Consider the following 57,671-nt stretch of genomic DNA (forward strand, 5'->3'; position numbering starts at 1 on the left):
TGACCCCGTAACTTCGGGAGAAGGGGTGCCTCTGTAACAGGAGGCCGCAGAGAATTGGCCCAAGCAACTGTTTAGCAAAAACACAGGTCTATGCAAAACCGCAAGGTGAAGTATATGGGCTGACGCCTGCCCGGTGCTGGAAGGTTAAGGGGAGGGCTTAGCGTAAGCGAAGGTCCGAACTTAAGCCCCAGTAAACGGCGGCCGTAACTATAACGGTCCTAAGGTAGCGAAATTCCTTGTCGGGTAAGTTCCGACCCGCACGAAAGGCGTAATGATTTGGGCACTGTCTCAACAATGGACCCGGTGAAATTGAAGTACCAGTGAAGATGCTGGTTACCCGCGCCAGGACGGAAAGACCCCATGGAGCTTTACTCTAGCTTGATACTGGGATTCGGTATTGCATGTACAGGATAGGTGGGAGGCTATGAAAGAAGGACGCCAGTCTTTCTGGAGCCGCTGTTGGGATACCACCCTTGTGGTACTGGGTTTCTAACCTGCCGCCATGAACTGGCGGAGGGACAATGTCAGGTGGGGAGTTTGACTGGGGCGGTCGCCTCCGAAAGGGTATCGGAGGCGCTCAAAGGTTCCCTCAGAATGGTTGGAAACCATTCGTAGAGTGCAAAGGCAGAAGGGAGCTTGACTGTGACACCGACGGGTGGAGCAGGTACGAAAGTAGGACTTAGTGATCCGGTGGTATAAAGTGGGATTGCCATCGCTCAACGGATAAAAGCTACCCTGGGGATAACAGGCTTATCACTCCCAAGAGTTCACATCGACGGAGTGGTTTGGCACCTCGATGTCGGCTCATCGCATCCTGGGGCTGTAGTAGGTCCCAAGGGTTGGGCTGTTCGCCCATTAAAGCGGTACGCGAGCTGGGTTCAGAACGTCGTGAGACAGTTCGGTCCCTATCCGGCGTGGGCGTAGGATATTTGAGAGGAGCTGTCCTTAGTACGAGAGGACCGGGATGGACTGACCTCTGGTGCATCGGTTGTTCACCAAGAGCATGGCCGAGTAGCCAAGTCGGGACGGGATAAACGCTGAAGGCATCTAAGCGTGAAGCCCCCCTCAAGATGAGATATCCCAGCGAAAGCTGTAAGACCCCTTGAAGACGACAAGGTAGATAGGGCAGAGGTGGAAGTGCGGTAACGCATGCAGCTGACTGTCACTAATAGGTCGAGGGCTTGACCAAAAGCACTTAGTGATTGGCGAGCGCGAAGCGCGAAGACAGAACTTAGTGCGTTGGTCGTTCGAGTGAATGAACATGAACTCGAACTTCCGACAGTGGTTCAGGTAATAAACAATAATTCGGATGTAATACAATATGTGGTTTTGAAGGTACATGTATTTTTATTTATATAGGGGATTAGTTCAATGGCAGAGCAACGGTCTCCAAAACCGTCAATGGGGGTTCGAATCCCTCATCCCCTGTACATAAAAGTCTTCGATCGATCCGGTCGGAGATTTTTTTTGTATAAATAAGAAATTGCATTTAAAGAAAATATTGCGAGAAGAGACAGGTCAACAGAACAATGGCTTGTCTTTTTTTTTTTGAATAGGCAATATTTTCGATATTATTTGAAAAATCAGAACGAAACAGAAAAATTTCTCGGGGGGGTGACACTGAGGCAAAATTGTATAGTGTAAAAAGAAGGAAATGCTTGTATCTTTGTTTGGATTAGTTTATGATGAAGAAAAGAGAATCAGGGAGAAGGCGAACTTACAGAGATGTCAGGCAAGAAGAAAAAATTTCACGAAAAAGAAGCAGAAGAAGAGAAGAAAAGTACTGCACAGGAAGCAGAAGTGGTACATACGGATCCTGTGATACAGGATCAGACAGAGGCATCTCACGTAGAGGAGCAGCCGCAAGCTCAGGTACATATGCAGGACCAGCGGGCATCGCAGATGCACCCACAGGAACAATCGCAGCAATCATCTCAGATACATACACAGGAGCAGCCTGCATCTGCAGAGCTTTATGAACAGCTGGAGGCACAGCTTCGGACATTGCGGGCGGAATCGGCGAAGATGCAGGAGGAACTGCAGAAGATACGGGATCGCAGAGGCAGTCTGGACCGACGGCTTTACCGGGAACTTCTGGATTCGGAAGTGCTGGGACAGATTGCAGCCTGTTATGTAGAAATCCAGGGTAAGAAAGAATTGTACGGAGTTGTCCGGAAATTTCTGGAAGAACATGAGGAGCAGTGCAGCGGGATCCGGGCGGAGCTTCGGGCCATCCGGGAGCGAAGCAGAAGCAGCGGCGTGTCCAGTCTGGCCTGTGCAGCGGGCATTCTGAGTGTGGCAGGTATCGTGTATGCGGCGGCGGGAATGGCGCCGGGCGCAGTGATCGTTCTGTTTCTCGTGCTGATTGCGCTTTCCGGTTACGTGTGGATCAATGCGGAGAAAAACGCAAGGATCAATGGCTGTGCAGAGTATGTTTTGACAGTTATGGAAGATATGGAAGACAGTAAAAAATTGTAAAAAAATCCCAAATTGATATTGAATTTTTAATCGCCATTTAGTATACTATTTTCATTGGGTAGCAATGAAGGGCTTATGTAATATGGTGTTGGAACAGCAGTTTCAGAGAGGGGATTTTAGAAAAGGGGAAGTCACATAATGGATAACGTAGATATCAAGATTCTTAATTACCTGAAAGAAAATTCAAGACAGAAGGCATCCAGTATCAGCGAAGAAATTAATCTGTCGGTATCTGCAGTACTTGAGCGGATTCGTAAGCTGGAGAACAGTGGAATTATCAAGAAATATACGATGGTTCTGGATCGCAAGAAGATCGGATATGACATGCTGGCATATATTGAGGTCGGCCTGGAGCATCCGAAGTATTATGACAATTTCACCGAGGAAGTATTGAAGAATAAGCAGATTTTGTCCTGTCATTATATCACAGGCGATTTCGACTTTATTTTACAGGTAATCACCAACTCTTCCGAAGGACTGGAAGCAGTGCATCGTCAGATCAAGAGCATTCAGGGTGTTTCCACCACCAAGACCCAGTTTGTCCTTTCCACGATCAAGGATGAGTACACGGTGATTCCGGATCTGACTGAAAAATAAGAACAGACCTTTGGAGTGTATACAAGAGTTCGATAATGAGAAAGTACAGGAGGACTTCGACAGTGTTTCGATAATGCTGCGGAGTTCTTTTTTTACTGTTGAGAAACTGACATTCGTTATATCAATCGGAGATTATGCGGACTGCTAGCGGCGGGATAGAATTTTCTTAGAGGGGCTGCCCGGTTGCACAAAATAGCAGAATCGGGTATAATATCACATACGGCCCACCGCAGGGGCCGACAGAAAGTGAGAATTTTATGCAGTTTAATTCCTGGCAGTTTGCCGTTTTTTTACCGGTTGTATTTTTCCTGTATTACGCAGGCAAAGCAAGCTGGCGCTGGGCCATCCTTCTGGCGTCCAGCTATTTCTTCTATATGTACTGGAATCCAAAGATGGTGGTGTGGATCGTGGGAACCACGCTGGTGACCTACGTCTGTGCCATCCGCATGGAGGAGAGTGACGGACAGAGACAAAAGAAACGCTGGCTGCTGCTGGCATTGTTTGTCTGTCTTGCCATCTTGTTTTTCTTTAAATATTTTAATTTCTTTTCCCATTCCATCAGCGGTGCGGCGCGGCTGTTCGGGGCGCCGGTGGGGGATGTGACGCTGCAGCTGGTGATGCCGGTGGGCATTTCCTTCTATACGTTCCAGACGCTGGGCTATCTGATCGATATTTACCGGGGAAAAATACAGGCAGAGCGGCATCTGGGCTATTATGCCCTGTTTGTCACCTTTTTCCCGCAGCTCATTGCCGGGCCGATCTCCCGGGCGGGAAGCCTGATGCCTCAGCTGCATGAAAACGCAGAATTTTCCTATGAGGGCGTGACGAAGGGGCTGAAGCTCATGGCCTGGGGCTATTTCAAGAAGCTGGTCATCGCCTCTTCCCTGGCGGTATATGTGGACAGGATTTATGATGACCTGCAGTCCTACGCGGGCTTTGCCCTGCTGGTGGCGGCAGTGTTCTATTCCATTCAGATCTACTGTGATTTTTCCGGGTATTCGGATATTGCCATCGGCTGTGCCAAGCTGTTTGGCAAAGACCTGATGATCAATTTCAGGAGCCCGTATTTTGCATCCGGCATCAAGGAATTCTGGGGACGGTGGCATATTTCCCTGTCCACCTGGTTCCGGGATTACGTGTACATTCCGCTGGGCGGCAACCGGGTGTCGGCGTTCCGACACCAGCTGAATCTGGTGATCACCTTTCTGGTCAGCGGCCTGTGGCACGGCGCGGACTGGACATTCGTGATCTGGGGCGGTCTGCATGGATTGCTGCAGGTGGCGGAGTCGCTGCTGACGAGAGGTTCAACATCAAAGAAGAACAGTAAAACCCAGATCAGTGATCAAAACGAGAAAAAACAGTGGAGCCATATCCTTGGAATCTGCGCCAGAACCGTGCTGACCTTCATCCTGGTGACCGTTGCCTGGATCTTTTTCCGGGCGGACACGCTGTCGGATGCCTGGTATGTGATCTCCCATATGTTCCGCAACTGCCAGTATTTCCTGCCCTACCTGCGGGAAGGGTATGATTTCCTGGGGCTGACGAAGCTGAAGCTGCTGGGACTGCTTCTGCCGGTGGCGCTGCTGGCGGTATTTGATTATTTTTCACTGAAAATGGATGTGATCGACCGGATCGGCCAGTGGAAGACGTGGCAGCGGTGGCTGCTGTATGTGGCCTTTGTCAGCGTTACCATCTGCATGGTGGCGGCGTCCTATGGAAATGTATCCCAGGAATTTATTTATTTCCAGTTTTAGTTTCCGGTTCCGGCCGGTTTGGAAGGAGTATGAATGGCAAAACTGATCAGAAAGCTGTGCCTGCTGGCGCTCTGCGTAGGTGCGGTGTTAAGTGTTTTTGTGGGCATCAATGTGCTGGGCGACCCGTACAATGTGTTTCATGTGGACCATATCCGGGACATGGGCGTGGAGCCCAACAAGAATTTTATCAAAATGAAATATGTGCTGGAAAATAAAGATAAATACGATACGTTTATTTTCGGCTCTTCCCGGGTGGGTTTTCTCTATTTTGACACCTCGCCCTATGAACATTATTATAATATGTCCTACTCGGAGGGACTGCCCAAGGAGCACTTGGACAACTTGAAGGTACTGCTGGCAGCAGGGGTGCAGCCGAAGCACATTTTCCTGGGCGTGGATAACATTTCCTATCTGGTGGATCCGGCGCTCCACGAGGATCTGCTCATCCGGATGCCTTACCCGGCGGACGGCAATCTGCTTCCCTTCTATGCGAAAAATGTGAGCAACTGGGAGGTGACATGCAAGTCCTTCCGGCTGCTGACGGGGCTGGAGAAGGTGGAGGTGGGCAATATGCCGCTGGATCCGGCGCGTTTCTATGAAAACGGGGAATCGGTGTACAACGATGATTACCAGATGCCGTCAAGTGTCTATGAGACGGCCTACTGGGACAGCTATTATGCGGATCGGACGGACGAGGCCATTGAGGAGATCCGCCAGTTCAAGGAGCTGTGCGAGAAAAATGGCATCGAACTGACGGTATTTATCAATCCGCTGCACTACAAGACGTACACGAAATCTGCAAGGCACGGGCTTTTTACTTTTATGGAAAAGCTGGCCCAGGTGACGGACTACTATAATTTTACGGGGTTGAACGAGTACACCTCCCAGGACCAGTATTTTTTTGAAACGTCCCATTATAAACCGGAGGTGGGGTATGCCATGGTGGATGCCATGTGCTACGGAAAAGTGCCGGAGGATCTGGCGACATCCTGGTTCGGCATGCTGGTGACGGCGGACAATGTTTCTGACTTTACCGAGTATTTTCAGGAGCAGATCGATGCGATGAAAAGCGGAAAATAATTGACATACAGGCGGGAGAGACGGTATAATAAAGTCTGTATGCCATACGAAAGGGGTTTTTTTATGAAATATGATGTCATCATTGTGGGAGCTGGCCCGGCAGGTATTTTTACTGCTCTGGAAATGATCAAAAAAGGGATCGAAGAAATCCATTCTCATGATAGATAAAGGTAAAGATGTAAAGAAGCGCAGCTGCCCGAAGGCAAAGACCAATCACTGCGTCAACTGCAAACCGAACTGTGATATTACCACCGGATTTTCCGGCGCAGGTGCATTTTCTGACGGAAAGCTTTCTCTGAGCTACGAGGTGGGCGGCGAGCTGCCCCGTCTCATCGGCGCGGAGAAGACCCAGGAAATGATCCATTACACCGACGGCATTTATCTGGATTTCGGCGCAGACTCCAAGGTAGAGGGCGTGGGACAGGAGGACAAGATCAAGGCGATCCGTAAAAATGCCATCCGTGCGGGCCTGAAGCTGGTGGACTGTCCGATCCGTCATCTGGGAACGGAGAAAGCCCAGGAGATTTATGGAAAGATCCAGGACTATCTGCAGGAGAACGGTGTGGAGATCCTGTTCCAGACGTCCTGTCTGGATCTGCGGATCGAGGATAATGTCTGTGTGGGCGTGGAAGTGGAAAACGAGCGCACCCACGAGAAGAGCTATTATGAAGGCGAGAAGATCGTCGTTGCGGCGGGCCGGGTAGGTGCAGACTGGCTGCAGGCCATCTGTGCACAGCATGACATTGAGCACGTGCCGGGAACCGTTGATGTGGGTGTCCGTGTAGAGGTGCGCAATGAGATCATGGAAGAGGTCAACAGCGTGCTGTACGAGTCCAAGCTTATCGGCTATCCGGAGCCCTGGGGCAACAAGGTGCGTACCTTCTGCCAGAATCCGGGCGGTTTTGTGAGCCAGGAGAATTACAACAATGACCTGGCCCTGGTCAACGGCCATTCCTATAAGGTAAAGAAGTCCAGCAACACCAACCTGGCCATTCTCTGTTCTCATAATTTCCGGATCCCCTTCGATCAGCCCATCGAGTATGCGAAGCGGATCGGAGAGCTGACCAACATGCTGGGCGACGGCCATATCCTCGTACAGCGTTACGGCGACATCAAGGCCGGAAAGAGAACGTGGCAGGAGGAGCTGGATCGAAGCAACGTCCGTCCGACGCTGCCGGATGCGGTGGCAGGCGATATCACCAGCGCCCTGTCCTACCGGACCATGATGAACATCATCGGTTTTATCGAGATGGTAGATCAGGTCGTACCGGGCTTTGCCAGCTATGAGACGCTGCTGTATGCGCCGGAGATCAAGTTCTACAGCAACCGGGTAAAAATGGATGAAAAGTTCAATACCAACGTGAAGAACCTGCACTGTCTGGGCGATTCCAGCGGATGGACCAGAGGCCTGATGATGGCATCTGTCATGGGTGTCCTCATGGGAAGAGAACTGGTATAATAGTAAAAGCCGGGAGCGGCGGAGTCAGTATAGATTCCGTTGCCCCGGCTTTTTTGGCGGTGTACCGGTTTATTTCACCAGCGCGGAGATTTTCTTGAATCTCTCATTTCCCGCGATCTGCGTCAGCTCAAACAGCAGCGCCTCGTAGGAGGTGAGGATGGCACCTTCCTTCTCTGCCCGCCTGAGAGCGGTGGCCTTGTCGGAATCCTTGCGGGAATCCACGCAGTCCTCCACAAAGAGTACCTGATAGCCGTCAGCGCACAGGTCGATGACGGTCTGCAGGGCGCACACGTGGGATTCGATGCCGCAGATGATGACGGTTTTCCGGCCGGAAGCGATCACAGCTTCCCGGATGGCGTCGTTCTGCCAGCAACTGAAAGTGATCTTGTCAAAAACGGGGCAGTCTGCCACCAGCTCCCTGATCTCGGGAACGGTTTCTCCCAGGCCCTTCGTGTATTGCTGGGAGACGAGAACCGGGACGTCCAGCACCCGCAAACCCTGTAAAAGAATGCGGGAATTGTGAATTAATTCACGTTCATGTGCCATGGCCGGAACGAGCCGGGTCTGGTAATCAACAGCGATGGTAATGCAGTTTTCTGGGGTAATACGCATAAAAACCTCCTTCAAATCATGACTATTTTTCATATTAAATACAACTTTTTTTCCGTATTTCCGCGGAAGCTTTTCTCAAGCTTACCATATTTTGGGGATTTCGGCAATCTTTGTAAAAAAAAGGTAAAAAAAGAGGCGGAATACAGGGATTCTTTATCACTTATTTACAGGATTTCAAAAAATGTTTTATTGACATTGCCGGATTGCAAAGGTAAAATGAAGGCAGTGAGTTGAAAAAGGACAGGTTGCATCCAGCAGGGTAGAGCCAGAGTTGTGATTTACTTAACATGGTTACATATCGGAAAAAGCCTGTCACATTTTCAACTAAAATTAATTTCAAAATGGAGGAATTCAAAATGGCAAAGAAAGTAGTTATCGCAGGCGCTTGCCGTACGGCAGTTGGTAAGATGGGAGGCGTATTAAGCACAGTACCGGCAGTAGATCTGGGTGCAATTGTAATCAAAGAGGCTCTGAATCGTGCAGGTGTTCCGGCTGACCAGGTAGATGAGGTTCTTATGGGATGCGTTATCCAGGCAGGCCTTGGACAGAACGTAGCACGTCAGGCTTCTGTGAAGGCCGGTGTTCCGATCGAGGTTCCTGCTGAGACACTGAACAACGTATGCGGATCCGGACTGAAGTGTGTAAACATGGCAGCAGACATGATCATGGCAGGAGATGCGGATGTCGTTGTGGCTGGCGGTATGGAGAACATGTCCATGGCACCGTATGCGCTGATGAAAGCCCGTTTTGGTTACAGAATGAACAATGCAACCATGGTTGATACAATGGTGAATGACGGACTGTGGGATGCATTCAACAATTACCATATGGGAATCACTGCTGAGAATGTGGCAGAGAAATATGGTATCACAAGAGAAGAACAGGATGAGTTCGCTGCATGGTCTCAGAACAAGGCTGTAAAGGCTCAGGAAGAGGGCAGATTTGATGCGGAGATCGTTCCTGTACCGGTGAAGATGAAGAAAGAGACCGTACTGGTTACCAAGGATGAGGGACCGCGTGCTGGTGTTACCAAGGAGAGCATCTCCAAACTGAAACCGGCATTCAAGCCCGATGGAACCGTTACAGCAGCTAACGCATCCGGTATCAATGATGGCGCAGCAGCCGTTGTCCTGATGAGCGAGGAGAAGGCTAAGGAGCTGGGTGTTACCCCTATGGCTACATTTGTAGTAGGAACCTCTGCCGGCGTTGATCCGTCCATCATGGGTGTGGGACCGGTTGCAGCAGTCCGCAAGGCTATGAAGAAGGGCAACTTCACTCTGGATGAGATCGATCTGATCGAGGCTAACGAGGCATTTGCAGCACAGTCTCTCGGCGTTGACAGAGAATTACATTTTGATCGCAGCAAGCTGAACGTAAATGGCGGTGCAATTGCAATCGGACACCCGGTAGGAGCATCCGGATGCCGTATCTTTGTTACACTGCTTCATGAGATGCAGAAGAGACCTGATGCGAAGAAGGGGCTTGCAACTCTGTGCGTAGGCGGCGGTATGGGCGTTTGCACAGTTGTAGAGAAATAATCAATTAAATATTTTTGTGCCGCAGCCGGCTTCGCCGGGTGCGGCATTTGAAAGTTGTAACGGAGAGAATAGTAAGGAGGGTGCTGTACATGGAATTTGTAACATATGAACAGACCGGACACATTGCGGTTATGACGATCAACCGCCCGAAGGCACTGAATGCGCTGAATAAGCAGGTGCTGACAGAGATCAACGAGGTTCTCGACCAGGTAGATGTGAATACCGTCAGATGCATGATCGTTACCGGTGCAGGAGAGAAATCCTTTGTTGCCGGTGCTGATATCGGAGAGATGAGCGTACTGAACCGTGAAGAGGGCGTTGCCTGGGGCAAGTACGGCAATGATATCTTCCGGAAGCTGGAGACTTTGCCGGTTCCCACCATTGCAGCCGTCAATGGCTTTGCACTGGGCGGCGGCTGTGAGATTTCCATGAGCTGTGATATCCGTATCTGTTCCGAGAATGCCGTATTCGGACAGCCGGAGGTTGGCCTGGGCATCACACCGGGATTTGGCGGAACTCAGAGACTGGCCCGTATCGTTGGCATGGGACGCGCAAAGGAGATCATCTACACCGCATCCAACATCAAAGCTGATGAGGCATACCGGATCGGTCTGGTGAACAAGGTCGTACCGCAGGAAGAGCTGATGGCAGCCGCACAGAAGATGGCTTCCAAGATCGCTTCCAACGCACCGGTAGCCGTTCGCCTTTCCAAGAAAGCCATCAATGAGGGCCTGCAGGTGGATATGGACAAGGCTATCGTCATTGAGGAGCATGCTTTTGGTGACTGTTTCGCAACAGAGGACCAGAAGGAAGGCATGAGCGCATTTCTGGAGAAGAGAAAAGAAAAGAACTTCCAGAACAAATAATTTTTTAAATAAATCAAGGAGGAATTACCATGAAGGTAGGCGTTATTGGAGCAGGAACCATGGGTTCCGGAATCGCACAGGCATTTGTACAGTGCGAGGGCTATGAAGTAGCATTATGCGATATCACAGAGGAGTTTGCTGCAGGCGGCAAGAAGAAGATCGAGGCTGCTCTTGGTAAGCTTGTAAAGAAAGGCAAGAAGACCCAGGAAGAGGTTGACGCGATCCTTGCAAAGATCACCACAGGCCTGAAAGAGAACATCGCTGCTGACTGTGATCTCATCATCGAGGCTGCTGTTGAGAACATGGAGATCAAGAAGAAGACCTTCAAAGAGCTGGATGCTATCTGCAAACCGGAAGCCATCTTTGCTACCAACACTTCTTCTCTTTCCATCACAGAGATCGACAAGGGCATCGGCCGTCCGGTTATCGGCATGCACTTCTTCAATCCGGCACCGGTGATGAAGCTCATCGAGGTAATCCCGGGCATCAACACTCCGCAGGAGACCGTTGACAAGGTGATCGCTATCGCAAATGAGATCGGCAAGACCCCTGTTGAGGTAAAAGAGGGTGCTGGCTTCGTTGTAAACCGTATCCTGATCCCTCTGGTAAATGAGGGTGTTGGCATCTACGCTGACGGACTTGCTTCCGCAGAGGGTATTGATACCGCTATGAAGCTTGGCGCTAACCATCCCATGGGACCGCTGGAACTGGGCGATCTGATTGGCCTGGATGTTTGCCTGGCAATCATGGAGGTTCTGTACTCCGAGACAGGCGATCCGAAGTACCGCCCTCATCCGCTGCTGAGAAAGATGGTTCGCGGCGGCCTGCTTGGAAGAAAGACCGGCAAGGGCTTCTACGACTACAGCAAATAAGCAGTCGCTTTAATCGAATAAAACAACATATTTCGGGATCCCGGCATGGTCGGTTTTTGGCTGTGCCGGGAACTTTGGGGTGAAAAAACAAAACATTTTACGACAATTTGCTGCAGGCAGTCTGTGAAAAAAAGAAAAAAGGCGTGTTTTTTAATCACATGGATTGTCAAAAGCTTGACAAAATTTGCAATTTCTACTATCATGGTAATTAATCAGGCGATCAATTCAGATCATCCTGTTTAACATTTTTTAAAATGGAGGAGTAAAAAATGGATTTCGTATTAAGCAAAGAGCACGAAATGGCGAGAACTCTGTTCAGAGATTTCGCACAGGCAGAAGTGAAACCTCTGGCACAGGAGGTTGATGAAACTGAGCATTTCCCTTGGGATACCGTAAGAAAGATGCAGAAGCTTGGCTTCATGGGAATCCCGATGCCGAAGGAGTACGGCGGACAGGGCTGCGACAGCCTGACATACGCAATGTGCGTAGAGGAGCTGTCCAAGGTTTGCGGAACGACAGGCGTAATCGTATCTGCACACACATCCCTCTGCTGCGAGCCTATCCGTAAATGGGGCACACCGGAGCAGAAAGAGAAATACCTGACACCTCTGGCAAGCGGCGAGAAGATCGGTGCATTCGGTCTTACAGAGCCCGGCGCAGGAACAGATGCTTCCGGCCAGCAGACAAAGGCAGTACTTGACGGAGACCACTATGTACTGAACGGCTCCAAGATCTTCATCACCAACGGTGGAGCAGCAGATACATATGTAGTGTTCGCAATGACAGATAAATCTCTGGGCAACCATGGAATCTCTGCATTTATCGTAGAGAAAGATTTCCCGGGCTTCTCCATTGGAACAAAAGAGAAGAAGATGGGTATCCGTGGATCGTCCACAACAGAGCTTATTTTCCAGGATTGTATCGTGCCGAAGGAGAACCTTCTCGGTAAAGAGGGACAGGGCTTCGTAGTAGCAATGACCACACTGGACGGCGGCCGTATCGGAATTGCCAGCCAGGCACTGGGACTTGCACAGGGAGCACTGGACAATACCATCGCATACGTAAAAGAGAGAAAGCAGTTCGGACGTGCACTGGCTAAATTCCAGAACACCCAGTTCCAGCTTGCAGACATGCACACAAAGGTAGAGGCTGCAAGACTGCTGGTTTACAAGGCAGCAAGAGCAAAAGACACCCAGAAGAAATATTCCCTTGAAGCAGCAATGGCTAAACTGTACGCTGCAGAGGTAGCAATGGAAGTAACCACAAAGGCAGTACAGCTGCACGGTGGATATGGCTACACAAGAGAGTACGATGTAGAGAGAATGATGAGAGATGCGAAGATCACCGAGATCTACGAGGGAACATCTGAAGTACAGCGTATGGTAATCAGCGGAAGCATTCTGAAATAATAGGTAAAAGGAGAATAAGTTCAATGAAAGTAGTTGTTTGCATAAAGCAGGTACCCGACACAAAGGGCGGGGTTGAGTTTAATCCCGATGGAACACTTAACAGAGCAGCTATGCTTGCAATCATGAATCCGGATGACAAAGCCGGCCTTGAGGCAGCACTGAGATTAAAAGACCAGTACGGCGCAGAGGTTACCGTAGTAACCATGGGACTTCCGAAGGCAGAGGATGTACTTCGTGAGGCACTGGCAATGGGCGCAGACAATGCGATCCTCGTAACAGACAGAGTACTGGGCGGAGCAGATACATGGGCAACTTCCCAGACACTGGCAGGAGCTATCAGAAACCTGGACTACGATCTGATCATCACAGGCCGTCAGGCAATCGACGGAGATACCGCACAGGTAGGTCCGCAGCTTTCCGAGCACCTTGGAATCCCGGTAATTTCCTATACCCAGGAGCTGAAGGTAGAGGGAGACAGCGTAATCGTAAAGAGACAGTATGATGACAGATATCACATGCTGAAAGCAAAAATGCCGTGCCTGCTGACAGCACTGGCAGAGTTAAACGAGCCTCGTTATATGACACCGGGCGGAATCTTCGAAGCATGCGCAAAGGAGATCACTGTTTGGGGAAGAAAAGACCTGAAGGACGTAGAGGATTCCAACCTTGGACTGAAGGGATCCCCGACCCAGATCGCAAAAGCATCTGACAAAGTCAGAAAGGGCAAAGGCGAGACAGTAAATCTTGATGTAGCAGAGTCTGTAGATTACATCATGAACAAGCTTCAGGAAAAGCATATTATCTAATTTAAAACGAGGTGAGAAATATGAATATCGAAGAATATAAGGGAGTATATGTGTTTGCCCAGCAGGTAGACGGAGTAGTAGGGGGCATCGCATTTGAGCTGGTCGGCGAGGCAAAGAAGCTTGCAAAAGACCTGAATGAGGAAGTAACCGCAATTCTGATCGGTTCCGACATCAAGGGACAGGCAGATGAGCTTGGCGCATACGGCGCAGACAGAGTCATCGTAGTAGATGATCCGGCACTGAAGGATTACCGTACAGAGCCTTATACACATGCAATGGCATCCGTGATCAAGAAATACAAACCTGAGATCGTGCTGATCGGTGCAACCGCAATCGGCCGTGACTTAGGTCCCCGTCTTGCTGCAAGAATCCACACCGGACTGACAGCAGACTGCACAAAGCTTGACATCGGCGATTTCCCGCTGAACCCGGTACCGGGCAAAGAGCAGAAGCACAACCAGCTGCTGATGACCCGTCCTGCATTCGGTGGAAACACCATCGCAACCATCGCTTGCCCGGATTTCCGTCCGCAGATGGCAACGGTTCGTCCTGGCGTTATGCAGAAGCTTCCGAAGGATCCTTCTCATAAGGCAATCGTAGAGGAGGTACAATCCTGGATTCGAGGAGAACTCCAACTACGTAGAGATCCTCGAGATCGTAAAGGCAGTCAGCGATGTAGTAGATATCATGGACGCAAAGATCCTGGTATCCGGCGGCCGTGGCGTAGGAAGCCCGGAGAACTTTGCAATCCTGCAGGATCTGGCAGATGTGATCGGCGGAACCGTAAGCTGCTCCCGTGCAGTCGTAGATGCAGGCTGGAAGCCGAAGGATCTGCAGGTAGGCCAGACAGGTAAGACTGTACGCCCGAACCTGTACTTTGCAATCGGTATTTCCGGAGCAATCCAGCACCTGGCTGGTATGGAAGAGTCTGACGTGATCATCGCGATCAACAAGGACGAGACCGCTCCGATCTTCGACGTAGCTGACTACGGCGTTGTAGGCGACCTGAACAAGATCGTTCCGCTGCTGACAGAGAAGCTGAAAGAGTACATGGCTGCTAAGAACTAATTTGAGAAACACTTAAAAGATGGAGTGGGGCGTTCTTCTTTTAGGACGCCCCATTACTATGCTAGTTGAGAAACGGGAGCATTTTGATGGAAATTGGATATAGTACAGTACAGGAACAGTCGCAGATTATGTCGCAGAATCAGATACAGTCCCTGCAGATCCTGGCGATGGACAATATGGAACTGAACGAATATCTGCAGAATGAATATCTGGAAAATCCTTTGCTGGAGTATGTATCCGCTTCGGAGGCGGGACGTGAGGACAGATCCGGCATGGAGTCTATGAGCGGTACAGGGGCAACCCGGGTATCGGATCATATTACTACAGAATCTTACAAAGCCTGGAATGAAGGTTCCAAGGAAAAAGAATATGATGTTGCTTCTGAAAACCCGTTGGAATTGAAATATTTTTTGCTGGATCAGATCAATCAGCTGAAATATACCGTGGCGGAAAATAAAGTCATGGAATTTCTCATCGATTGCTTGGATCCCAGCGGTTTTTTTACCATGTCAACACAGGATGTCGCCCGGATGACAAAGACATCGGTGGAGACTGTCGAAAAGTGTCTGGATATCATGTCCAATCTGAAACCGGACGGTATCTTTGCACCTGATCTTGCCCATTGTCTCATTCACCAGCTGGAAGTGCTGGGGGAGGATGATGAGTATATTCATGACATTATTCTGAATCACCTGGAAGATGTGGCGAATGGAAAGATCAGTTCTATTTCAAGAAAATTAAACCTGCCGACGACGCAGGTTCGCAAATATATTGCTGCGATCAAGCGGCTGAATCCCCGTCCGCTCATGGGCATTGTCCCGGGCAGAACGGAATATATCACGCCGGATATTGTTTTTTCCTATAAAGATCAGCAGTGGAGCATTGAACTCAATGACAAATGGATGGGCGATTACAAGCTCAGTTCCTATTATATGAATCTGATGCAGACGGCCACGGATAAGGAGCTGCTGGAATATTTCCGCAGGAAGATGGAGAGCACCCGCTTTATTATCCGCAGTGTGGAGCAGCGCCGTATGACGATCCTTCGGATATCCCAGGCGATCCTGGACTGGCAGATGGAATATTTTAACGGTCATGGACCGCTGAAACCGATGACGATGGCGGATATTGCAGAGAAGATTGACATGCATGTGTCTACGGTCAGCCGCGGCATCAAAGGAAAATATGTCCAGTGCCCCAGAGGAACGCTGAAGGTGAAGGATCTGTTCTCCGCCAGTGCCCTGCAGAGTCAGGACGGCGCCGAGACCCCGGATGTGGTCAAGACGAAGATCAAAGAGCTCATCGACAATGAGAATCATGAGAAGCCGTACAGCGATCAGGAGATCGCGGAGATCTTAAGTGCCAGAAATATCTGTATTTCCCGGCGGACAGTTGCCAAGTACCGCAAGGAAATGGGCATCAGTACGACCTATGAGAGAAAATACAGTGAATAATCATTAAAAAAGAACCGACAGAGAATATTGCGTCTCTGTCGGTTCTTTTTTGTTAAGCGCGGGCTCTTCCGATCTCGTCTACTTTATAGATAGCAGCCACTACGTCTTCTTCGGTTACAGGGAACGGAAGGTTCTTGGTGGACTGGGTTCTCACGCAGGCAGCTGCAGCAACAGCCTTGATCTCCTCGTCGATGACATTGGTGATGCCAAGGTCAGCAAGTTTGGTGGGAAGACCAATGGTCTTGCAGAAGTTGAATACCTGGTCGAACTCTTCGGCAGGTGCTTTCTCCAGAACAAGCTGGCAGAGGGTACCATAAGCAACCTTTTCACCATGGAGCATGCCATGTGCCTGGGGAACCTGTGCGAATCCATCGTTGATGGCGTGAGCTGCAGCCAGTCCGCCGCTCTCGAATCCAACACCGCTTAACAGGATGTCTGCCTCTGCGATATCCTCAACAGCTTCGGTAGCTTCTCCCTTCTTTACATCCTCAAATGCCTGTACACCGCTCTTCATCAGCAGATCAAAGCAAAGCTTTGCCATAGCGATGGCTGTGTTCGGGGCGGTGCCGCGGCAGTAGTTGCGGGCACCGGATGCCTTGCAGGCTCTTGCTTCAAAATAAGTAGAAAGAGCATCGCCCATGCCGGATACGAAGAGACGTACCGGGGAGCTTGCGATGATGGCGGTATCTACGATAACCACATCGGGATTTCTCTTTCCATAGATAACTTTGCAGACCACACCCTGATCGTTGTATACAACGGAAAGGCCGCTGCACGGTGCATCGTTGGATGCGATGGTGGGAACAACAATGACGGTCACATCCAGACGGACAGCAACTGCCTTACCGGTATCGATGGCTTTGCCGCCGCCCACAGCGATGACGCTGTTGCATTCTGCCTCTTTGCCGATCTTCATCAGACGGTCGATCTCTTCCAGAGAGCATTCGCCGCCGAAGGTCTCAAATACGCACTCATATCCGGCTTCTTCCAGAGAAGTCTTGATCTCTTCGCCGTGTTCTGCCTGGTTTCTCTTACTGATGATCACAAGGAATTTGGTGCCCATGTTTTTTACATGTGTTCCGATATTTTTCAGTTCTCCCGCAGCCTGGATGTATTTGCCAGGTGCCTTCATTACTTTTGCCATAAAATACTCCGCCTTTCTTTCTCTTGGATCGGATGGGATACCATCCACGGACTGCCTGTAAAAGGCTTTTCCTGTTATGATTAAATAGCAAAACATATGCCAACATAAGAATATACCTGGGAAATAGTGGAAGTAAGGACAAAAATAATAGATGCAAAATTGCAACACAAATCAAAAATGCAACAAATGTGAACACGGGAAAAGAGCTGATAAAATAAAGGAAATCTATTGAAAAAATAAAAAAAGTATAAAAATCATAGAAAAACACGTTGCAGTTATGCAACTGAAATGAAAACAGAAATTTCTGATTATAAACAAAAACTAAAACCCAGTTTATAAAGGCTTAAGAAATGGCGCGTTTGCGCATTTTTTAACAAATCGGAAAATTTTTGCAGAAAGTTGAGAAAATCTTTCGGTTGGCACCACCTTTGCTATATATATAGATAGCAAAGCTCATAAACAATAACTTATAAGGAGGAGAATATTTATGGCTATGAAAAGAGAGTACGGCGCGGAGCAGCCTTATATCCCTGCCGGGATATTTAAGATCCGTATTCCGTTCGTACATTACAGATGGGAGATTTCCGAGTGCTTGCAGGCTATTCTGATGTGTGCAACATGTCTTGGAGCTATCCCTACTCTGCAGGAGGTTATGGGTGTTGACTACAACGTTGCTTGGTCCATGGTTATCATCAACGGTTTCTTCTATTCCATGCACTCCCTGCTGGGTGACCCGGTGGTTCCTGGTTGGATCACACCGTCTATCCCGCTGACAACTGCGTTCCTGACCATGTATGAGATGGGCGTTGAAAGAAATCAGCATCTGATTGCTCTGCAGTTAGAGGTTGGTATTATCTTCCTGGTTATGGGTATCACTGGTCTGGCTGAGAAAGTTATCAACTGGATCCCTGCTTCTCTGAAAGCTGGTATTCTGGTAGGTGCTGGTATCTCCGCTATCGCTGGTGAGTTCAAAGAGGGCGGAAGATTTAACCTGTATCCGATCACTGTTGGTGTTGGTTCACTGGTTGCTTACTTCCTGCTGTTCTCTGCAATGTTCAAGAAATGGATGTTCAAGTATAAATGGGCTAAGATGCTTGGTAACTTCGGAATGCTTCCGGCTATCATCCTTGCCGTTATCATTGGACCTGTGACAGGAGAGCTTCCTGCTCCGAACCTGGTACTTGGTTCTATCATCAAGATTCCGGATTTCGGTGCTATCATCAATGCACTGTCTCCTCTTGGACCGACAGGCTTCCCGGGAGTCAGCGTATTCCTTACCTGTATCCCGACAGCTATCTCCATTTACATTATCGCATTCGGTGACTTCGTATCTTCCAAGGCTCTGATCGATGAGGCACATGAGGTACGTCAGGACGAGTACATTGACTTCAATGCTAACCGTTCCAACCTGATTTGCGCACTGAGAAATATTGTTCAGTCCTTTATCGCTCCTTACGTTGCAATGTGCGGACCTCTGTGGGCAGCAGTTACAGCAGCAGTTGCAGAGCGTTATAAGAAGGGTAGAGAAGAGATGGATTCCATCTTCTCCGGAGTTGGTACTTTCCGTTGGATGACCTTCATCTGTGTAGCATTAGTTCCGGTAGCTTCCTTCGTACAGCCGATCCTTCCGGCAGCCCTTTCCCTTACACTTATCGTTCAGGGTTATGTATGCGGCCGTATCGGTGTAGATGAGATGAAGACACCTGAGGATAAGGCAATCGGTATCGTAGTTGCTTCTATCCTGTACCTGAAGGGTTCTGCTTGGGGCCTTGCAGTAGGTATCATCCTGTACGTTCTGGTTTGCCTTGGTGGCGAAGAGAAATAATTTTCAGGACACAATATTGAAAGTGTTTATGAGCCGTATTTGTATGGATACAGTCCATAAGAAATACATAATTTGTTAGTTAGGTAATCATGCATGTATTATAAATAACTGGCAATGCTGGAAAAAGGGTCGCCCCTGTGTGGGAGCGGCTCTTTTTTTGCACCTTAATCAACCGGAAGAGGGCAGAGCTTTTTATAGGTGAGGCAGAATGGAAAGTGCATGGAAAGCGCAGCAGCGACAGAGAGAACGTTGCTCTGGAGAGCGTGTTGCCCTGAAAAGGGTTGTCCTGGTGGGAAGAATAATGCGGTAGGGAAGGCTGTGTTATGGGGAGTATGCAGCGGAAGCGAGGTTGAAAATATCCTCTGGCTGGGAATGAGGGGGGGTAGGTAAAGGCAGATGGAGGCAGATGGAAGCGGAGAAAATGGATGGTAACTGTAGGCGAAGGGGATAGAAATAGATGAAAAAATGAGGATCGTGTTATATCTGACACGTTGTTGACATGGGAAATTTAAAAATGACACATGCCTGTAACTGCGTATATAAAGAAATCAGAGATAATATGTATCAGACATGGAAGAGTACATGTAGATATATAAAATAGAAATAAAGAGAAATTAGAAGGTGTACAGGTGATATATATAAGACGTACAGGAGGTGTATAAAAGATACACAGAAGATGCATGAAGGGCACAGGAAAGAGAGGATAAAAAAGAATGCCGGGGGATGGCAGAAGACAGAGGATGATCTAAAAGACAATGCAAAAGGGGCAGGATCCTGAAAATCCTGCCCCAATCAAAAATTCTTGAAAGGATGAAAATATTAATATTTCTCAGCGAATCTCTTCTCGAACTCAACTGCAAGGTCATCTCTGAACTGCGGAGCAGCCAGGCCGATGAGCTGACGAGCTCTTTCTCTCAGGGTTCTGCCCTTCATCTTGGCAATACCATACTCGGTTACGATGTAATCAACATCACATCTGGATGTGGTAACCGGGGATCCCTCTGTCAGGAACGGAACGATCTTAGAGATTGTGCCGCCTTTAGCGGTAGCCGGGAATGCAAGGATTGCACGGCCGCCCTTGGAATAAGCAGCGCCACGGATGAAGTCAACCTGTCCGCCGATGCCGGAGAACTGCTTCAGGCCCATAGCCTCTGCGCAAACCTGACCCTGTAAATCAACCTGCAGGGCAGCGTTGATGGATACCATATTGTCGTTCTGGCCGATAACCATCGGGTTATTTACGAAGTCTACAGGCATCATCTCGATAACCGGGTTGTCATCTGCAAACTCATACAGCTTCTGGGTTCCCATCAGGAAGGTGATAACCATCTTGTCTTTGTGGAAGTTCTTTGCCTTACAGGTGATAATGCCTTTCTCGTACAGATCTACCACGCCATCGGATACCATCTCTGAATGGATACCAAGATCTTTCTTGCCGCCAAGGAAGGTAAGAACAGCATCCGGAATAGAGCCGATGCCTAACTGTAAGCAGTCGCCGTCTTTGATCAGGGAAGCAACCTTCTCACCGATGGCTTTCTCGGTGTCACCAATCTTTGCGATCGGGAGTGCCGGGATCGGAGCGTCATCCTCAACGATAACGTCGATGTTGTCTACATGGATAAAGTTGTCGCCCATTGCACGGGGCATATTCGGGTTAACAACAGCGACCACCTTGGTCTTCGGGCACTCTGCAGCCGGCTTTGTATAGTCACAGGAAGTACCGAAGCTGCAGAAACCGTTCTTATCCGGTTTGGATACGGTACAGAACAGAACGTCTGCTGCGTAGTCGGTTGTAAATAACTCGGGTACCTGATAGAAGAAGCAGGGAGTGAAGTTACCGCGTCCGCTGTTTACCACGTCTCTGGTGGATCCGCCAAGAAAGACAGGATTTACATCGAAATGTTTTTCCATGCCGGGCTCGCCATATTTGCCGTGGCCCATAGCTACCATCTGATGGATCTTGATGTCGTGAAGATCAGCAGCTACAGCATAGTCAACCATTTTGTCGATCAGTGCTACCGGCTCACCAACTGCATGTGCGATGATGACCGTATCTCCGGATTTTACAACTTTTGCTGCTTCATCCATAGAAGTAAGTTTAGAAGCGTAAGTTTCTTTCCAACCCATTTTAAATATCCTCCTTAAGAATGTAAAATGATTTATTGAGAAAATTCTCTCTAATTTAAAACTTTGTGGGACAGAAGCCTGCCCCACAAAGCCTAAATTGCCTTAACAGCCAATATATGCTTGTTAATTATTCGCTGATCTTAGCGATTGCTTTAGCAAGCTCTTTCTTCATAGCGATGTTGCCCTGACGGGAGATCATGATTCTCTGTGCCTGCGGGGATCCAGCGCCGTGCATGGACTCTGTTCTGTAACCAACAGCAGCAGTACCAAGAGTTAAGTTCTCAACCAGTCTCAGAGCACGCAGTCTGTTCTCTGTGGAAACAGAAGCAACGCCTCTGAAGTATTTCTCAACCAGCGGTCCAGTTACCTCGCCCTTAAGGTCTTTCTCGGACGGAGCAGTAACCATAAGTCCACCAGCGATATCCTCAGCCAGACGAGCGATCTCGTAAGGGAATCTGGTTACGTTCTGCTTACAAACGTTAGCAAGTAACAGGTCGATCAGGTAGTTACCAGACTCGGTAGGTTTGCCCTCTGCGGAGCAAGCGATACCACAGCAGTACAGGGTCTCATTCAGGTGAGTCATCTCGATGAGCTTATCTTTGATATGAGAAGCCTTCTGAGCGCCGTTGTAGTCTGCGCAAAGAGCAGCAGCACCGATCAGGACATCGCCTACACCAACTTTACATCCGCCATAGGACTGTCTGTGGTAACCAGCGAATCTCTCAACGAGCATACCAGCGAACTCATTCTCACCAGCCATGAAGATTCTGTCGTTCGGAACGAATACGTTATCGAATACAACCAGAGCCTCAACGCCACCGAACTCGGAGTTACCTGTATCCATCGGAGCGCCCTCAAGTTTTCTTGTATCGCAGGACTGACGGCCGATGATCATTGTGATGCCCTCAGCATCTGTCGGTACTGCGAAGGATACTGCGTAATCCTTGTCATCAGGACCCATAGCGATGGTAGGCATTACGATAACTTCCTGAGAGTTGATGATACCGGTCTGGTGAGCCTTAGCACCCTTAACTACGATACCGTCTGCTCTTCTCTCAACGATATGCAGATACAGATCAGGATCAGCCTGAGCGTGCGGAGCAAGTCCTCTGTCACCCTTAGGGTCTGTCATAGCGCCGTCAACGGTTAAGTCAGCGTCCTGAACATATTTAACGAATTTCTTGAAGTTCTCATGATAATGTGTGCCATACTTCTTGTCGATCTCATAAGTTGTGGACCACTCAGCGTTGAAAGCGTCCATACCTACGCATCTCTGGAAACAGGCAGCTGTCTTCTGACCGCAAAGTCTCTGCATTTTAACTTTGTTTACCAGGTCAGTAGCGTTTCTGTGGATGTTTGTGAAACGGTTAACCTTTCTTCCGTCATCAAGAGTAACGGTCATCAGGTCTTCGTACTCGGGCATCTGAGCTAAATCATATGTAGCCTTTACGGAGTTCAAAGAGGGACGTAAAATCGGGTTGTCAACCACGTTCTCAACCTTCTCACCAAACATGTAAACGTTCAGTTTCATTTTACGCATGCTTTCTACATACTGTTCTCCTGTCATTAATGCCATAATTCTCATCCTTCCTTTTCTTTTAGAATTTTTATGGATTGTTTAGTAAAAGTACATATCGTACTCTTTCTAATCTTTTAATACAGCAAATCGCGTGCCAAAGTTGTCTGAATTGTAAAAAGCGTGATATTCAGGGATTTTGTATTTTGTCACATTTGTATAAATGAAACAGATACGGCCATGTTGCAAAAATGCATTGCACATTCGCAACATGGCCGTTCGACATTATTTTTCCAGATCAATCATATATTTCTTTCGTTTCCGCACAAAGGTGGAGGGATCCATTCCCAGGCTTTCCGCGGCATCCCGGACGTTGCCGTACTTCTCATAGGCGAGACTGATGTACTCCAGCTCGATCTGCTCGATCATTTTCTTCAGGTTCGTTGTCTCCGTGGGCAGCTTCGTGTGGATCACCGGTTTTTTCTCCTGCTGGATAAACGGCAGATCCTCGGAGGTGATATGGTCGTCGTTGCTGATGATCATGGCCCGCTCGACGATATTTTTCAGTTCCCGGATATTGCCGGGCCAGTTGTAACTCTGGATGAACTGCAGTGCCAGGGGTGTGAACACTTTCTGGAAGCTGTACTTCTTATTAAATGTAGTCATAAAAAGATCCAGCAGCGGCAGAATATCGTCCGGACGCTCCCGCAGGGGCGGAATCGTGATGGGAAATACCATGAGGCGGTAGTACAGATCCTCTCGGAACGTCTTGTCGGCCACCATCTCTTCCAGATTCCGGTTGGTAGCGGCAATGACCCGGACGTCCACCTTGATGGGGGATGTGCCGCCGATGCGCTCGATTTCCTGCTCCTGGAGGACACGCAGCAGCTTTACCTGCATATCCAGTGGAAGCTCGCCGATCTCGTCCAGGAAGATGGTGCCTTTGTCTGCCACCTCAAACAGACCGATTTTTCCATTGCGGTTTGCACCGGTGAAGGCACCCTTCTCGTAACCGAACAGTTCGCTCTCCACCAGACTGGGGGAAATGGCGCCACAGTTCACTTTGATGAAGGGTTTGTCTTTGCGGGAACTGTTCTGATAAATATATTTGGCGAACATTTCTTTGCCGACGCCGGTTTCTCCGAAGAGGATAACGGTGGTATCCAGTGCGGCTACCTTGTTGGCCAGGTGGAGCACAGCAAGGGAGTTCTCGTCCACACATACCAGATCTTCAGAGGTGTGGCTGAGCTTTTCCCGGATGCTTTCCAGTTCATCCGGGTTGCGGGGAGAGCGCATCTTACTGCGGGCGACCTCTTCCTTCAGATTGTAAATCTCTGTCAGATCCCGGACATTGGTGACAACCATGGTAATATTGTCTTCTTTGTCAAAGACAGGGGAACTGGTGATCAGTGCCTTCTTGCCGGTCTTGAACTGCTGATGCAGGGTAACCGGGTGGCGCTTCTGAATGGCCAAAAGAGAACCGGACACGGAAATAATGTTCTGTTTCATCAGATCCCGCATATTACAGCCTATGACTTCCGAACGCTTCAGCCCGGTGATCAGCTCATAGGCCTTGTTGACCTTGATCGTATTTGCATCACCATCAGTAATATAAATTCCATCAAAAGAGTTCTCGATGACCGCATCCAGCTTGTCATTGGCCTCCTGTAGATTATGAAAAATATTCAGCGTAGTAGGTTTGTTGTTATCTGAAATGGTGGGGGTACTCAAAAGGTGTTTCCTCCTATTATATTTAGATACCGGGACCATACCGGAAACGCGATGCGTTTGCGCAGGAGTAATACACAGGTATCTTTTTTATGGTAAATCATAAAGATTTTATTATATTTATAGTACCATGTTTAAACGCTGAAAACAACGATTGTTTGCAGGTTTGCAACGATTTTTACAGGCATTTTTTGTGAAAAAATTGACGTTTATGGCATGAAATTTGCTCTATATTAGTTACAGTGGAGTATGTGGAGGTGAGAGTAATTATGGAAATGATCGATAAGATTGAAAAATTATTAGATGAGAAGGTTCGCCCTTCCCTGCATGCCCATGGCGGCGATGTGGTCATCAAAAGCTATGAGGACGGCGTACTGAAGGTGAAGATGATCGGAAAATGTTCCGGATGTCCTTCCGCCCATGCAACCAACGAGGAGCTGATTTCCGCAGAGGTAAGAGACGCATTCCCGGAAGTGGAGGATGTCATCCTTGTGGAAGAGGTCAGCCAGGATCTGATCGACATGGCTTACAAAATTTTAAATCACGAGGTATAACACGAATGAAGGTGGGAATCAAGTATTGCGGCGGCTGTAATCCGAGATATGACCGGGTGGCTGCAGTAAACCAGCTGAAAAGGGAGTTCCCGCAGGTGGAATTCGTGTCAGCCTCCGGGAATCCGGACTGTGATATCGTGTTCGTTGTGTGCGGCTGCTTTGCGGCGTGTGCCGATCGGACAGGCCTTCAGGCGAAGGATGAGATGATCACAGTGTGGCAGCTGTCAGATGTGGACAAGGCAAGACAGAAGTTAAGGTCTGTCTGTCCGGACTGGCAGGAGGTGACATTAGAGGATTCTGCACTGTCGGCGGGCATCACCCAGACAGAGGAAGCCAAGGCTGCATGGGAGGTTCAGAAGGAATCCCTGGCCCGGGCGGACAAGGCAGAACAGGAAGAGGCGGCACGCTGGATGCGTATGGTAATGCCGCTGTCCGGCAAATAACGAATCAGGCAAGAGGGCATCCATGCCCTCCTGTTGATGATATTTTTAAGTATGGAGGAGTAAAAAATGGATTTCGTATTAAGCAAAGAGCACGAAATGGCGAGAACTCTGTTCAGAGATTTCGCACAGGCAGAAGTGAAACCTCTGGCACAGGAGGTTGATGAAACTGAGCATTTCCCTTGGGATACCGTAAGAAAGATGCAGAAGCTTGGCTTCATGGGAATCCCGATGCCGAAGGAGTACGGCGGACAGGGCTGCGACAGCCTGACATACGCAATGTGCGTAGAGGAGCTGTCCAAGGTTTGCGGAACGACAGGCGTAATCGTATCTGCACACACATCCCTCTGCTGCGAGCCTATCCGTAAATGGGGCACACCGGAGCAGAAGGCAAAATACCTGACCCCTCTGGCAAGCGGCGAGAAGATCGGTGCATTCGGTCTTACAGAGCCCGGTGCAGGAACAGATGCTTCCGGCCAGCAGACAAAGGCAGTACTTGACGGAGACCACTATGTACTGAACGGCTCCAAGATCTTCATCACCAACGGTGGAGCAGCAGATACATATGTAGTATTCGCAATGACAGATAAATCTCTGGGCAACCATGGAATCTCCGCATTTATCGTAGAGAAAGATTTCCCGGGCTTCTCCATTGGAACAAAAGAGAAGAAGATGGGTATCCGTGGATCGTCCACAACAGAGCTTATTTTCCAGGATTGTATCGTACCGAAGGAGAACCTTCTTGGTAAAGAGGGACAGGGCTTCGTAATCGCAATGACCACACTGGACGGCGGCCGTATCGGAATTGCCAGCCAGGCACTGGGACTTGCACAGGGAGCACTGGACAACACCATCGCATACGTAAAAGAGAGAAAGCAGTTCGGCCGTGCACTGGCTAAATTCCAGAACACCCAATTCCAGCTGGCAGACATGCACACAAAGGTAGAGGCTGCAAGACTTCTGGTATACAAGGCTGCAAGAGCAAAAGACACCCAGAAGAAGTATTCCCTGGAAGCAGCAATGGCTAAACTTTACGCTGCAGAGGTAGCAATGGAAGTAACCACAAAGGCAGTACAGCTGCACGGTGGATACGGCTACACAAGAGAGTACGATGTAGAGAGAATGATGAGAGACGCGAAGATCACCGAGATCTACGAGGGAACATCTGAAGTACAGCGTATGGTAATCAGCGGAAGCATTCTGAAATAATAGGTAAAAGGAGAATAAGTTCAATGAAAGTAGTTGTTTGCATAAAGCAGGTACCCGACACAAAGGGCGGGGTTGAGTTTAATCCCGATGGAACACTTAACAGAGCAGCTATGCTTGCAATCATGAATCCGGATGACAAAGCCGGCCTTGAGGCAGCACTGAGATTAAAAGACCAGTACGGCGCAGAGGTTACCGTAGTAACCATGGGACTTCCGAAGGCAGAGGATGTACTTCGTGAGGCACTGGCAATGGGCGCAGACAATGCGATCCTTGTAACAGACAGAGTACTGGGCGGAGCAGATACATGGGCAACATCCCAGACACTGGCAGGAGCTATCAGAAACCTGGACTACGATCTGATCATCACAGGCCGTCAGGCAATCGACGGAGATACCGCACAGGTAGGCCCGCAGCTTTCCGAGCACCTTGGAATCCCGGTAATTTCCTATACCCAGGAGCTGAAGGTAGAGGGAGACAGCGTAATCGTAAAGAGACAGTATGATGACAGATATCACATGCTGAAAGCAAAAATGCCGTGCCTGCTGACAGCACTGGCAGAGTTAAACGAGCCTCGTTATATGACACCGGGCGGAATCTTCGAAGCATGCGCAAAGGAGATCACTGTTTGGGGAAGAAAAGACCTGAAGGACGTAGAGGATTCCAACCTTGGACTGAAGGGATCCCCGACCCAGATCGCAAAAGCATCTGACAAAGTCAGAAAGGGCAAAGGCGAGACAGTAAATCTTGATGTAGCAGAGTCTGTAGATTACATCATGAACAAGCTTCAGGAAAAGCATATTATCTAATTTAAAACGAGGTGAGAAATATGAATATCGAAGAATATAAGGGAGTATATGTGTTTGCCCAGCAGGTAGACGGAGTAGTAGGGGGCATCGCATTTGAGCTGGTCGGCGAGGCAAAGAAGCTTGCAAAAGACCTGAATGAGGAAGTAACCGCAATTCTGATCGGTTCCGACATCAAGGGACAGGCAGATGAGCTTGGCGCATACGGCGCAGACAGAGTCATCGTAGTAGATGATCCGGCACTGAAGGATTACCGTACAGAGCCTTATACACATGCAATGGCATCCGTGATCAAGAAATACAAACCTGAGATCGTGCTGATCGGTGCAACCGCAATCGGCCGTGACTTAGGTCCCCGTCTTGCTGCAAGAATCCACACCGGACTGACAGCAGACTGCACAAAGCTTGACATCGGCGATTTCCCGCTGAACCCGGTACCGGGCAAAGAGCAGAAGCACAACCAGCTGCTGATGACCCGTCCTGCATTCGGTGGAAACACCATCGCAACCATCGCTTGCCCGGATTTCCGTCCGCAGATGGCAACGGTTCGTCCTGGCGTTATGCAGAAGCTTCCGAAGGATCCTTCTCATAAGGCAATCGTAGAAGAGTACAATCCTGGATTCGAGGAGAACTCCAACTACGTAGAGATCCTTGAGATCGTAAAGGCAGTCAGCGATGTTGTAGATATCATGGACGCAAAGATCCTGGTATCCGGCGGCCGTGGCGTAGGAAGCCCGGAGAACTTTGCAATCCTGCAGGATCTGGCAGATGTGATTGGCGGAACCGTAAGCTGCTCCCGTGCAGTCGTAGATGCAGGCTGGAAGCCGAAGGATCTGCAGGTAGGCCAGACAGGTAAGACTGTACGCCCGAACCTGTACTTTGCAATCGGTATTTCCGGAGCAATCCAGCACCTGGCTGGTATGGAAGAGTCTGACGTGATCATCGCGATCAACAAGGACGAGACCGCTCCGATCTTCGACGTAGCAGACTACGGCGTTGTAGGCGACCTGAACAAGATCGTTCCGCTGCTGACAGAGAAGCTGAAAGAGTACATGGCTGCTAAGAACTAATCAGGAAGAAATAACGATATCGGAAGATATCATGTGTAAGCGCGAGATAGAGAAAGAGGCTTTCGGGAGATCGAAGAGGTTTCCCGGGAGCCTCTTTTGTAAACTATAAAATTTCTCGAAGGTAAATGATATTATTTCTATATACAACGATAAACATAGTAAAAACGACCTAAAAACAGTCAGTGATTGCGAATTAGTAAATAAAATAATTTCTATATACTATCATATTGTGTCTTTACAGAAAAAGGTCGAAAATCCACAGGAAATGTGGTAAAATGGCAGATATACACCATGGATCCGGAGGAAAACAGGGAATGAATAAGAAAACAAAAGGGAAAAGAACAGCGGTTGCAGTGGTAGCTGTCGTTGGTTTACTGTTCGGTATCTGCGGAACGGTACAGTCGTTTCGAACGAGTGCACGACTGGAGGCAGAAGTGGCATTGCTGACAGAACAGCTGCAGGAGAAGGAGACGAAGATCGCAGCGCTGGAAGCGCGGACGGCGGATCATCTGGATGCCTATCTTCCCAGGAGCTTATATGTGGCAGTGGGACGGACCCTGGAGCTGTACAACGATCAGGTAGCTTTTTCCGGTGACCGGCATGACTATTCTTTTAACTGGGTATGTGATATCGGACGGAACCTGGAACGGAAGTTTGCCGTGACCGGGGATGCGGATAGTCTGGGAGAGCATACGCTGACACTTACCATATATAATGACCAGCTGGAGCCGGTGTGGGAGCAGGAGACGGTGCTGGAAGTGGTGGAAGATCGGATCCGGGAGAATGTACATATTTTAAATATCGGAGACAGCCTTTCAGACAGCACACCATGGTATGAAGAGGTGACACGGCTTTCTGATGGAAGGGTAACCTTTGTGGGAACCCGGGGCAGTAAGAATGCCATGCATGAAGGACGCAGTGGTTTTTCTATTTGTGATTATCTGACGGAGACGGATTATCCTTACGCCGGGGAGGGCGTGCACGGTTTTTACAATCCGGCCACAGGTGGATTTGATTTTTCTTATTATAAAGAGACCACCGGCGTGCACCCGGATGTGGTGCAGATTTTTCTGGGCAAGAACGGCATGAGCCTGGACAGCAAGCCGGGCATCGACTGGCTGAAAGAGATGGTGGACAATATCCGTGAGACAGAGCCGGATATACCGATCTATCTCGTACAGACCATTTATATGGGAGATCAGAACGGCATCGGTGGAGAGACAGACGGGAAGGGACGCTCTGCGCTGAACGGTTATTACAAAGCAGAAGAAGATGAGAAGGTGTTCCTCTGGACGAAGGCCATGGACGAAGCGTTCGGGGAGATGGAGCAGGTGTACCTGATTCCGGCAGCGCTGACCTTTGACAGTGCCTATAATTTCCGGGCGGGCATCGAGAAGGTGAATGCCAGAAGCTCCCGGACGGAGGCGGTGCTGGAGGAAGGTATGCATCCCAACAAAGAGGGATATCTGCAGATCGCGGACAGCATTTTTAGTGTATATTGCGGAACGATGCGATAAACCGTATTGAAAAAATGCCAGGGATGGCGTTACGTGTGCAGCAGGACTGTGAAAAAGAAGGAAAGGGGTATGGTTTTATGGCTGGATATATTATGGCGCTGGATGCGGGGACGACCAGCAACCGGTGCATTCTATTTAATGAAAAAGGGGAAATGTGCAGTGTGGCGCAGAAGGAGTTTACCCAGTATTTTCCGAAACCGGGCTGGGTAGAGCATGATGCCGGGGAGATCTGGTCCACCCAGCTGGGCGTGGCCGTGGAGGCCATGTCGAAGATCGGGGCTTCCTCCCGGGACATTGCGGCCATCGGCATCACAAATCAGCGGGAGACGGCCGTCGTGTGGGATAAAAAGACCGGGGAGCCGGTGTACAACGCCATTGTCTGGCAGTGCCGCAGAACGTCGGAATACTGCGATTCCCTGAAAGACCAGGGGCTCACCGAGTGGTTCCGGGAGAAGACAGGGCTGATCATTGACGCTTATTTTTCGGGAACGAAGATCAAATGGATTCTGGATCATGTGGAGGGCGCCAGAGAGCGGGCCGACCGCGGGGAACTGCTGTTTGGAACGGTGGAGACGTGGCTTATCTGGAAGCTGACCAAGGGCCGCGTGCATGTGACGGACTATTCCAATGCATCCCGAACGCTGCTGTTTAATATCAAAACACTGACCTGGGATCAGGAGATTCTGGATCTTCTGGACATTCCGGCCTCCATGCTGCCTACGCCGGTGCCGTCCAGTGAATTGTACGGCATGGCGGATGCAGCTTATTTTGGCGGAGAGATTCCCATCGGTGGTGCGGCCGGGGATCAGCAGGCAGCGCTGTTCGGCCAGACGTGTTTTACCCCGGGAGAAGCGAAAAATACGTATGGAACGGGCTGCTTTCTGCTGATGAACACGGGAGAAAAGCCGGTGTATTCCCATAACGGACTGGTGACCACCATTGCCTGGGGACTGGACGGCAAGGTCAATTATGCCCTGGAGGGCTCGATTTTTGTGGGCGGCGCGGCCATCCAGTGGCTGCGGGATGAGATGCGCCTCATCGATTCGGCGGCGGATTCCGAATACATGGCGGGAAAGGTGCCGGATACCAACGGCTGCTATGTGGTGCCGGCCTTTACCGGGCTGGGAGCGCCTCACTGGGATCAGTATGCCAGAGGCACCATTGTGGGCATCACCCGCGGTGTGAACAAATATCATATCATCCGGGCAACGCTGGAATCCATTGCCTATCAGGTGTGCGACGTCATCCGGGCCATGGAGGCGGATGCGGGGATATCCCTGTCTGCACTGAAGGTAGACGGCGGCGCCAGTGCCAACAATTTCCTTATGCAGACCCAGGCAGATATGATCCAGGCGCCGGTGCTGCGGCCCTGCTGCGTGGAGACGACAGCCATGGGGGCTGCGTATCTGGCGGGCCTTGCTGTGGGATACTGGAAAAACAAAGAGGATGTGCGGACCAACTGGCAGATCGACAGAACCTTTGAACCGCTGGCGGCGCCGGAAGAGGCACAGCGGAAGATGAAAGGCTGGGAACGGGCTGTGCGGCAGGCCTACGGCTGGGCCAAAGAAGAAATATAAAATTCCTGCATCAAATTTTGGGGTGAGAAAAACGGTGTGGGAAAATGATGAAAATGAAAAAGATGGAGAGTTGAAAAATGTTGACAGAGACAAGAGGTTTTGCCAGCGTGGCAGAGCGGAATGCCTTCTATAAAAAGGCGGCGTCGCTCATTTTGCCAATGGCGCTGCAGAACCTGATCAATGTGGGGGTGACGGCCACAGATATTATCCTGCTGGGCAAAGTGGGCGAGACGGTATTGTCCGGCGCGTCCCTGGCCGGGCAGATCCAGTTTATCATGACGCTGATTTTTTTCGGGGTGACCTCCGGGGCCTCGGTGCTGATCGCCCAGTACTGGGGCAAAAAAGATGTGGATGCCATTGAGAAGGTCATGGGCATTGCCCTGAAAATCGCAGTGGTGACGGGAGCCCTGTTTACGGCGGCTGCCCTGTTTTTTTCGGGATATCTCATGCGCATTTATACGGCGGAACCTGCGGTCATTGCGGAAGGGGTCAAATATCTGCGCATTGTGGGGATTTCCTATCTTTTTAATGCGGTCAGCATGGTGTATCTGAACCTGATCCGCAGCGTTGAGCGGGTCATTATTTCCACGGTTGTGTACGCGCTGTCCCTTGCACTGAATTTTATCATTGACGTGATCCTGATTTTCGGCTATCTGGGATTTGCCCCCATGGGCGTAAAGGGGGCCGCCATCGGCACATTGATTGCCCGGATCCTGGAGTTTGTCATCATGGTCATCTATGCCGTGTGGATGAATGACACGGTGAAGATCCGGTTACGCTATTGTCTACACATGGATCCGGTGCTGCTGGGAGATTTTTTCAAATATGCACTGCCGGTCACCTTCAATGAAATGGCGTGGGGTGTTGCGTTTTCCATGAATGCGGCCATCATCGGCCATCTGGGCAGCGCGGCGGTAGCGGCCAATTCAGTGGCCCAGGTGGTGCGGCAGCTGGCCATGGTGATCTCCTTTGGGGTATCCTCGGCGGCGGCCATCATGGTAGGCAAGGCCATCGGCGAGGCGGATTCTGCCAGTGCAGTGCTGTATGCGGAAAAACTGCGGACAGTCAGTGTGGTGTGCGGCGTGGTCGGTGCGGGTCTGGTACTGCTCCTCCGGCCTTTCGTCATCAGTCAGATGACATTATCTGCGCTGGCGGCAGATTATCTGTATCATATGATTGGCGTGATGGCGGTTTATCTCATGCTGCAGTCCCACAATACGCTGGTGATCGTGGGCGTCCTGCGGGGCGGCGGCGATACCCGGTACGGACTGCTGGTGGATGCCCTGAGCATGTGGTGTTATTCCATTCCGCTTGGTTTTATCGGCGCCTTTGTGCTGAAACTGGACACAAAAATCGTCTATATGATGCTGATGAGCGATGAGCTGTTGAAGCTGCCGTTCTGCATTGCCAGGTTCAGAAGCCGGAAATGGGTGAGGGATGTGACCAGGTGATAAATTTATTCGCAGGGGAAAGCATTGGAAAATTCCATAAAGTGTGGTAGAATACGGGTAATGTCCGGTGAAATGCCGGAGAAGGAGGATTTTAGAATGGAGAGAAGCTGCAGTAATACAGAATGTTCCAAAGAAAGCTGTGCAGGATGTCCCAGCAGCCAGCAGGGGCAGCAGGCCACCAGTTTTCTTGTGCCGGGCAATCCGCTGTCTTCTGTGAAGAAGGTCATCGGCGTTGTCAGCGGAAAAGGAGGCGTTGGCAAGTCCCTGGTGACAGCGCTTCTTGCAGATACCATGGCAGAGCAGGGTTTTCAGGTCGGTATCATGGATGCGGACATCACAGGGCCGTCCATGCCGCAGATGTTTGGCATTCATCAGAAGGCGGAAGGAAACCAGGATGGTATTTTCCCGGCAGTGACCAAAAACGGCATCCGTCTGATATCTATCAATCTTCTGATGGAGGATGAGGAGGCCCCTGTTGTCTGGAGAGGCCCGGTCATCGCCAATGTGGTAAAACAGTTCTGGTCCGAGGTGCTCTGGGGCGATCTGGACTACCTGTTCGTGGATATGCCGCCGGGAACCGGCGATGTACCGCTGACGGTGTTCCAGTCCCTGCCGGTAGACGGCATCGTGGTCGTAACTTCGCCGCAGGATCTTGTAAAGATGATCGTAAATAAAGCTCTGAATATGGCGAAAATGATGAATGTTCCGGTGCTTGGCATTTTTGAAAACTATAGCTATGTAAAATGTCCGGATTGCGGAAAGAAAATCGAAATTTTCGGAAAGAGCCAGGTCAAAGAGACTGCTGAAGAAAATGGCATCAAGCTGTTAGGTCAGATCCCCATCGATACGAGCTTTGCAAAGCTGGCGGATGAGGGACGCTTCGAAGACGCTGACACAAGTTACGTGCATGGAGCGGTAGAAGTGCTTGTTTAGTCATGGCTGTCGTGTACCGCATGGGAAGACTTCCCGGAGGCAAATAGAAATTTCAAGAAAAAGCATAGACATTGTCAGAAATGAAATGTTGCAGAGGCTGTGATAGAAATATCCGGCCTCTTTTTTGTGGCGTGTCTGCCGGTTCCTTCCTTCACCGGCGGTATTCGCTGTCGGCTACATACAGGAAGGATTAACCGGTCTGTGCTTCCAGCTTTTCCACACGGGTCTCCAGATTAGATAATTTTTTGATAAAAAGAATCTGGTTGTCGTACTCCAGCTTGGCAGCCTTGAAAAAAGACATCTGCTCCTTGATCTCATCAATATCCTTTTCGCATAGAACAATCTCATCGTACAGTTCGCTCTTCGCATCTTCAATAGCTTCTTTCAAGTCATCCTTTGTGGCAAAGTTCGAAAGCTTGTCATTGAATTCTGCCTTCACTTCATCAATAGATGCTCGGAGGTCATCCTTTGTAGCAAAATTGACAATATCCTCCTTTGTTGCCATATGATCCAGCTTATGTACGATCTGTAACAGTAAATCGTGGTCCGTCATTTTATCACCTCCTCCTCGTGACTGCTTATATTCTATCACCGGACCGGGCGGGTTTCAAGGTACTACCGTTCGACAATATATGACAGCGTTTTGCCGGTTAAGACGGAATTACAGGATATTTTCTTTTATGCGCCTTTTGTAAGCAGATTTCATCTTGCAGTTTTTTATTTTTCATCTTGTCAAAATGGAGGACGTGTGTTATATTATGAAAACAAACATATGTTCGAAAGAAACGAAAAGGAAAGGGAGGTCAGCGGATATGGGAAGTGGATCTTCAACGGGGAAGCGGTATTCTGCCTGCACATCTGTCACAAAAGAACGTTCGCTGTATGAGAAGCTGCACATTCTGGCGGATGCGGCCAAGTATGATGTGGCCTGTACCTCCAGCGGCGTGACCCGGCGCGGGAACGGGCAGGGGATAGGGAACTGTACAGCCGCCGGGATCTGTCACAGCTTCAGTGCGGATGGCAGATGCATTTCCCTTCTGAAGGTACTGTTTACGAATGAATGTATTTATTACTGCCGATATTGTCAGAACCGGGCGGACAATGATATCCCGCGAGCATCCTTTACCCCCGAGGAGCTCTGCCGCCTGACGATGGAGTTTTACCGGAGGAATTATATCGAAGGGCTGTTTTTGAGCTCCGGGATCCTGAAGAACCCCACCTATACGATGGAACTGATTTACGAGGCGATCCGCAGGCTCCGGCAGGAGTATCACTTTCGGGGCTATATCCATGTGAAGGCCATACCGGGGGCGGACGCCGGTCTTGTGGAACGGCTGGGGTATCTGGCAGACAGGATGAGTGTGAATTTGGAACTGCCGACGGCAGGCGGTCTGCGGGCACTGGCGCCCAATAAGACGAGAGACATGATCTTAAAACCCATGCGGCAGATCCAGAACGGTGTGGAGAATAACCGGGAGGAGATCGTATTGTACCGGCATGCGCCGCGGTTCGTGCCGGCAGGCCAGAGTACGCAGATGATCATCGGGGCGACCACGGAGACGGACTATCAGATTGTGAAGGTGGCAGAGGCGCTGTACCGGGGATTTGCATTGAAGCGGGTGTTTTATTCTGCGTATATGCCGGTGTATCAGGAGGAGCAGCTGCCGATGGCACCGGGCGGAGGCTCTCTTCTGCGGGAGCACCGTCTGTACCAGGCAGACTGGCTGATGCGGTTTTACGGCTTTGAAGCCGGAGAACTGCTGACGGAGGACCGGCCCAATCTGGATGTGCGGCTGGATCCCAAGTGCGGGTGGGCCCTGCGGCATCTGGAGCTGTTTCCGCTGGAGGTGAACCGGGCGGCGTATGAGCTTCTTCTGCGGGTGCCGGGCGTGGGTGTGAAGTCTGCGCAGCGGATCGTGCAGGCGAGAAGGCATGGGACGCTGCGTTTTGAGGATCTGAAGAAGATGGGCGTTGTGCTGAAACGTGCGGGGTGGTTTCTGACCTGTCAGGGACGGACACTGCGGCCTCTGCGGCTGGACGAGACGTTTCTGACAGACTGTCTGGCGGAGAAGGGAAGTGCTGGGATGGATGCATCCGGAAATGCGGGCTTTCATCAGATGTCACTGTTTGAATTTCCGGGATTTACCCAGGAGCCAAACTGGAGGAGCGTGGCAGAGTGAGATCTTATATCCTGTGACAAATCGAAAGCAAACAGTATCTGCATGGAAAAGCGCAGGAGGAGAATGCTTTCGCTAGAGTGGAAATACCAGAAGAAAAGGGGCCGTAAGAAGCGGAAATCCGTGTGAAAAGAAAGGGCAGGTTCTGTGAAGATGAGAAGCGACGAGGGGGATGGCGATGAAGACGGTTTTATGCTGCGAGGACAGCCTGGAGGGAATCCTGTGCGGCGTGTATGAGGGATGGGCGGGAAAGTACGGACATGCATCGGTGGCACTTGCGCTGGGGAATCCCGGGCAGCAGGAATTGTTTGTACGCTACGTGCAGGTGCCAACGGAGACGGAACCTGCGCAGAAGGTGTATCGGACAGTTCTTCGGGTGATGGGGGAGGAAGCCTGCGAGCAGATGGAACTGGCGGCGATGTCGCACAGGGAAGATAAAGGGACTGCCATCTATCAGCTGATCGTCAGCGGTTTTCATATGGCACAGCCGGGCCGGGTGATGGAGGCGCTGACGCTGCCGGGGGTGCAGCGGGTGACGGAGCTGGCCGGAAGTGTCTGGAAGGAGGCACATCATCTGATGGGATTTGTGCGGTTTGCGGAGTCGAGGGAGGGAACGCTGGTGGCCTTCATGCAGCCGAAGGCGCAGCTGCTTCCGGTGCTGGCACCGCATTTTGCAGATCGACTGCCCGGGGAGAACTGGGTGATCGTGGATGTGGCTCATGGACAGCTGGCGGTGCATCAGCGGCAGACAAGCTGGGTGCTGCTGCGGGATGCCGCGCTGGCGGAACAGATGAAGGAGGTGTTTGCGGGGGAGGAACGACTGTCAGAGGAGGAGCTGCTGTTCGGGCAGCTATGGAAGGAATTCTGCAGCAGTATTGCCATTGCAGGGCGGAACAACCCGGCATTGCAGAATCAACTTCTTCCTGTGCGTTTTCGACCATTTATGATGGAATTCTGCGAAAAATATTGACAGAGAAGAAATCTGATGGCATAATATGCATCGTTGCGATTATATTGTGGAAAATATAACCGAATACGGAATGTTTTGGGGACTGTGGGGTATGAAAGGAGTTTTTTACATGAACGAACGCAGAATTAAACTTTCCGGGACGAAAGAGGTCAAAGAGTTTGTGAATACCGCAGGACTTTGTGACTTTGATGTGGATGTTTTTTACAATCATTTTGTAATTGATGCCAAATCCATCCTTGGTGTGCTCAGCTTGGATCTGAACCAGGTGCTGACGGTGAAATACCGGGGGAAAAACGCGGAATTTGAGGATTTACTGAATAAATACCAGGCATGCTGATCCGGCAGAGCCTGGAAATGAGTGGCCGACAGGAAGAAGCTGCGCAGAGGAAGCGCTGTTCTTTTTGTCGGCCATTTTTGACGAAAATTTTTCTTCATAGTATAATGGGCAGAGGAAAACGGGAAAGGAAGAACAGGGGTGGAACAGCGGCAGATGCGGGTTTCTGTGAGAAACCTTGTGGAATTTATTTTGCGGGAGGGCGATATTGACAACCGTCATGGCGGCCCAGGGGTGGATCAGGAAGCGATGCTGGCAGGCGGACGGATCCATCGGAAGATACAGGGTGGCAAGGGCAGCAATTATCAGGCAGAGGTTTCTCTGAAAGGGGTATTTCCACGAGAGGGATACGATCTGATCGTGGAAGGCCGGGCAGATGGGATTATGACGGAAGCGGACGGCACGGTGACGGTGGATGAGATCAAAGGGGTATACCGGGACATTCACCAGATGGAAAAGCCGGATAAGCTGCATCTGGCCCAGGCCAAATGCTATGCGTATCTGTACGGGGTACAGGAGAACCGGGAGCAGATGCGGGTGCAGATGACCTATGTGAATCTGGAGACGGAGGAGATCCGCTATTTCCGTGAAGATTTTTCGATGGAAGTGCTGGAACCGTGGATGCAGGCGCTGGCAGAGGCCTATGGGAAATGGACGGATTTCCAGATTGCCTGGGAGGAGACGCGAAATGCTTCTGCCCGGGCGCTGACATTCCCCTTTTCTTACCGCAAGGGCCAGCGGGAGCTGGCAGTATCGGTTTACCGGACCATCAGCCGGCGGAAGCGGTTGTTTATCCAGGCGCCTACGGGGGTGGGGAAGACCATGTCGGTGGTTTTTCCGGCGGTGAAGGCGTTTGGGGAAGGGCTGGGAGAGAAGCTTTTCTACCTGACGGCCCGGACGGTGACGGCCCAGGCGGCCAGAGATGCCTTTGCCATTTTGCAGAAGCAGGGCCTTCGGCTGAAGCGGGTGTTCCTGACGGCGAAGGAGAAGATTTGTCCCCTGGAGGAGCCCCAGTGTGACCCGGAACACTGTCCTTACGCCCGGGGACATTATGACCGGGTAAATGAGGCGGTGTATACATTTTTGCAAAATCAGGACTATGGCGGGCGGGAGGAGCTACTGGACTGGGCGGAGCAGTATCAGGTCTGCCCCTTTGCTTTCAGTCTGGATGTTTCTTCCTTTGCAGACGCGGTGGTGGGAGATTATAATTACGCCTTTTCTCCCACTGCCCGGCTGAAACGGTTTTTCGGCGAAGGGATGAAGGGGGATTACATTTTTTCTCATAGATGAGGCCCACAATCTGGTGGATCGTTCCCGGGAAATGTTCAGTGCGGCCCTTTGCAAGGAAGATTTTCTGGCGATGAAGAAGCTGGCGAAGCCGGTGAGCAGGAAGCTGGAACGGGCGCTGGAGCGGTGCAATCGGTACCTGCTGGAGCGCAAGCGGGAGTGTGAGGACTATGAAGTGCTGCGGGATATCACACCTTTTCTCACGGCGTTGCTTTCTCTGAACGGGATCCTGGAGCAGTTGCTGGAGGAAGAGCGGGCGGCGGATATCGCAGAGCCGCTGCGGGAGTTTTATTTTCAGGTCAACATCTTTTTGCATATGGCGGACCGGCTGGGAAGTGGCTATGTGATCTATACGGAACACGGGCAGGATGGTCGGTTCTGGATCCATGAATTTTGTATTGATCCTTCGGAAAATCTGCGGGAATGTCTGGATAAGGGGTGCGCGGCGGTGTTCTTTTCGGCAACGCTGCTGCCAGTGAATTATTATAAGAAGCTTTTGAGTGGGGAAACGACAGATTACGGGGTGTATATCCCGTCGCCCTTTGATGCCGGGAAGCGGCAGATTGTCATCGGACAGGATGTGAGCAGCCGGTATACAAGAAGGAATGAAATGGAATATCGCAGGATCGCCGACTATATTCAAAGGATCACCAGCCAGAAGAACGGCAATTATCTGGTGTTCTTTCCTTCTTATCAATATATGCAGCAGGTGTATGAATGCTTTCGGGAAGAGATGGGGGATCAGCCGGGGCTGCGCTGCCTGGTGCAGTCCGGACAGATGCGGGAATCTGACCGGGAGGCATTTCTGGAGGCTTTCCGGCAGAACCGGCAGGATCTGCTCCTGGGGTTTTGCGTCATGGGCGGGATTTTCTCGGAGGGAATTGATCTGCGGGAGGACAGCCTGATCGGCGCCATCATTGTGGGAACGGGGCTTCCCATGGTGTGCCGGGAACGGGAAATCTTGAAAAATTATTTTGAGGAGCGTCAGGAGGACGGGTTTGCCTTCGCCTATCTATATCCGGGGATGAACAAGGTGCAGCAGGCAGCCGGAAGAGTCATCCGCACGGAGCAGGATCAGGGGGTCATCGCCCTGTTGGATGACCGGTTCCTACAGCGCGTCTATCAGAGAACCTTCCCGGCAGAATGGCAGGAATATACCGTATGTACCCGGGAGACGGTTGCAGATGCGGTTCGCCGCTTCTGGGACGGAATCAGAAATAACGGATGAATTCCGCGGCGGCCTGGGGCAGGGGAATCTGCTCCTGATAGGCCAGAACGAGCTGCCTGCCGGGCAGTTCTTCCCGGATGTTCAGGCGGAACAGATCCTGGCTTTTGCCGTCCAGGAAGAAGTCCGGGACAAAGGCAATGCCGAGGCCGATGCTGGCCAGATCCAGCAGCAGGTCGTTGCTGCTCAGTTCGATCTCCGGCACCAGATCCAGCTGGTGCTGCTGAAACAGCTGATGCAGATATTCGCTGGTGGTGCTTTTTCGATCCAGCATCAGGATCGGGTAATTCTGCAGGTCTTTCAGTGACAGGGAGACATTCTCCAGATCGAAGAACCGGCGGCTGGCCACAAATACGTCTTGAAAGGTTCGCAGCGGTTTCCGGTGGACAAGATTGGTGAGCCGGGAATTGGGATAGTTGACGACGATGAGGTCGGCCTGCCCGTTTTCCAGCAGATCCACACAGCCGATGGAGGTGGAGTTGGTCACTTTGATATGGATGTTCGGGTGCTCCCGGTGGAAACGGCTCAGATAGGGAATGAGAAAATGCCGGCAGATGGTATCGCTGGCACCGATGCGCAGCTGTCCGCCGCTTAGGGGATTGGCGTCCAGCAGCTGGGATTCTCCGCGCATGATGAGATTCATGGCGGGTTCCACATGGCGCAGCAGGATCTCGCCCTCTGGTGTCAGCTGCACCTTCTTGGTACTGCGCAGGAACAGCTGTTTGCCCAGCTTTTTTTCCAGCACCTTGACGGACTGGCTGACGGCAGACTGGGAGATATACAGCTGCCGGGAGGCTTCGGAGAAGCTTAGGGTGGTTGCTACATAATAAAAGACCTTATATAATTCGTAATTGATATCCATGGGAGCTCCTTTGGGTTTGATGAATAGCCGTTTATGGCTGAACTAGGATAAAGTATACCATAAGTGTTACAGATTATGGTAAAATATATGCGAAAAAACAGACGCATGGCAAAAGCGGAGGAAATAGATTGATGATAGAGACAGTGGTATCCATCGCCCTTCCTGTAGGGGAGCGGCTGACGATCGAGAAGAACCGGCTGCTGCCCCAGGGGGCGGACAGCGAAACGGACAGGAACAAAAACCGGAAACGCCTGGCGATTGTGACCGGCATCCACGGGGACGAGCTGGAGGGACAGAGCGTGTGCTATGAGCTGAACCGGCGGCTGGCTGCACACCCGGAGCATCTGAAGGGCATTGTGGACATTTATCCGGCGGTGAACCCGCTGGGCATTGACTCGGTGACCAGGAGCATTCCCATGTTTGATCTGGACATGAACCGGATTTTCCCGGGCAGCCGGCACGGCTCTATGGCAGAGCAGATTGCGGCTGGTGTTATAGAGGATCTGTCTGGTGCAGACCTGTGCATTGACATTCATGCCAGCGATATTTATCTGCGGGAGGTGGCGCAGGTGCGCATCAGCGAGGACACGGCGCAACAGCTGCTGCCCTGGGCCAGACTGCTGAATGCAGATTTCGTGTGGATCCATGCCTCGGCGACGGTGCTGGAGGCCACGCTGGCCCACAGCCTGAATATGATCGGAACACCGACGCTGGCAGTGGAGATGGGGGTAGGCATGCGGATCACCAGACAATACACGGAACAGCTGGTGACCGGGATTTTCCGGGTCATGCAGGAAATGGGCATCTGGGACGGACCGACAGAACCGGTGCGGACGCCGGTGATCTCCACCGATGGCGAGGTGGAGCTGGTGAATGCCAGCTGCTCCGGCATTTTCATGCCCTGCGCGGCGTTTGGCACTCAGGTGAAGAAGAGCACCCTTCTGGGGGAGATTGTCCGGCCGTTGACCGGACAGGTGCTGGAGCGGGTGCTTTCTCCCATTGACGGCCTGCTTTTTACCCGCAGAGAATACCCGGTGGTGTATGAAGGCGCTCTTCTGGCGAGAGTGCTGGGAGGCGAGAAGAAATGAAGAAGAAACTGATTTATTCCATGAAGTCCCCTTACCGGGAGGAACTGAAAGTATGGGGGTATCATTTCGGAAAAGAGGAACCCTCCGCGTGTATCGTGGGCTCCATGCGGGGCAACGAGATCCAGCAGATGTATGTGTGTTCGCAGCTCATCCGGCGGCTGCATGAGCTGGAGCAAAAAGGCGGGATCGTGTCCGACAATGGCATTCTGGTCATTCCGGCGGTGAATTATTATGCGGAAAATATCGGGAAACGATTCTGGCCTGCGGATAACCGGGATATCAACCGGATGTTCCCGGGAAACCATGCGGGGGAGACGACCGAGCGGATCGCGGCGGGGGTATTCGAGCAGATACGGGGATATAACTATGGCATTCAGCTGGCAAGCTTTTACCGGCCGGGGGATTTTGTACCCCATGTGCGGATGATGGAGACCGGCTACCAGAGCGCCAGTCTGGCAAACCTGTTTGGTCTGCCCTTCGTGGTGGTGCGGAAACCACAGCCCATCGATACGGCGACGCTGAATTATAACTGGCAGATGTGCAAGACCAATGCGTTTTCCGTGTATACAAGGGAAACAGACCGGATCGATGAGGAGAGTGCCGGACAGGCGGTATCGGCCATCCTGCGGTTCCTGACGCGGATGGGGATCGTCCGTTACAACAGCCACAGCGGGTATATTGCCAGCGTGATCAACGAGGGCGATCTGATGGCGGTGTACAGTGGCTGCGGCGGCATTTACCGGCGCTGCAAGGATCCCGGACAGGAGGTGCGCCAGGGTGAGAAGATCGCAGAAGTGCTGCATCCCTACGAGGGAAATGTGATCGAAACAATAGAGGCCCCCCTGTGACGGCATTGTTTTCTTCGCCTACAAGAAGCCTCTTGTCAATGAACATGAGATTGTGTATCAGATCATCAAGCGGATGCACGAATGATCAGGACAGCTCCCGGGCGATGCGCCGGGAAGCACGTCCCATACAGGCAAGGCCGGTGATGTCGGCCAGTGCCCAGCCGATGGGAATGGCCATCCAGATACCGGTGACACCGATGTGCGCGGATAACAGGTAGGCCAGCAGTACTCGGGTACCCAGGGAAATGACGGTGAGAACGACGGACATTTCCGCCTGCCGGATGGCGCGATAATAGCCGTACAGCAGGAAAAGACAGCCGATGCCACAGTAAAAGGCACCCTCAATGTGCAGATAGCGGACGCCGCAGGCAATGACGGCAGTCTCTGCGGCACTGACGAAGATCTGCATCAGCGGTGCGGCAAACAGGCAGACGATGGCAGAGATCACGATGGAGAAGGTGGCGCTTAAGAGGAAGGCCTGACGGGTTCCTTTGCGGATACGTTCCTGATTCCGGGCTCCGTAATTCTGGGCGATAAAGGTGGAGTAGGCGTTTCCGAAATCCTGTACCGGCAGATAGGCGAAGGTGTCGATCTTGACGGCGGCGGCGAAGGCGGCCATAACGGTGGGGCCGAAGCTGTTGACCAGCCCCTGTACCATGAGGATGCCGAAGTTCATGACAGACTGCTGCACGCAGGTCATGGAGGACAGCCGGATGATCTCCTTTAAAATATGCCGGTCAAAGGCAAGTTCGGTGCGGGAAGGCAGCAGTTCCCGGCAGCGAAGCAGGGTGTACAGGAAGATGCCGATGCCGGACACATACTGGGCGATGACGGTGGCCCAGGCCGCGCCTGCGATGCCGAAGGAAAAGACAGCGACAAAGAGCAGATCCAGGCCGATGTTCAGCAGGGCAGATACCGCCAGGAATACCAGTGGCACGGTGGAATTGCCCACGGAGCGCAGCAGGCAGGAGAAGAAGTTATACAGGGATGTGGCGACCAGCCCGGCAAAAATGACGAGCAGATATTCCCGCATACCGCCCATGACTTCTTCCGGCACCCGGAGAAATAACAGGATCGGGTGCAGACCTGCGTAGACGGCGATATTCAGAAGGACTGTGACACTCATGATCAGAAGAAAAGCGTGAAGTACCGCTTTTTTCAGGCCGATGCTGTCTTTTTCTTCCCTGGTAAATGGAAAAAAGAGCGCCGGAGCCCAGACTTAAGCCCAGAAAGATCGAAGTGAGAAAGGTCATCAGCGTGTAAGCGGAGCCTACGGCGGCCAGGGCGTTGCTGCCCAGCACCCGGCCCACGATGAGTGTATCAGCGATATTATAGAACTGCTGCAGCAGATTTCCTGCCATCATAGGCAGGGCAAACAGCAGAAGAGAACGGGAAATATTTCCCCTGGTAAGATCTATGTACATGATTACCTCCAAAAGCGTATGTATCATCTGACGAACACGCGCTGCCGCGTGCTATCGCCTGCTGCACAGGCTGTTCGTTCTATCATAACACAGACGTTATCAATGTGCAATTAAAGTCCCGCACAGGGCAGCTGAAAGAAAGAGAACCGGGAAATGTATCCAAAAGAAGAATAAAATGGTATAATGGTCTGCATACTACAGAAAAACGGACAGAATGGAAGGAGTATACAATAGATGAGACAGGAAATTTATGATATATATGAGCGGATCGAGGAGCGTCCGGCACCGGATCTGGCTTCCACAGAGATCTATCTGCGGCATAAGAAGAGCGGCGCCCGGGTGCTGGTGCTTTCCAACCAGGATGACAACAAGGTGTTCTGCATCGGTTTTCGTACCCCGGTCAGCGACAGTACCGGGGTACCGCACATCATCGAGCATTCCGTGCTGTGCGGTTCTGACCATTTCCCGGTGAAGGATCCTTTCGTGGAGCTGGTCAAGGGCTCACTGAATACTTTTCTGAATGCCATGACTTACCCGGACAAGACGGTTTATCCCGTTGCCAGCTGCAACGATGCAGATTTCAAAAATCTGATGCACGTGTATATGGATGCGGTTTTCTTCCCGAATATTTACAAGCATGAGGAGATTTTCCGACAGGAGGGCTGGCACTATGAGCTGGAGGATCCCCAGGGAGAACTGACGGTCAACGGCGTGGTATACAATGAGATGAAGGGGGCTTTTTCTTCTGCGGAGGGCGTTCTGGATCGGGTGATCCTGAACTCTCTTTTCCCGGATACCGGTTATGCCTATGAATCCGGCGGAGACCCGGAGGTGATCCCGACCCTTTCCTATGAACAGTTCCTGGATTTCCACCGCACCTATTATCATCCGTCCAACAGCTATATTTATCTGTATGGCGACATGGATGTGGAGGAGCGGCTGCTCTGGATGGACAGAGAATACCTGAGCCGGTTTACTATCCAGCCGGTGGAATCCGCCATTGCACTGCAGAAGCCCTTTGCTGCCATGCAGCGGGTGGAGAAGCAGTATTCCATCGCCCAGGGAGAGGAGGAGAAGGATAACACCTACCTTTCCTATAATAAAGTTATTGGCACCAGCCTAGATCCGAAGCTGTATCTGGCGTTCCAGGTGCTGGAGTATGTGCTGCTGGGGGCTTCCGGCGCACCGCTGAAGCAGGCGCTGCTGGATGCCGGTATCGGACAGGATATCATGAGCTCCTACGACAACGGAGTATACCAGCCGATTTTCTCGGTGATCGCCAAGAAGGCCAACCCGGAGCAGGAAGAGGCGTTTGTGCAGGTCATTGAGCAGACCCTTTCCCGGATCGTCAGCGAGGGCATAGATCGGAAAGCGCTGCAGGCCGGGATCAATTATTATGAATTCAAGTACCGGGAGGCAGATTTCGGCCCTTACCCGAAGGGACTGATGTATGGTCTCCAGGCATATGACAGCTGGCTCTATGATGAGCGTGTGCCGCTGATGCATCTGGAAGCGCTGGATACGTTCCGGTATCTGAAAGAGCAGCTGGATACGGATTACTATGAACAGCTGATCCAGACGTATCTCCTGGACAATCCCCATGCGTCTCTTGTGCTGATCCGGCCGGAGCGGGGACTGACTGCCCGGATGGATGCGGCGCAGAAGGAGAAGCTGGCCGCCTATAAAGACAGCCTTTCGGAAGAAGAAAAAGAGAAACTGGCGGCGGATACGAAGAACCTGCGGGCGTACCAGGAGGCGCCGGACGATCCGGCAGCATTGGCCACCATTCCGGTGCTGCAGATTTCCGATATCCGAAAGGAGGCGGAAGTACCGCCTCTGGAAAAGATCGGGGATGGCACCGCAGAGGTGCTGTTCACCGAACAGGAATCCAACGGCATCGGCTATGTAGAGCTGGATTTTGATGCCGGGCAGGTGCCGGAGGCACTGGTGCCCTATGTGGGCATCCTCACCAGTGTGCTGGGCTATGTGAGCACAGAACACTACAGCTATCAGGAGCTGTTCCATGAGGTGAACATTCAGACCGGCGGCATCGCCCCCTCCATCAACGTGTATGGCGATGCGAAGGAGTACCGGGCCTATACGCCGGTGTATACGGTGCGGGCAAAGGCGCTTTACGGGCAGATGCCGTCGGTCTTTGCCCTGCTGGGAGAGATTTTGTTTACTTCTCAGCTGGAGGATGAAAAACGGCTGAAGGAGATCCTGTCCCGGCTGAAATCAAGACTCCAGGCAAGCCTTGTGTCTGCCGGTCATTCCGCGGCAGCGATGCGGGCCATGTCCTATACTTCCGGGTTGGCTGCCTATACGGACAGCACCAGCGGCATTGCCTACTATGAGCTGGTGGAGGATCTGGAACAGCATTTTGAGGAAAAGAAAGCAGAACTCATGGAGAACTTAAAGGAACTGATGATCCGCCTGTTCCGGCCGGAGAACCTGCTGGTGCATTACACGGCCCAGCGCTGCGGACAGGAAGCGCTTTTGAAGGAGCTGCCGGACTTTGCAGCCCGCCTGCACCGGGAAGCTGTTCCGTCTGGCGGGGCTCTGCCGGTGCCGGAGAAGAAGAACGAGGGCTTTCTCACGGCCTCCAAGGTACAGTACGTGGCCTGCGCAGGCAATTTCCGGGATGCCGGGTTTGCCTACACCGGCGCGCTGCGGATCCTGAAGGTGATGTTAAGCTACGATTACCTGTGGAACAACATCCGGGTAAAGGGCGGCGCCTACGGCTGTATGAGCGGATTTTCCAGGATCGGGGATTCCTATTTTACCACTTACCGGGATCCGAAGCTGCGGGAGTCCCGGGAGATTTTCCTGGGTACACCGGCGTACCTTGCACAGTTTACGGCAGATGAGCCGACCATGAGAAAATACATCATCGGTACCATGAGTGAGGTGGATGCGCCGCTGAATCCGTCGGCCAGAGGCAGGAAAGCGCTGAGCATGTACAGAAGCCATGTGACCCGGGAGGATGTGCAGCGGGAGCGGGATGAGATCCTTGGCGCCACAGTGGAGGATATCCGGGCATTGCGGCCCATTGTGGAAGCGGTGCTGGCAGCAGATAACTTCTGTGTCATCGGCAACGAGGAGAAGATCCAGGAGGAGAAAGACCTGTTTATGGAAGTGAAGCCGCTGATCCATGCATAACGAAACGCTGGAACAGGAAAGTCGGGCGCATACCGGAGAAATGCAGACAGGACAGATAGAAAACAGAAAGGCAGCATGGGAGGAAAAGAATGAACGAACAGTATAAATCGGGGTTTGTGACGCTGATCGGCAGACCGAATGTGGGAAAGTCCACACTGATGAACCATCTCATCGGTCAGAAGATCGCCATCACATCCAACAAGCCCCAGACAACGAGAAACCGGATCCAGACGGTTTACACCTGTGAAAAAGGGACAGATCGTGTTTGTGGACACACCGGGTATCCATAAGGCGAAAAACAAGCTGGGAGAATATATGGTCAACGTGGCGGAGCGCACGGTCAATGAGGTGGACGCGGTGCTCTGGCTGGTGGAGCCGACCACCTTCATCGGCGCCGGGGAGCAGCACATTGCCAAACAGCTGTCCACGGTGAAGACACCGGTGATCCTGGTGATCAATAAGGTAGATACGGTGAAAAAGGAGGGAGATCCTGGCCTTCATCGATGCCTACCGCAAGATCCTGGATTTTGCGGAGATCGTGCCGGTATCTGCCCTGAAGGGGACGAATACGGACACGCTTCTGGATGTGATCTTCAAATATCTGCCCTACGGGCCGCAGTTTTATGACGAGGATACGGTGACGGATCAGCCCCAGCGCCAGATCGTGTCGGAGCTCATCCGGGAGAAGGCACTTCGGTGTCTGGATGAAGAGATCCCTCACGGCATTGCGGTGTCCATCGACCAGATGAAGTTCCGCAAAGGCGGCAAGATGGCAGACATTTCTGCCACCATCGTGTGTGAAAAAGAGTCCCACAAGGGCATTATCATCGGCAAACAGGGTGCCATGTTGAAAAAAATCGGCAGTGCTGCCCGCTATGAGATCGAGCAGATGCTGGAGTGTAAGGTCAACCTGCAGCTGTGGGTGAAGGTGAAGAAGGACTGGCGGGAAAGCGATTTCCTCATCAAGAACTTCGGCTATGACAAGAAGGAAATTTAATCTATGGATCAGACGATTGCCCTGATGGGGATGGTGATTTCTGCCCAGCCCATCGGCGAACATGATAAGCGGGTGGTGATCCTGACGCGGGAGCGGGGAAAGATTTCGGCCTTTGCCAGGGGCGCGAGACGGCAGAACAGCCCGCTGCTGGCCGGGACGAACCCGTTTGCCTTCGGACAGTTTCATGTATATGAAGGGCGTTCCTCCTATACCCTGGTGCAGACCGAGATTTCCAATTATTTCCGGGAACTGGCCGGGGATGTGGAAGGAGCCTGCTATGGTTTTTATTTTCTGGAACTAGCGGAGTATTACAGCCAGGAAAATGCAGAGGCACTGGAGATGCTGCGCCTTCTGTACCAGACTTTCCGGGCGCTGATGAAGCCTGCCCTGGACCGGGCGCTGATCCGCCGGATCTTTGAACTGAAAATGCTGGTCATCAACGGGGAATATCCGGATATGTTCCATTGCTGCCTGTGCCATAAGGAACAGAATCTTGTCATGTACTCTGCCGTCAGGGGCGGCGCGGTATGCCATACCTGCGCGCCGAAGGTAGCCGACGGCATCACCATCGGGGGCTCCACAGTGTATACCATGCAGTATATCATCTGTTCCCCCATCGAAAAGCTGTATACGTTTCGGGTGACCGAACAGGTGCTGGGAGAGCTTTCCATGGTCATGAACCGGCACTTTGACCGGTATGTGGACAAAAAGTTCAAAACACTGGATATTTTACAGATGATGGTTGAAAATATAAAATAATACCTGTATAATAAATTGGATTAGACCAACAATGGACTGGAGGCCAACAGATGAGAAAGTGGAAGAGCCTGATGCTTCTGGGCATTTCCGCAGTGATGCTTGGCGGTTGTTCCATGAAGTTCAGCGCAGAGGAAGACGCGGTGTATGTGAATAAGAAGGGCCAGGTGCTCGGCGCGATCGTGGAATCCTTTGATAAGGACTATTATGATGCGGACGAACTTCAGGGAATGCTGGAACAGGACGTCGCGGAATACAACGGCGAGAACGGGAAGAACAGCATCGAAGTGGACAGCTTCAAGGTGAGCGGCGGACAGGTGAAAGTGATCATGAATTACGCGGACTGGGCGGACTATGCGCATTTCAATGACGTGCAGTTTTTTGCCGGGAAGCTGGCGGATATTCAGGGGAAGAATTACGGAGCGAACGTGACGTTTACCGGTCGGGACGGATCGGAGACACTGACGCTGGATCAGATAGAAGGGGATTATTATGTGATCCTTCTGGAAGAGAAGATCGTTGTGCAGACGGCGGGAAAGATCGCCTATGTCAGCAATAACGTGAGTATCGAAGGCGAGAAGCTGGCGAGAGTGAACGAGGATGCCACCGGGCTGGCTTATATTATTTATGAAAAATAAACACAAATATTAAGAGGAGATAGAAGTATGGAAAAGACAATGGACAAGATTGTAGCACTGGCCAAGGCCAGAGGTTTCGTTTATCCCGGTTCCGAGATTTACGGCGGACTTGCCAATACATGGGATTACGGCAATCTGGGTGTGGAGCTGAAGAACAACGTAAAGCGGGCATGGTGGCAGAAGTTCGTCATGGAGAACCCGTACAACGTGGGTGTGGACTGTGCGATCCTCATGAACCCGCAGACATGGGTGGCATCCGGACATCTGGGCGGATTCTCCGATCCGCTGATGGACTGTAAGGAATGCCATGAGCGTTTCCGTGCAGACAAGCTCATCGAGGATTACAATGAGGCCAACGGCATTGCCGTGGAGGGCAGCATTGATGCCTGGTCCCAGGAGCAGATGAAGAATTATATCGAGGAGAAGGGCATCAAGTGTCCGTCCTGCGGTGCACATAATTTTACAGACATCCGTCAGTTCAACCTGATGTTCAAGACGTTCCAGGGCGTTACCGAGGATGCAAAGAATACCGTATACTTACGTCCCGAGACCGCACAGGGTATTTTCGTAAACTTCAAGAATGTACAGAGAACTTCCCGGAAGAAGATCCCCTTCGGTATCGGCCAGATCGGTAAATCCTTCCGTAATGAGATCACACCGGGTAACTTTACCTTCCGGACGAGAGAGTTTGAGCAGATGGAGCTGGAGTTCTTCTGTGAGCCCGGCACCGATCTGGAGTGGTTCGCATACTGGAAGAAATACTGCATCGACTGGCTGAAAAACTTAGGGATCCGCGATGATGAGATGCGTGCGAGAGACCATTCTCCGGAGGAGCTTTGCTTCTACAGTAAGGCAACCACCGACCTGGAGTTCAAGTTCCCCTTCGGCTGGGGCGAGCTCTGGGGCATTGCAGACCGTACCGATTATGACCTGACCCAGCATCAGAATGTATCCGGTGAGGATATGTCTTACTTTGATGATGAGAAGAAGGAAAAATACATCCCTTATGTCATCGAGCCGTCTCTGGGTGCTGACCGTGTGGTTCTGGCATTCCTGTGTGCTGCTTACGATGAGGAAGAGCTGGAAGGCGGAGACAAGCGTACCGTGCTTCATTTCCATCCGGCACTGGCTCCGGTGAAGATCGGTGTCCTGCCGCTGTCCAAGAAGCTGAACGAGGGTGCGGAGAAGGTATTTGCCGAGCTGTCCAAGCGCTACAACTGCGAGTTTGATGACCGCGGCAATATCGGAAAACGGTACCGCAGACAGGACGAGATCGGAACTCCGTTCTGCGTGACCTATGACTTTGAGTCCGAGACAGACGGTGCGGTGACGATCCGTGACCGTGATTCCATGGCACAGGAGCGTGTGAAGATCGAGGATCTGAAGGCATATTTTGAGGACAAATTTACATTCTGATTAGAATAAAGAACGATAGAAACAACCGATGTGAGGGGCAGTTTTCTGGTGACAGATGCTGTCCCTTCCTTCTACATGGCATGCAAAGAAGGAGAGGACAATTTGACAGGAGAGAAAAACAAAAATCACCGGCAGAGAAAAATTGCCTATGTGCTGTGCTGTTCCCTTCTGGTGGGAGCGGCGGTTGTCTGCCTGAAAAAATGGGTGTTTCCCCCGGCTGGGTGATACCGGGGAGACGAATACCCGCATCACGCAGATCTGGTCTGCGGAGGATTATCTTGCCTTTGTGGAAAGCCTGCGGGCCGGGGATACTTATGACGGCCAGTATGTGAACCTGCAGGCGGATATTGATCTGGAAGGAAAAGAGACCGACTGGGGGCTGGAAGGTGTGGTGTTTGCCGGGATCTTTGACGGCAACGGACACAGCATCCGCAATTCCGGCCTGATCCGCAGGGAAGCGCCGGAGGTAAAAGGCCGGGATCAGCGGTGTGGTCTGCAACGTGGCGGTGGTGGATGCTGCGGCAGAGGCCGGGGAAGCATCGGCACTTTCCGTGGAGGTGCTGGAAAAAGGAAAGGTGCTGAACTGTTCGGCGGATGCGGCATTTGCGGCAGAGGGACAGCCGGGGATGATATTCAACTGTGCACTGCCGCAAAATATAAAAGAGGATTTCAACGGGAATCTGAGCCGCTGCGCCTACTATGCCGGTGGACAGATCGACGGCTGGTACCGCTGGGCGGAGGATGGCACGTTGACGGATACCCAGGCAGCCACACTGGTTTCCATGGAAGCAGATGTGACCTTCTGCGAGGAGACGCGGACACTGTCTGCCTATTATTCGGATTTCGAAAATGCCTGGTGTGTGGCACTGCCATCCGGCTGGACAGAGGCGACGATGGTGCTGCGGCTGGATTTTACAGACGGAGAGAGTCTGGGGATCAATGCTGACGGACAAATCGGGGAAGTGACAACCGACTGGGCGGGGATTTCCTATCCTATCAGGATCCTCTTTGATGAGAATACCCCGGCGCTGTTTCTGGATACCGGCATGAGTGATGCCGTCTCTTATCTGGCGGCAAATAAGGAAAACAAGGTGTCCGGCAGCTGGACGATGACCGGAAGCGACGGCGCAGTGCTGGACAGCGGTAAGGTGCAGCGGCTGCGGGGCCATGGAAATGACTCTTTTGCAGCACCCAAGATCAGCTATAATCTGGATTTCGCGAAAGAGACAGATCTTCTGGGCATGGGCGCTTCCAAACGGTATGTGCTGCTGGCCGGTTATCGGGATAATTCTCTTCTGGCCTATAAGGTGACCAATGATCTGTCGCGGAGTGTGGGGATGGATTATGCACCGATAACCCGGTTTGTTCAGCTGTACATAGACGGGAATTATATGGGAATGTATTTTCTGACAGGAAGAATTGAGATTGGAAAGAACCGGTTTGACCTGCCGGATCTGGCAGCGGAGAATGCAAAGGTGAACGGCAATGCCATGCGCACATATCCCCTGCGGGAGGAATTGACAGAGAATGGTCTGCGGGTATTCCGGGAACTCACCGGTGAACCGTCAGACATCACCGGCGGGTATATCCTGGAGAGGGACGTGATGGACTATGATCCCGTCAAGAGCCGGTTTGTCAGCAGAAGAGGCTGGTCTCTGGTCCTGCGCAGCCTTCCGTATGCATCCAGAGGGGAGATAAATTACATTGCGGATTACTGGCAGGATTTTGAGGATGCACTTTATGCTGCGGATGGCTATAACGAAAAGGGAAAATACTACACAGAATATATGGATATCACATCCTTTGCGGATCAGTGGCTGTTTTACGAACTGAACACGGAGATCAGTATGAGCAGCAGTATCTATTATTACAAACAGTCAGAGGTGGATGGAGATGGTCTGCTGCATGCCTGTTATCCGTGGGATATGGAGCATGCCCTCCGGAGCACCAATCATGTGACCTCCGGGTGGATCGGGCGTCCGAATTTCGGCAGAGGCTCCATCGATGAGATATGGACTGTGTTTTATGAGCATGAGGACTTTGCGCGGGAAGTGGAGAAGGAATGGAAAGCAAAGTTTCTTCCGGCCCTGAATGCTTCTGTGGAGGCGGGGCAGATCTCCGATGAGAAGGGTCTGGGAAGCCTGGACTGGTATGGGCAGACATATGCAGCCTCCGGACTTCTGAATCAGAGCCGTTGGGCAGATTGCAGCTATCAGGCCAAAGTGGACAAGATCCGGGATACTTATGACCGCCGGAAAGATTTCATGACGAAGGAACTGTCTTTGTATGATACGGACTACACCTGGTTCTTTGAGGAGGATGGGCAGATGTTCGGTATGACCGAGGAAGGGGAACTGGAACCGGTTGGCACGGACTCCTGAGGCAGAAAATGACGAATGGTGAATATTTTTCATGAAAACTAAGAATAATTTTCCACGAAGCTTGACTATCTGTTGGATTATGATAAAATAGACGTGGTTGAATTTGTTAATAAATAATTTAGGAGGAATATTTCAATGGCAAAATGGGTTTACATGTTCAAAGAAGGCAACGCTGATATGAGAAACCTTCTTGGCGGAAAAGGCGCAAACCTGGCAGAGATGACCAATCTTGGCCTGCCGATCCCTCAGGGATTCACGGTTACGACTGAAGCCTGCACAGATTACTACACACAGGGAAAGCAGATTTCTGACGAGATCAAAGAGCAGATCTTTGCTGCACTGAAGAAGGTAGAAGAGATCAACGGCAAGAAGTTTGGCGATCCGGAGGATCCGCTGCTTGTATCCGTTCGTTCCGGAGCAAGAGCTTCCATGCCTGGTATGATGGACACCATCCTGAACCTCGGACTGAACGATGTTGCAGTAGAGGGCTTCGCAAAGAAGACCGGCAACCCGAGATTTGCATATGATTCTTACAGAAGATTTATCCAGATGTTCTCCGACGTTGTTATGGAGATCAGCAAAGCAAAATTTGAGCGCGTTCTGGATGAGATCAAGGAAGCAAAGGGCGCGAAGTACGATACAGACCTGGATGCAGATGATCTGAAGGAAGTAATCGCACGTTTCAAAGCTCTTTACAAAGAAGAACTGGGCAAGGATTTCCCGCAGGATCCGGTAGAGCAGCTGATGGAGGCTGTAAAGGCCGTATTCCGTTCCTGGGACAACCCGCGTGCCATTGTTTACAGACGTATGAACGATATCCCGGGTGACTGGGGAACCGCTGTCAACGTACAGACCATGGTATTTGGTAACATGGGCAATACATCCGGTACAGGTGTTGCATTTACCCGTAACCCTTCCACCGGCGCTAAGGGTATCTTCGGTGAGTACCTGATCAACGCACAGGGTGAGGACGTAGTTGCAGGTATCCGTACACCGCAGCCGATCACACAGCTTGAGAAAGATCTGCCGGAGTGCTATACACAGTTCATGCAGATCGCTAAGACCCTGGAAGATCACTATCGTGATATGCAGGATATGGAGTTCACCATTCAGGAAGGCAAGTTATACTTCCTGCAGACACGTAACGGTAAGAGAACCGCTCCGGCTGCTCTGCAGATCGCTTGCGACCTGGTTGATGAGGGCAAGATCACAGAGGAAGAGGCAGTTCTTCGTATCGAGGCGAAGTCCCTTGACCAGTTGCTTCACCCGACTTTCGATCCCGCAGCTCTGAAGGCTGGCAAGGTGATCGGTTCCGCACTTCCGGCTTCTCCTGGTGCTGCAGCAGGTAAGGTTTACTTCACCGCTGACGACGCTAAGGCTGCTGGTATCGGCGGAAGAGGCGAGAGAACCATCCTGGTTCGTCTGGAGACCTCCCCTGAGGATATCGAGGGTATGCATGCATCCCAGGGTATCCTGACTGTTCGTGGTGGTATGACTTCTCACGCAGCAGTAGTTGCACGTGGTATGGGAACTGCTTGTGTATCCGGATGCGGCGACATCGTCATCGATGAGGAAGCAAAGGTATTCACACTGGGCGGCGAGACCATCCATGAAGGAGATTACATTTCCCTTGACGGTTCTACCGGTAACATCTACCTTGGAGACATCAAGACCGTTGATGCTTCCATCGGCGGAAACTTCGGAAGAATCATGGCTTGGGCAGATAAGTATAGAAAGCTTGGCGTTCGTACCAATGCAGATACACCTGCAGACACCATCAACGCTGTGAAGCTTGGTGCTGAGGGTATCGGCCTTTGCCGTACCGAGCATATGTTCTTCGGTGAGGAGAGAATCCCGAAGATCCGTAAGATGATCCTTTCCAAGACTGTAGAGGCCAGAGAGGCTGCTCTGAACGAGCTGATCGTATTCCAGAAAGCAGACTTCAAGGCTATGTACGAGGCTCTGGAGGGCAAGCCGATGACCGTTCGTTATCTGGATCCGCCGCTTCATGAGTTCGTTCCTACTGAGGAAGCTGATATTGAGGCACTGGCAAAAGATATGGGTCTGACTGTTGCAGAGGTTAAGGCTACCTGCGATTCCCTGCATGAGTTCAACCCGATGATGGGTCACAGAGGATGCCGTCTGGCTGTTACTTACCCTGAGATCGCTAAGATGCAGACAAGAGCCGTTATGGAAGCTGCAATCGAAGTGAAGGCTGAGAAAGGCTATGACATCGTTCCGGAGATCATGATCCCGTTAGTTGGCGAGAAGAAAGAGCTGAAGTTCGTTAAGGATATCGTTGTAGAGACCGCTGAGGCTGTAAAGGCTGAGAAAGGCTCCGACATCCAGTACCATATCGGTACCATGATCGAGATCCCTCGTGCTGCTCTGACTGCAGATGCAATCGCTGAGGAGGCTGAGTTCTTCTCCTTCGGTACCAACGACCTGACACAGATGACCTTTGGCTTCTCCCGTGATGATGCCGGTAAGTTCCTTGATTCTTACTACAAGAACAAGATTTACGAGTCTGATCCGTTCGCTAAGCTTGACCAGACTGGTGTTGGCCAGCTTGTAAAGATGGCTGTAGAGAAAGGTAAGACAACCAGACCGAACATCAAGCTTGGTATCTGCGGCGAGCACGGCGGAGATCCGAGCTCTGTAGAGTTCTGCCATCGTGTAGGCCTGAATTATGTATCCTGCTCACCGTTCCGTGTGCCGATCGCAAGACTGGCAGCAGCTCAGGCAGCATTAAAGGATAAACAGTAATCCAGATCCGGTTATCCGGATTCATGTGAAAGCATGACATATGTCCAAACGTAAGATGCCCCGGAACCGTAAGGTTTCCGGGGTTTTTCTGTGAAAGAAAACACTCCTTGCTGTCCTCTCTTTACGTGCATTTTACAGAAAAATGATAGATGAAGGAAGGCATGTTCCTGTATGATAAATGATCAGAGACGAGAGAAAAGGAGAAAAAAGCATCGTGAAGTATAAAGAAATCAGGGAGAATAAGGAAATCAATGCATATCTGAAAAAAGGAGACGCCAATCTGGGCCTGCTGGGCTTTACAGACCATTCCCAGGCGCACTGTGTGCATGTGGCGCATCAGGCAGGGAAGATCCTGGAACGGTTCGGGTATTCCGAGCATGAGATCGAGCTGGCCAAGATCGCCGGATACATGCACGATATCGGTAATGCCATCAACCGGACGCATCATGCGGAGTATGGTGCGCTGCTGGCCAATGACCTTCTGAAAGACACGAACATGTCTCTGGAGGATCGGATCACGGTCATATCAGCCATCGGCAACCACGATGAATCCACGGGAAATCCGGAGGATGTCATATCGGCCGCCCTGATCATTGCGGATAAGACCGATGTGAGGAGAAGCAGGGTGCGGGAAAAAGAGCAGGCCGCCTTTGATATCCATGACCGTGTGAATTATGCGGTGACCGATGCCAAATTAAAGATAGAGAAGGATCGATCGGTGATCGCACTGAATCTGCAGATCGATGAGAAAATCTGTTCCATGTTTGACTATTTTGAAATTTTCCTGGAACGGATGCTGCTGTGCAGAAAGTCCGCAGAGGTTCTGGGGACAACCTTCAAACTGACGGTAAATGGACGAAAGGTTTTATAAAAATGACTTTGCGGGGCGTGTGAAATTTTCACACGTCTTTTTTCGTACACAAAATCCGAAAGAAGCGGCCAATGACAGGGGATGCGGGAAGAAAAGGCGGCCGGCGGCAGGTTGAGACGAATGTCACCTTGCGGGAATGAGACTTTTGTTTATAATAAAATCATAAGATCAGACGTGGCGTCCGTTTACAGGAGAGACGGATGGATATCGATATCAATGGAGTGAACACAGTCAATGAAAATCCGACAGAAAATAACCGGGACAGCCGATGGCCGGGGATACGTGCTCATGGCGGCCCTTGCCTTTTTTCATTTTGTTTTTCTCGGGACAGAGTATCTGTTTGACGATATGATGGCGCTGGTGACAGAACCGACGCAGGTGGTGACTGCCCAGGGGTATGTGCTGGGGGCCAGTGTGCTGGGATTTCTGCTTTATCCGGCAGTGGTATCCGGGATGGAAAGAAAAAGGGAACGTGCGGTGGCTGACCTGCATACGATACGGGGAACCGGCGGGATGCTGCCGGTTTTTGCCGGGGCGCTGGCCGGGATCATCTGCATCTTTGTTATGTGGCAGCATGCCTCGTAT

Annotated in this window: 42 protein-coding genes, 1 tRNA gene, 1 rRNA gene and 5 pseudogenes (2 of these 49 cut by a window edge); 41 read left to right on the forward strand and 8 right to left on the reverse strand. The window is 51.2% G+C overall.

Features of this window, described 5'->3' with window-relative positions:
* The 7 genes and pseudogenes from RJD28_05235 to RJD28_05265 form a co-directional block, all read left to right on the forward strand.
* A 23S ribosomal RNA gene (locus tag RJD28_05235) occupies positions 1-1,189 on the forward strand; it begins 1,704 nt to the left of the window's first position.
* 168 nt (positions 1,190-1,357) lie between these two features.
* Positions 1,358-1,428, forward strand: a tRNA-Trp gene (locus tag RJD28_05240).
* A 297-nt stretch (positions 1,429-1,725) separates the two neighbouring features.
* Positions 1,726-2,478, forward strand: coding sequence for a hypothetical protein (locus RJD28_05245; GenBank protein WNV58911.1), 753 nt, complete (start codon positions 1,726-1,728; stop codon positions 2,476-2,478).
* A gap of 138 nt (positions 2,479-2,616) precedes the next feature.
* Complete coding sequence (locus RJD28_05250; protein WNV58912.1) at positions 2,617-3,075, forward strand: Lrp/AsnC family transcriptional regulator; 459 nt, start codon at positions 2,617-2,619, stop codon at positions 3,073-3,075.
* Between the two features lie 257 nt (positions 3,076-3,332).
* Positions 3,333-4,829, forward strand: a complete 1,497-nt coding sequence (locus RJD28_05255; protein ID WNV58913.1) for an MBOAT family O-acyltransferase — start codon at positions 3,333-3,335, stop codon at positions 4,827-4,829.
* A gap of 33 nt (positions 4,830-4,862) precedes the next feature.
* Positions 4,863-5,909, forward strand: coding sequence for a hypothetical protein (locus RJD28_05260; GenBank protein WNV58914.1), 1,047 nt, complete (start codon positions 4,863-4,865; stop codon positions 5,907-5,909).
* Positions 5,910-5,972: 63 nt separating this feature from the next.
* Positions 5,973-7,368 (forward strand): annotated as a pseudogene (locus tag RJD28_05265) (FAD-dependent oxidoreductase).
* Between the two features lie 69 nt (positions 7,369-7,437).
* Here RJD28_05265 and RJD28_05270 read toward each other — a convergent pair.
* A complete protein-coding gene (locus RJD28_05270; protein ID WNV58915.1) occupies positions 7,438-7,980 on the reverse strand; it encodes a hydrolase in 543 nt (180 codons plus the stop codon).
* A 356-nt stretch (positions 7,981-8,336) separates the two neighbouring features.
* Here RJD28_05270 and RJD28_05275 point away from each other — a divergent pair, with 356 nt between their 5' ends.
* From RJD28_05275 to rpoN, 7 genes and pseudogenes are all read left to right on the forward strand, one after another.
* Positions 8,337-9,518: an acetyl-CoA C-acetyltransferase gene (locus tag RJD28_05275; GenBank protein WNV58916.1), complete on the forward strand. Its 1,182-nt coding sequence runs from the start codon at positions 8,337-8,339 to the stop codon at positions 9,516-9,518.
* Between the two features lie 89 nt (positions 9,519-9,607).
* The gene (locus RJD28_05280) at positions 9,608-10,384 is read left to right on the forward strand and encodes a short-chain-enoyl-CoA hydratase (protein WNV58917.1); all 777 of its coding nucleotides are present in this window, start codon (positions 9,608-9,610) and stop codon (positions 10,382-10,384) included.
* Between the two features lie 29 nt (positions 10,385-10,413).
* Positions 10,414-11,256 carry a 3-hydroxybutyryl-CoA dehydrogenase gene (locus RJD28_05285; GenBank protein ID WNV58918.1) on the forward strand — a complete coding sequence of 281 codons (843 nt, stop codon included), beginning with the start codon at positions 10,414-10,416 and terminating at the stop codon, positions 11,254-11,256.
* 269 nt (positions 11,257-11,525) lie between these two features.
* Entirely contained in the window at positions 11,526-12,665 is a 1,140-nt protein-coding gene (locus RJD28_05290; GenBank protein ID WNV58919.1) for an acyl-CoA dehydrogenase, read from the forward strand.
* Positions 12,666-12,688: 23 nt separating this feature from the next.
* Positions 12,689-13,471: an electron transfer flavoprotein subunit beta/FixA family protein gene (locus RJD28_05295; protein ID WNV58920.1), complete on the forward strand. Its 783-nt coding sequence runs from the start codon at positions 12,689-12,691 to the stop codon at positions 13,469-13,471.
* A 20-nt stretch (positions 13,472-13,491) separates the two neighbouring features.
* Positions 13,492-14,539: pseudogene (locus RJD28_05300) on the forward strand (electron transfer flavoprotein subunit alpha/FixB family protein).
* Positions 14,540-14,625: 86 nt separating this feature from the next.
* Complete coding sequence (gene rpoN / locus RJD28_05305) at positions 14,626-15,993, forward strand: RNA polymerase factor sigma-54 (protein ID WNV58921.1); 1,368 nt, start codon at positions 14,626-14,628, stop codon at positions 15,991-15,993.
* A 52-nt stretch (positions 15,994-16,045) separates the two neighbouring features.
* Here the strand turns inward: rpoN and RJD28_05310 are convergent, their stop codons facing one another.
* Positions 16,046-17,137 carry a glycerol dehydrogenase gene (locus RJD28_05310; protein ID WNV58922.1) on the reverse strand — a complete coding sequence of 364 codons (1,092 nt, stop codon included), beginning with the start codon at positions 17,135-17,137 and terminating at the stop codon, positions 16,046-16,048.
* Between the two features lie 487 nt (positions 17,138-17,624).
* Between RJD28_05310 and RJD28_05315 the strand changes: the two genes are divergently transcribed.
* The gene (locus RJD28_05315) at positions 17,625-18,962 is read left to right on the forward strand and encodes a hypothetical protein (protein WNV58923.1); all 1,338 of its coding nucleotides are present in this window, start codon (positions 17,625-17,627) and stop codon (positions 18,960-18,962) included.
* 819 nt (positions 18,963-19,781) lie between these two features.
* Here the strand turns inward: RJD28_05315 and RJD28_05320 are convergent.
* The 3 genes from RJD28_05320 to RJD28_05330 all read right to left on the reverse strand — a co-directional run bounded on the left by RJD28_05320 (position 19,782) and on the right by RJD28_05330 (position 24,336).
* Complete coding sequence (locus RJD28_05320) at positions 19,782-21,089, reverse strand: acetyl-CoA hydrolase/transferase C-terminal domain-containing protein (protein WNV58924.1); 1,308 nt, start codon at positions 21,087-21,089, stop codon at positions 19,782-19,784.
* A gap of 127 nt (positions 21,090-21,216) precedes the next feature.
* On the reverse strand, positions 21,217-22,665 hold the full coding sequence (locus RJD28_05325) for a 4-hydroxyphenylacetate 3-hydroxylase family protein (GenBank protein ID WNV58925.1): 1,449 nt from the start codon (positions 22,663-22,665) through the stop codon (positions 21,217-21,219).
* 225 nt (positions 22,666-22,890) lie between these two features.
* Positions 22,891-24,336: a sigma 54-interacting transcriptional regulator gene (locus RJD28_05330; protein WNV58926.1), complete on the reverse strand. Its 1,446-nt coding sequence runs from the start codon at positions 24,334-24,336 to the stop codon at positions 22,891-22,893.
* Between the two features lie 266 nt (positions 24,337-24,602).
* Here RJD28_05330 and RJD28_05335 point away from each other — a divergent pair, with 266 nt between their 5' ends.
* The 9 genes from RJD28_05335 to RJD28_05375 all read left to right on the forward strand — a co-directional run bounded on the left by RJD28_05335 (position 24,603) and on the right by RJD28_05375 (position 33,887).
* Positions 24,603-24,887 (forward strand): NifU family protein, encoded by a 285-nt coding sequence (locus RJD28_05335; GenBank protein ID WNV58927.1) that lies wholly within the window; start codon positions 24,603-24,605, stop codon positions 24,885-24,887.
* A gap of 5 nt (positions 24,888-24,892) precedes the next feature.
* Entirely contained in the window at positions 24,893-25,330 is a 438-nt protein-coding gene (locus tag RJD28_05340; GenBank protein WNV58928.1) for a hypothetical protein, read from the forward strand.
* A gap of 66 nt (positions 25,331-25,396) precedes the next feature.
* Positions 25,397-26,536 carry an acyl-CoA dehydrogenase gene (locus RJD28_05345; protein WNV58929.1) on the forward strand — a complete coding sequence of 380 codons (1,140 nt, stop codon included), beginning with the start codon at positions 25,397-25,399 and terminating at the stop codon, positions 26,534-26,536.
* 23 nt (positions 26,537-26,559) lie between these two features.
* Entirely contained in the window at positions 26,560-27,342 is a 783-nt protein-coding gene (locus tag RJD28_05350) for an electron transfer flavoprotein subunit beta/FixA family protein (protein ID WNV58930.1), read from the forward strand.
* A 20-nt stretch (positions 27,343-27,362) separates the two neighbouring features.
* Positions 27,363-28,409: an electron transfer flavoprotein subunit alpha/FixB family protein gene (locus RJD28_05355; GenBank protein ID WNV58931.1), complete on the forward strand. Its 1,047-nt coding sequence runs from the start codon at positions 27,363-27,365 to the stop codon at positions 28,407-28,409.
* Positions 28,410-28,723: 314 nt separating this feature from the next.
* Positions 28,724-29,926, forward strand: coding sequence for a hypothetical protein (locus RJD28_05360; GenBank protein WNV58932.1), 1,203 nt, complete (start codon positions 28,724-28,726; stop codon positions 29,924-29,926).
* A gap of 77 nt (positions 29,927-30,003) precedes the next feature.
* Positions 30,004-31,503, forward strand: coding sequence for a glycerol kinase GlpK (gene glpK / locus RJD28_05365; protein ID WNV58933.1), 1,500 nt, complete (start codon positions 30,004-30,006; stop codon positions 31,501-31,503).
* A gap of 77 nt (positions 31,504-31,580) precedes the next feature.
* Positions 31,581-32,954, forward strand: coding sequence for an MATE family efflux transporter (locus RJD28_05370; protein ID WNV58934.1), 1,374 nt, complete (start codon positions 31,581-31,583; stop codon positions 32,952-32,954).
* Positions 32,955-33,050: 96 nt separating this feature from the next.
* Positions 33,051-33,887: an Mrp/NBP35 family ATP-binding protein gene (locus RJD28_05375; GenBank protein WNV58935.1), complete on the forward strand. Its 837-nt coding sequence runs from the start codon at positions 33,051-33,053 to the stop codon at positions 33,885-33,887.
* Between the two features lie 190 nt (positions 33,888-34,077).
* Here RJD28_05375 and RJD28_05380 read toward each other — a convergent pair whose 3' ends face one another.
* On the reverse strand, positions 34,078-34,440 hold the full coding sequence (locus RJD28_05380) for a hypothetical protein (protein WNV58936.1): 363 nt from the start codon (positions 34,438-34,440) through the stop codon (positions 34,078-34,080).
* Positions 34,441-34,699: 259 nt separating this feature from the next.
* On the opposite strand from RJD28_05380, the gene RJD28_05385 reads away from it, so the two are divergent.
* The 5 genes from RJD28_05385 to RJD28_05405 all read left to right on the forward strand — a co-directional run bounded on the left by RJD28_05385 (position 34,700) and on the right by RJD28_05405 (position 39,883).
* Positions 34,700-36,067 carry a putative DNA modification/repair radical SAM protein gene (locus RJD28_05385; protein ID WNV58937.1) on the forward strand — a complete coding sequence of 456 codons (1,368 nt, stop codon included), beginning with the start codon at positions 34,700-34,702 and terminating at the stop codon, positions 36,065-36,067.
* Between the two features lie 175 nt (positions 36,068-36,242).
* Complete coding sequence (locus tag RJD28_05390) at positions 36,243-37,034, forward strand: TIGR03915 family putative DNA repair protein (GenBank protein WNV58938.1); 792 nt, start codon at positions 36,243-36,245, stop codon at positions 37,032-37,034.
* Between the two features lie 109 nt (positions 37,035-37,143).
* Positions 37,144-37,371: an HPr family phosphocarrier protein gene (locus RJD28_05395; protein WNV58939.1), complete on the forward strand. Its 228-nt coding sequence runs from the start codon at positions 37,144-37,146 to the stop codon at positions 37,369-37,371.
* A gap of 138 nt (positions 37,372-37,509) precedes the next feature.
* Positions 37,510-38,658: a hypothetical protein gene (locus RJD28_05400; GenBank protein WNV58940.1), complete on the forward strand. Its 1,149-nt coding sequence runs from the start codon at positions 37,510-37,512 to the stop codon at positions 38,656-38,658.
* 13 nt (positions 38,659-38,671) lie between these two features.
* Entirely contained in the window at positions 38,672-39,883 is a 1,212-nt protein-coding gene (locus RJD28_05405; GenBank protein ID WNV58941.1) for an ATP-dependent DNA helicase, read from the forward strand.
* On the opposite strand, the gene RJD28_05410 is transcribed toward RJD28_05405, so the two are convergent.
* Complete coding sequence (locus tag RJD28_05410) at positions 39,867-40,742, reverse strand: LysR family transcriptional regulator (GenBank protein WNV58942.1); 876 nt, start codon at positions 40,740-40,742, stop codon at positions 39,867-39,869. The two genes, RJD28_05405 and RJD28_05410, sit on opposite strands and share 17 nt — an antisense overlap.
* Before the next feature lie 131 nt (positions 40,743-40,873).
* On the opposite strand from RJD28_05410, the gene RJD28_05415 reads away from it, so the two are divergent.
* Together RJD28_05415 and RJD28_05420 are read left to right on the forward strand one after the other, a co-directional pair.
* Positions 40,874-41,830, forward strand: a complete 957-nt coding sequence (locus RJD28_05415) for a M14 family metallopeptidase (GenBank protein WNV59567.1) — start codon at positions 40,874-40,876, stop codon at positions 41,828-41,830.
* Positions 41,827-42,763, forward strand: a pseudogene (locus tag RJD28_05420) (M14 family metallopeptidase). The gene RJD28_05415 and the pseudogene RJD28_05420 overlap by 4 nt, the downstream one beginning before the upstream one ends.
* On the opposite strand, the pseudogene RJD28_05425 reads toward RJD28_05420, so the two are convergent.
* Positions 42,764-44,102, reverse strand: a pseudogene (locus tag RJD28_05425) (MATE family efflux transporter).
* Positions 44,103-44,336: 234 nt separating this feature from the next.
* On the opposite strand from RJD28_05425, the gene RJD28_05430 reads away from it, so the two are divergent.
* The 10 genes and pseudogenes from RJD28_05430 to RJD28_05475 form a co-directional block, all read left to right on the forward strand.
* Complete coding sequence (locus RJD28_05430) at positions 44,337-47,261, forward strand: insulinase family protein (GenBank protein WNV58943.1); 2,925 nt, start codon at positions 44,337-44,339, stop codon at positions 47,259-47,261.
* An 89-nt stretch (positions 47,262-47,350) separates the two neighbouring features.
* A pseudogene (gene era, locus RJD28_05435) lies at positions 47,351-48,258 on the forward strand (GTPase Era).
* 3 nt (positions 48,259-48,261) lie between these two features.
* Positions 48,262-49,017 (forward strand): DNA repair protein RecO, encoded by a 756-nt coding sequence (recO, locus tag RJD28_05440; protein WNV58944.1) that lies wholly within the window; start codon positions 48,262-48,264, stop codon positions 49,015-49,017.
* Positions 49,018-49,067: 50 nt separating this feature from the next.
* Positions 49,068-49,652, forward strand: a complete 585-nt coding sequence (locus RJD28_05445) for a hypothetical protein (protein ID WNV58945.1) — start codon at positions 49,068-49,070, stop codon at positions 49,650-49,652.
* Positions 49,653-49,679: 27 nt separating this feature from the next.
* The gene (locus RJD28_05450) at positions 49,680-51,068 is read left to right on the forward strand and encodes a glycine--tRNA ligase (protein WNV58946.1); all 1,389 of its coding nucleotides are present in this window, start codon (positions 49,680-49,682) and stop codon (positions 51,066-51,068) included.
* A 102-nt stretch (positions 51,069-51,170) separates the two neighbouring features.
* Positions 51,171-51,293: a hypothetical protein gene (locus RJD28_05455; GenBank protein ID WNV58947.1), complete on the forward strand. Its 123-nt coding sequence runs from the start codon at positions 51,171-51,173 to the stop codon at positions 51,291-51,293.
* A gap of 263 nt (positions 51,294-51,556) precedes the next feature.
* A complete protein-coding gene (locus tag RJD28_05460) occupies positions 51,557-53,449 on the forward strand; it encodes a CotH kinase family protein (protein WNV58948.1) in 1,893 nt (630 codons plus the stop codon).
* 135 nt (positions 53,450-53,584) lie between these two features.
* Positions 53,585-56,215, forward strand: a complete 2,631-nt coding sequence (gene ppdK, locus RJD28_05465; protein ID WNV58949.1) for a pyruvate, phosphate dikinase — start codon at positions 53,585-53,587, stop codon at positions 56,213-56,215.
* A 178-nt stretch (positions 56,216-56,393) separates the two neighbouring features.
* Positions 56,394-57,086 carry an HD domain-containing protein gene (locus tag RJD28_05470; GenBank protein WNV58950.1) on the forward strand — a complete coding sequence of 231 codons (693 nt, stop codon included), beginning with the start codon at positions 56,394-56,396 and terminating at the stop codon, positions 57,084-57,086.
* Positions 57,087-57,320: 234 nt separating this feature from the next.
* Positions 57,321-57,671: the beginning of a helix-turn-helix domain-containing protein gene (locus RJD28_05475; protein ID WNV58951.1), read on the forward strand. Its footprint extends 1,137 nt past the window's final position; only the first 351 of its 1,488 coding nucleotides appear in the window; its start codon is at positions 57,321-57,323; the stop codon falls past the right edge of the window.

This window comes from Oscillospiraceae bacterium NTUH-002-81, assembly GCA_032620915.1.
GTDB lineage: Bacteria > Bacillota > Clostridia > Lachnospirales > Lachnospiraceae > JAGTTR01.

Bases quoted from the DNA above. Each gene is read 5' to 3' on its own strand.
- RJD28_05245 (WNV58911.1), top strand. From the start codon at position 1,726: ATGTCAGGCAAGAAGAAAAAATTTCACGAAAAAGAAGCAGAAGAAGAG.
- RJD28_05250 (WNV58912.1), top strand. From the start codon at position 2,617: ATGGATAACGTAGATATCAAGATTCTTAATTACCTGAAAGAAAATTCA.
- RJD28_05255 (WNV58913.1), top strand. From the start codon at position 3,333: ATGCAGTTTAATTCCTGGCAGTTTGCCGTTTTTTTACCGGTTGTATTT.
- RJD28_05260 (WNV58914.1), top strand. From the start codon at position 4,863: ATGGCAAAACTGATCAGAAAGCTGTGCCTGCTGGCGCTCTGCGTAGGT.
- RJD28_05270 (WNV58915.1), bottom strand. From the start codon at position 7,980: ATGCGTATTACCCCAGAAAACTGCATTACCATCGCTGTTGATTACCAG.
- RJD28_05275 (WNV58916.1), top strand. From the start codon at position 8,337: ATGGCAAAGAAAGTAGTTATCGCAGGCGCTTGCCGTACGGCAGTTGGT.
- RJD28_05280 (WNV58917.1), top strand. From the start codon at position 9,608: ATGGAATTTGTAACATATGAACAGACCGGACACATTGCGGTTATGACG.
- RJD28_05285 (WNV58918.1), top strand. From the start codon at position 10,414: ATGAAGGTAGGCGTTATTGGAGCAGGAACCATGGGTTCCGGAATCGCA.
- RJD28_05290 (WNV58919.1), top strand. From the start codon at position 11,526: ATGGATTTCGTATTAAGCAAAGAGCACGAAATGGCGAGAACTCTGTTC.
- RJD28_05295 (WNV58920.1), top strand. From the start codon at position 12,689: ATGAAAGTAGTTGTTTGCATAAAGCAGGTACCCGACACAAAGGGCGGG.
- rpoN (WNV58921.1), top strand. From the start codon at position 14,626: ATGGAAATTGGATATAGTACAGTACAGGAACAGTCGCAGATTATGTCG.
- RJD28_05310 (WNV58922.1), bottom strand. From the start codon at position 17,137: ATGGCAAAAGTAATGAAGGCACCTGGCAAATACATCCAGGCTGCGGGA.
- RJD28_05315 (WNV58923.1), top strand. From the start codon at position 17,625: ATGGCTATGAAAAGAGAGTACGGCGCGGAGCAGCCTTATATCCCTGCC.
- RJD28_05320 (WNV58924.1), bottom strand. From the start codon at position 21,089: ATGGGTTGGAAAGAAACTTACGCTTCTAAACTTACTTCTATGGATGAA.
- RJD28_05325 (WNV58925.1), bottom strand. From the start codon at position 22,665: ATGGCATTAATGACAGGAGAACAGTATGTAGAAAGCATGCGTAAAATG.
- RJD28_05335 (WNV58927.1), top strand. From the start codon at position 24,603: ATGGAAATGATCGATAAGATTGAAAAATTATTAGATGAGAAGGTTCGC.
- RJD28_05340 (WNV58928.1), top strand. From the start codon at position 24,893: ATGAAGGTGGGAATCAAGTATTGCGGCGGCTGTAATCCGAGATATGAC.
- RJD28_05345 (WNV58929.1), top strand. From the start codon at position 25,397: ATGGATTTCGTATTAAGCAAAGAGCACGAAATGGCGAGAACTCTGTTC.
- RJD28_05350 (WNV58930.1), top strand. From the start codon at position 26,560: ATGAAAGTAGTTGTTTGCATAAAGCAGGTACCCGACACAAAGGGCGGG.
- RJD28_05355 (WNV58931.1), top strand. From the start codon at position 27,363: ATGAATATCGAAGAATATAAGGGAGTATATGTGTTTGCCCAGCAGGTA.
- RJD28_05360 (WNV58932.1), top strand. From the start codon at position 28,724: ATGAATAAGAAAACAAAAGGGAAAAGAACAGCGGTTGCAGTGGTAGCT.
- glpK (WNV58933.1), top strand. From the start codon at position 30,004: ATGGCTGGATATATTATGGCGCTGGATGCGGGGACGACCAGCAACCGG.
- RJD28_05370 (WNV58934.1), top strand. From the start codon at position 31,581: ATGTTGACAGAGACAAGAGGTTTTGCCAGCGTGGCAGAGCGGAATGCC.
- RJD28_05375 (WNV58935.1), top strand. From the start codon at position 33,051: ATGGAGAGAAGCTGCAGTAATACAGAATGTTCCAAAGAAAGCTGTGCA.
- RJD28_05380 (WNV58936.1), bottom strand. From the start codon at position 34,440: ATGACGGACCACGATTTACTGTTACAGATCGTACATAAGCTGGATCAT.
- RJD28_05385 (WNV58937.1), top strand. From the start codon at position 34,700: ATGGGAAGTGGATCTTCAACGGGGAAGCGGTATTCTGCCTGCACATCT.
- RJD28_05390 (WNV58938.1), top strand. From the start codon at position 36,243: ATGAAGACGGTTTTATGCTGCGAGGACAGCCTGGAGGGAATCCTGTGC.
- RJD28_05395 (WNV58939.1), top strand. From the start codon at position 37,144: ATGAACGAACGCAGAATTAAACTTTCCGGGACGAAAGAGGTCAAAGAG.
- RJD28_05410 (WNV58942.1), bottom strand. From the start codon at position 40,742: ATGGATATCAATTACGAATTATATAAGGTCTTTTATTATGTAGCAACC.
- RJD28_05415 (WNV59567.1), top strand. From the start codon at position 40,874: ATGATAGAGACAGTGGTATCCATCGCCCTTCCTGTAGGGGAGCGGCTG.
- RJD28_05430 (WNV58943.1), top strand. From the start codon at position 44,337: ATGAGACAGGAAATTTATGATATATATGAGCGGATCGAGGAGCGTCCG.
- recO (WNV58944.1), top strand. From the start codon at position 48,262: ATGGATCAGACGATTGCCCTGATGGGGATGGTGATTTCTGCCCAGCCC.
- RJD28_05445 (WNV58945.1), top strand. From the start codon at position 49,068: ATGAGAAAGTGGAAGAGCCTGATGCTTCTGGGCATTTCCGCAGTGATG.
- RJD28_05450 (WNV58946.1), top strand. From the start codon at position 49,680: ATGGAAAAGACAATGGACAAGATTGTAGCACTGGCCAAGGCCAGAGGT.
- ppdK (WNV58949.1), top strand. From the start codon at position 53,585: ATGGCAAAATGGGTTTACATGTTCAAAGAAGGCAACGCTGATATGAGA.
- RJD28_05470 (WNV58950.1), top strand. From the start codon at position 56,394: ATGATCAGAGACGAGAGAAAAGGAGAAAAAAGCATCGTGAAGTATAAA.